Consider the following 56,076-nt stretch of genomic DNA (forward strand, 5'->3'; position numbering starts at 1 on the left):
GCATGGGTTTTTGACGCCGTCCGCTCGCGCAATATCCCGGTGGTGCTGGTCACGCACGATGAGGACGATATTCCGCCCGGCGGCAAGCTGATTGAGATTTCTCGCTGGCAATAATGTGCTAACGCAATGTTTTCCGTTTCGGGAGAGACGACAATGCCCCCCTCTTTTATTGACGTCAGGTTATTCGATGAAACGTGTTTCTCAACTGACCGCGCTGGCTCTGCTCTGCGGCCTCGCGTCCTTTTCCTCTCTGGCGGCTAATATGCCCAACGCGATGACGCTGTCTCAGCTTCAGGCGCAGCACGGCACGCCTGTCGATACCCGGCCCAGCGCCTTCTATAACGGCTGGCCACAGACTTTTCGCGCGCCTTCCGGGCATGAACCCGCCGCAATCAACCTGGCTGCCGCCTGGCTTGACAGCATGAGCGACGAGCAGCTTGCGCTTTGGGCAAAACAGCATCAGTTGACCCCTGCGACGGCCATCGCTCTGTACGGTGACGATAGGGATAACCAGGCGGTGAAAGCCCGTCTGGAGAAAGCAGGATATCGCCACGTTTCGCTGCTCAGCGATGCGCTGCAGACCCCCGGCCGTCTTCAGCGTCTGCCGCACTTTGAACAGCTGGTTTACCCGGAGTGGATCCATCGCCTGCAACAAGGGGAACGTATCACCGCCGCACCATCAGCCGACTGGAAGATTATAGAAGCCGGCTGGGGGGCGCCTAAATTTTATCTGCTCGGCCATATTCCCGGGGCGGGCTACATCGATACTAACGAGGTTGAAAGCGAACCGCTGTGGAATAAAGTCTCTGACGACAAGCTGAAAGCGATGCTGGAGAAACACGGGATCCGCCATGATACTACCGTTATTCTGTATGGTCGCGACGTTTACGCCGCCGCCCGTGTGGGCCAGATAATGCTCTACGCCGGCGTGAAAGATGTACGTCTTCTGGACGGCGGCTGGAAGGCATGGTCTGATTCGGGACTGCTGGTACAGGGCGGAGTGCCCGGCCCCGTCAAACCCGCCCCCGATTTTGGCGCGCCGATCCCCGGCCAGCCGCAGCTGATGGTGGATATGGAACAGGCGCGCGGCATGCTGCACCGTCAGGATGCCTCCCTGGTCAGCATTCGCTCGTGGCCGGAGTTCATCGGCGAAACCAGCGGCTACAGCTACATCAAGCCAAAAGGTGAAATTGCCGGTGCCCGCTGGGGCCACGCGGGCAGCGATGCGACCCACATGGAGGATTTCCATAACCCGGATGGCACCATGCGCAGCGCGGACGATATCGCCGCCCAGTGGAAGCGCTGGAATATTCTGCCGGAACAGCACGTCGCGTTTTACTGCGGCACCGGCTGGCGGGCGTCCGAAACCTTTATGTACGCCCGGGCGATGGGCTGGAAGAATGTCGCCGTCTATGACGGCGGCTGGTACGAATGGAGCAGTCACCCGCAGAACCCGGTCACCAGCGGAGAGCGTGGGCCAGAGAGCGCTCTCTAAGGGTTGAGTGACTTCAGCGTCACATAGCCGCTCCAGACGCGCGTTGTGGTGGTCAGCCAGCACAGCGCGCCGAATACCCACGCGAACAGCGTAAAGTGTGCCGGGAAGAGGCAGCACAGCACGAACAGCGCGATGGTCTCCGTCCCTTCCGTTAACCCACCGATGTAATAAAACGACTTGTGCGCATAGCCGGGGTTGTCGATGTCGTGCTTTGCGGCCAGCGCCGCAAACGCCAGAAAACTGCTGCCGGTCCCGATAAACGCAAACAGCAGCCATGCGGCCGCCAGCGCATTCTCTGCCGGAGCAGCGAGCGCAAAGCCAAACGGCACCAGGGCGTAGAAAAGAAAATCGAGCGCGATATCGAGAAATCCCCCCGCATCGCTCAGCCCTCTGCGGCGCGCCAGCGCCCCGTCCAGACCATCCAGCAGGCGGTTAAGCACGATGGCGACCAGCGCCGCCGGATACCAGCCGAGGGCCAGAAACGGCAGCGCCAGCACGCCGATGGCAAACCCTGTCAGGGTCAATCCGTCGGGCGTGATGCCCGGTCGGTCCAGCACGGAGACCATAAAATTCAGAGCGGGTTTTATCCGAGGGTGAAGATGGCGATCAAGCATGAGGCGTCTCGTTAAATGTGGCGCACAGCCCCTGCGCCGGGATGTCCAGCGCGGCGTTAAAGCGGGCGGAGAGATTCTGAAAGGCAATGAGCGCCGTCATCTCGGTGATGGCGTCATCCGTAAAGTGGCGCTTCAGCGCCGCTCTGATGGCCTCATCCGCCCGGGGCGGCGTGGCGGTCACCGCCTCGGCGTAGGCCAGCGCCGCGCGCTCCTGCTCCGTGAACAAGGCGGAACCCTGCCAGTCGCTCACGGCCTGCACCTTATCCAGCGCCCCGCTGCGCTCGGCCAGCCGCAGGCTGTTGGCATCAATACAGAAAGCACAGTGGCAGAGCTGGGATACCCGCGTCATGAGCAGCGAACGAAGAACGGGCGTCAGGCGCGCGCGACGACGCTCAAGAAAACCGACGAACAGCGCCACCAGCCAGAACAGACGCGGCATGCGCCCCCACCAGCGCGTGGGATTTAGCACGGCGCCAAAATGCTTTTTTTGCATCACGGCAATGGGTTTAAGGCTGGCGGGAAGGGATTCGATAGGGGCAACCCAGGCGGTAGTCTCTTTCACCTGATTCTCCTGATAGCTGGACTCTGAGAAAGGGCACGATAATATGTCTTTTTTCGCCATCAATTATTGACGACCATGCTGAAAACACTCGATGTCGTTGCCGCCATCATCGAAAAAGACGACAAAATTTTACTGGCACAGCGCCCTGCCCACGCCGACCAGCCGGGCATGTGGGAATTTGCAGGCGGCAAAGTCGAGGCGGGTGAAACCCAGCCCGAGGCGCTTATCCGCGAGCTGCGTGAAGAGTTGGGTATTGAAGCGCTGCCCGCGCAATACGTGGCAAGCCACCAGCGCGAGGTCTCGCAGCGGTTAATCAACCTGCACGCCTGGCATGTTCCTGCGTTTAGCGGTGCGCTCACGGCGCACTACCACAGCGCGCTGGCGTGGTGTACGCCGGAAGAGGCGTTTGGCTACGCCCTGGCTCCCGCAGATATTCCCCTGCTGGAAGCGTTTATTGTTTTACGCGACGCCAGACCAGCGGGTTCGTGCTGATAGCGCGCTCGTCGCGCTGGCACTGCAGCAGAATGCCGTCCGCTTTCACCACGGCGCCTTCCGAGTAGTTCTGATTCTGATAGATGCAGCACTGATTACAGGGCTGCACCGTTTGATTCTGGCCGCTGGAGCTAAACACTTCCGGCGGCACATTCACTTCCACGTCCGGACGAATGCGGTCAGCCTGCGCGCCAGCGGTGAAGATCAGACATAACGCGGTTAATAGATAACGTTTCATAGACACATCTTCCTGTTGTTCCCTTGATAATGACTATAACGGTAAACCCGCGCGGAACCTTTAATTTATCTCGTCATCGCTTTTGGTTATGACGCCCGCGCTCTCATTAATTTCCCTTTCGTCCTAAATTTCTGCTTGCCAGACAAAGCAGTACGGGTGTTATAGTCAAAAAAACAACACAAATCGCATAAGTCATATACAAACATTATTATAAGAGGTTCTTATATCTATGGATCAGACACGCTCTCTGGAAAGTTTCCTTGCCCACGTTCAGCAGCGCGACCCGCACCAAAGCGAGTTCGCGCAGGCCGTGCGTGAAGTGATGACCACCCTGTGGCCCTTCCTTGAACAAAACCCGCGCTATCGCCAGATGTCTTTGCTCGAACGCCTGGTCGAGCCAGAGCGCGTGATCCAGTTCCGCGTGACGTGGGTTGACGATCGCAATCAGGTGCAGGTTAACCGCGCGTGGCGCGTACAGTTCAACTCGGCCATCGGCCCGTTTAAGGGCGGCATGCGTTTCCATCCGTCCGTGAACCTGTCGATTCTGAAATTCCTCGGCTTCGAGCAGACCTTTAAAAACGCCCTCACCACGCTGCCCATGGGCGGCGGGAAAGGCGGCAGCGATTTCGACCCGAAAGGCAAAAGCGAAGGTGAAATCATGCGTTTCTGCCAGGCGCTGATGACCGAACTCTATCGCCATCTTGGTCCTGACACCGACGTGCCTGCCGGTGATATCGGCGTGGGCGGGCGTGAAGTAGGCTTTATGGCCGGGATGATGAAAAAGCTCTCCAACAACAGCGCCTGCGTCTTTACCGGTAAGGGGCTGTCGTTTGGCGGGAGCCTGATCCGCCCGGAAGCGACCGGGTACGGCCTGGTTTACTTCACCGAGGCCATGCTCAAGCGCCACGGTTTAGGCTTTGAAGGCATGCGCGTCGCGGTGTCCGGCTCCGGTAACGTGGCGCAGTACGCGATTGAGAAAGCGATGCAGTTTGGCGCTCGCGTAGTGACCGCCTCTGATTCCAGCGGAACGGTGGTGGATGAAGCGGGCTTCACGGCAGAGAAGCTGGCACGCCTGTGTGAAATCAAAGCCAGCCGCGATGGACGCGTGGCGGATTACGCCCGGGAGTTTGGCTTGACGTATCTTAAAGGCAAACAGCCGTGGGGCGTGCCGGTGGATATCGCCCTGCCGTGCGCCACGCAGAACGAGCTGGATGCAGACGCCGCGCGCACGCTGATTAGCAATGGCGTGAAGGCGGTAGCCGAAGGGGCGAACATGCCGACCACTATCGAAGCGACGGATCTGTTCCTGGAAGCGGGCGTACTGTTTGCACCGGGCAAGGCCGCCAACGCGGGTGGCGTGGCGACGTCCGGCCTGGAGATGGCGCAAAACGCCGCGCGTCTCGGCTGGAAGGCGGAAAAAGTGGATGCCCGCCTGCATCACATCATGCTGGATATTCACCATGCCTGCGTGGAGTACGGCGGCGAGGCATCGCAAACCAACTACGTGCGCGGGGCGAATATCGCCGGATTCGTGAAGGTGGCGGATGCGATGATTGGGCAGGGTGTGATTTAAGGTTTATAGCGTGCGGCCGGGCGTATCAGGCCGCGCTCTTTTTCTTTTTAAACGGTTTCTTCGCGCCACCACCGGGTGCAACCATCCCTCTGAACGTTTTCACCGGCGTGCTGCGCGCCTGATCGATCAGCTGGTAAAGCGTCCCGACCAGCGGCTGCATAAAGTCCTGATAGCGACACTGCTTCTCGCTGATCTGCGTCAGCACCGATTCCCAGTGCGCGGTCATGTCCGGCCTGGCGGCCAGCTCCGGCAGGGAATGAATCAGCGCGCGTCCCGGCTCGGTCGAATGGATATAGCGCCCCTTCTTCTCAAGAAAACCGCGCTTAAAGAGCAGCTCGATGATCCCCGCTCGCGTTGCTTCCGTACCCAGACCGTCGGTGGCGCGCAGGATCTTCTTCAGATCTTTATCCTGCACGAACCGGGCGATCCCGGTCATCGCCGACAGCAGCGTCGCATCGGTGAAATGGCGCGGCGGCTGGGTCTGGCGTTCCACCACTTCCCCTTTTTCACACAGCAGCTCGTCGTCTTTAGCGACGACGGGCAGCGGCGTGCCGTCGTTCTCCTCGTCACGCTCTTTGTTCCCCAGCAGGGTACGCCAGCCTGCTTCCGCGAGGAAACGGGCTTTGGCGATAAACTTTCCTTTCGCGATTTCCAGCTCGATCACGCATTTGCGGAACACCGCGTCCGGGCAGAACTGCATCAGGTACTGACGGGCGATCAGGTTGTAGACCTTCGCTTCGTTATCCGTCAGGTTGACGCTGCTGGCGCGCGCCGTCGGGATAATCGCGTGGTGGGCATCGACTTTTTTATCGTCCCAGCAGCGGTTATGGGTATCCGGATTCACCGCCGACTGCGGGAGCAGGTCCGGCGCGTGCACGCTGATGGCGTTCATCACCGAATGACGACCGGCAAAGTGCTCTTCCGGCAGATAGCGGCTGTCCGAACGCGGATAGGTGATCAGCTTGTGGGTTTCATAGAGCTTCTGGCAGATATCCAGCACGTTCTGCGCGCTGAGGCCAAAGCGCTTCGCGGCCTCAATCTGCAGGGCCGACAGCGAGAACGGCAGAGGCGCGGGTTCTGATTCCCGTTTATCGTTATAGCTGGTGACGATAGCGGGCTGTCCGGTAATGCGGTTAACCACATGATCCGCCAGCGGACGATGGAGCAGACGCCCCTCTTCATCCTGATACGACTCGCAGGCATCGCTCGGCTGCCAGACGGCGGTAAAGCGCTCGTCCTTAGGCGTGACGATATGCGCTTTCACCTCAAAGAAATCTTTGGCGACGAAGTTTTCAATCTCTTCATCACGACGCACGACCAGCCCCAGCACCGGCGTCTGCACGCGCCCCACGGAGAGCACGCCCTGATAGCCCGCGTTGCGCCCGAGGATGGTATAGGCGCGGGTCATGTTGATACCGTACAGCCAGTCGGCGCGCGCGCGGGCCAGCGCGGAGACGCACAGCGGGATAAATTCGCTGTTGGCGCGCAGGCGCGAAATGGCTCGCTCCACCGCCTGCGGGTTGAGGTCGTTGATCAGACAGCGCTGCACCTGCTGGCGCTTTTCCGGCGCCAGCTCAAGATAGTCCAGCACCTCATCCACCAGCAGCTGTCCTTCCCTGTCCGGGTCACCCGCGTGCACGATTTCATCGGCTTCATGCAGGAAGCGCTTGATCACGTTGAGCTGTTTGGTCACCGAAGGTCGGGGCTGCAGGCGCCATTTTTCAGGCACGATGGGCAGATCGTTCAAATTCCAGCGGGCGTAGCGGCTGTCATAGACATCCGGCTGCGCCTGCTCAAGCAGGTGACCAATACACCATGTGACCACCTGCCCGTTACCGCATTCGATAAAGCCGTCGCCTTTGCGATGCGGCTTAGGCAGCACGTCGGCGATGGCACGGGCCAGGCTCGGCTTTTCGGCAATAAACAACCGCATCGAATTAACGGATCTCAATCATCGGTCGGCCACCGCGCGCGGTCACCAGCTCGCCGATTGCCGTCAGGGTAATGCCGAACTCGGCGGCCGTAGCCTGAACCTCGGCTTCGGATTCCGGCGTCACCGCCAGCAGCAGGCCGCCGGAGGTTTGCGGATCGCACAGCAGGTTGCGCCACTCCTCAGGCATTTCGCCCATCAGGTGACCGTAGCTGGCGAAGTTACGCTGGGTACCGCCCGGAACCGCGCCCTGAGCAATATACTCTTCCACGCCCGGCAGCTTCGGCACGTCCTTATACCAGACCTGCGCCTGCACGCCCGCGCCCTGACACACCTCGGAGAGGTGTCCCAGCAGACCAAAACCGGTCACGTCGGTCATCGCCTTCACGCCGTCGATATTGGCAAACGCCGCACCGGCGAGGTTCATCTGGCACATGACTTCGGTTGCCAGCCCTTTGTGCTCCGGTTTCAGCAGGGATTTTTTCTCGGCGGTGGTCAGCACGCCAATGCCCAGCGGCTTGGTGAGAAACAGCTTGCAGCCCGCCTGCGCGGTGCTGTTGCGCTTCACGCGTTCGGTCGGCACCACGCCGGTAACGGCCAGGCCGAAGATAGGCTCCGGCGCATCGATAGAGTGACCGCCGGCCAGCGCAATTCCCGCCTGCTGGCAGGCGAAACGGCCGCCATCAATCACTTCACGGGCCACTTCCGGCGGGATGGTGTTGATCGGCCAGCCCAGAATGGCGATCGCCATAATCGGCTTACCGCCCATTGCGAAGATATCGCTGATGGCGTTGGTGGCCGCAATGCGTCCGAAGTCGAACGGGTTGTCGACAATCGGCATAAAGAAGTCGGTGGTACTGATAATGCTGGTGCCGTTACCTAAGTCATAAACTGCAGCATCGTCACGCGTTTCATTGCCGACAAGCAGGTTCGGGTCGACAAACTTCGCCTGTTCGCTGTGCAGGATGGTCTCCAGCACTTTCGGGGAAATTTTACAACCGCAACCGGCTCCGTGGCTGTACTGCGTTAAACGAATGGTTTGCTCGCTCATGGACGTCTCCTGTCATCTCAATCGCGCTATGGTAGCGCTCATTCCATAAAGAGGTAAGTATGACTGTCTGAATTCTGCGGCAGATGCTCAGAATCCAGACAGTTTAGCGCGTTATCAGAAACGGCTGACGAAAGGCGTGGTGTCCGGCACGCTGATGGTGCTGGAGGCTTTAAGCTGCGGAGTACCGAGATAGAGGAAGCCGACAATTTTGTCATGCTCGCCACAGGAGAATCCTTCCCGTACGGCTGCGCTCTCCGTCAGCGGCCCGGTGCGCCAGATGCCGTTGAAGCCCTGCGCGACGGCGGCCATTTGCATCGCCATTACCGCACAGCCCGCGGACATTTCCTGCTCCCAGACCGGCACCTTATGGTCGGCCTGGCATTTCGCCAAGACAGCAATAATCATCGGTGCACGGAACGGGGCATTGCGCGCCTTGTCGATGCCCTTCTCATCCTGCCCGGCGGCCACCGCCCCCTGCTCCAGCAGCTGGCTGAAACGATCGCGGCCTTCGCCTTCAATTACAAAGAAGTGCCACGGCTGCAGTGTGCCATGATCGGGGGCACGCATGCCGGCACGCAGAATGTTCTCCAGCTGCTCGCCTGCCGGGGCAGGTTCGGCCAGACGGGAAGCGCTACGGCGGTTAACAAGCAGTTCGAGTGCGTCCATTGGTTAACTCCTTTCTTGAAATTTACTCACAAAATTAACACGACGGCAGATTTTGTTACAGCCTGGCAGGCGATTCCTGCTGACAAGTGGCGGTTGGGTCATTACGATAACCCAACATTACCGTCCAGTGGCGACGGAAACAGTCATTTTCTGGTTAGGGAGAATACATGCGAACCCTTTGGCGAATCATTGCCGGTTTCTTTAAATGGACGTGGCGACTGCTCAACTTCGTCCGCAACCTGGTGATGAACATTTTCTTCATTTTTCTGGTTCTGGTTTGCGCGGGAATCTGGATGCACATCAGCAACGCGAATCAGGCGCAGCATTCGACTCGCGGGGCGCTGTTACTCGATATCACCGGCGTTATTGTTGATAAACCTTCCGCCAGCAGCCGTCTGGGCGTAATCAGCCGTCAGCTGTTTGGCGCGACATCAGACCGCCTGCAGGAAAATTCCCTGTTCGATATCGTCGATACCATCCGTCAGGCCAAAGATGACCGCAACATCACCGGCATCGTGCTGGATCTGAAAGATTTTGCCGGTGGCGATCAGCCTTCCATGCAGTACATCGGTAAAGCGCTGCGCGAGTTCCGCGACAGCGGCAAGCCGGTGATTGCCGTGGGCGACAGCTACAGCCAGGGGCAATATTATCTGGCGAGCTTCGCCAATAAGATCTGGCTCTCCCCGCAGGGCACGGTCGATCTGCACGGCTTTGCCACCAACGGCCTGTACTATAAATCGCTGCTCGACAAGCTGAAGGTCACCACCCACGTCTTCCGCGTCGGTACGTACAAATCTGCCGTGGAGCCGTTTATCCGCGACGATATGTCCCCTGCCGCCCGCGAAGCAGATAGCCGCTGGATTGGCGAGCTGTGGCAGAACTATCTCGGCACCGTTGCCGCTAACCGTCAGATTACGCCTGAGCAGGTGTTCCCTGGCGCGCAGGGCTTGCTCGAAGGCCTGCGTAAGGTTGACGGTGATACCGCAAAATATGCGCTCGATAACAAACTGGTTGATGCCCTGGGCACCAGCGCCGAGATTGAAAAATCCCTGAGCAAACAGTTTGGCTGGAGCAAAGAGGACAAAAATTACAGCGCCATCAGCATGTATGATTACTCGACGAAAAAACCGGATGAGAACGGTGACAGCGTCGCGGTGGTCTTTGCCAACGGTGCGATCATGGACGGTCAGGAGACCCCGGGGAACGTGGGCGGCGATACTACCGCGTCGCAAATCCGCGATGCTCGCCTCGATCCGAAAGTGAAGGCAATTGTCCTGCGGGTCAACAGCCCTGGCGGCAGCGTCAGCGCCTCAGAGGTGATCCGTGCTGAACTGGCCGCGGCCCGCGCCGCAGGCAAGCCGGTCGTCGTCTCAATGGGCGGAATGGCCGCCTCCGGAGGTTACTGGATCTCCACGCCAGCCAACTACATCGTGGCTAACCCAAGCACGCTGACCGGCTCGATTGGCATCTTCGGGGTGATCAACACCGTGGAAAACAGCCTGGATTCTCTGGGCGTGCATACCGATGGTGTAGCAACCTCTCCGCTGGCGGATGTGTCGGTGACCAAATCCCTGCCGCCGGAAGTTTCTGAGATGATGCAGCTCAGCATTGAGAACGGCTATAAACGCTTTATCACCCTGGTCGCGGACTCGCGTAAAAAGACGCCTGAGCAGATCGACCAGATTGCACAGGGCCACGTCTGGACCGGCCAGGATGCGAAGAGCAACGGTCTGGTCGACAGTCTGGGTGACTTCGATGACGCGGTGAAGAAAGCCGCCGAACTAGCGAAGCTGAAACAGTGGCATATCGAGTATTACCAGGACGAACCGTCGTTCTTCGATATGGTCATGGACAGCATGTCCGGCTCGGTACGTGCCATGCTGCCGGAGGCGCTGCAGGCTTACCTGCCTGCGCCGGTCGCCACGGCGGCAAAAGCGATGAAGGCAGAAAGCGATAAGCTTGCGGCCTTTAACGATCCACAGAGTCGTTACGCGTTTTGCCTGACCTGCGCGAACGTCCGTTAAAACCGTCCCCTCTTCCCGCGAAGAGGGGATTTTTTTCTTTTGAAGAACAAGAACTCACTACCATGCAGAAGAAATCGATTTATGTAGCCTACACTGGCGGTACCATCGGTATGCAGCGCTCCGAAAACGGCTATATCCCCGTCTCCGGCCACCTGCAGCGTCAGCTTGCGCTGATGCCCGAATTCCACCGTCCGGAAATGCCTGACTTTACCATCCACGAATACGAGCCGCTGATGGACTCCTCCGACATGACGCCGGAAGACTGGCAGCATATCGCGGATGATATTAAAGCCCATTACGACCAGTACGACGGCTTCGTGATCCTGCACGGCACCGACACCATGGCGTTTACCGCCTCGGCGCTCTCCTTCATGCTGGAGAACCTGAGCAAGCCGGTTATCGTTACCGGGTCGCAAATTCCGCTGGCGGAGCTGCGCTCGGACGGGCAGATCAACCTGCTGAACTCCCTGTACGTGGCGGCGAATTACCCGATTAACGAAGTGTCGCTGTTCTTTAACAACCGTCTGTATCGCGGGAACCGCACCACCAAAGCCCACGCCGACGGCTTTGACGCCTTTGCCTCACCCAACCTGCAGCCGCTGCTGGAGGCCGGGATTCATATCCGTCGTCTGGGAACCCCTCCTGCGCCGAACACCGCGGGCGAGCTGATTGTGCATCCGATTACCCCGCAACCGATTGGCGTGGTCACCATTTATCCGGGTATCTCTGCGGACGTGGTGCGTAACTTCCTGCGCCAGCCGGTGAAGGCGCTTATCCTGCGCTCCTACGGCGTGGGCAATGCGCCGCAAAACGGCGAGTTTCTGAAAGAGCTTCAGGAAGCCAGCGAGCGCGGAATTGTGGTCGTTAACCTGACCCAGTGTATGTCCGGTAAAGTGAATATGGGGGGCTATGCCACCGGCAACGCGCTGGCGCATGCGGGCGTGATCAGCGGCTTCGATATGACCGTTGAGGCAACGCTGACTAAACTTCACTATTTACTGAGTCAGGATCTGGACATTCAGTCCATTCGCAGCGCGATGATGCAAAACCTGCGCGGCGAACTGACCCCGGACGAATAAGGAGGTCTCATGAAGCAACGCGCCCTGCTACTGGTCGATTTGCAAAATGATTTCTGCGCGGGCGGTGCGCTGGCCGTCGCCGAAGGTGACAGCACCGTTGACGTGGCCAACACGCTGATTGACTGGTGCAAAGCTCGCGGTGAAGCAGTTGTCGCAAGCCAGGACTGGCACCCGGCAAATCACGGCAGCTTTGCCAGCCAGCACAACGTAGAGCCCTTCACCCGGGGTGAACTCGACGGGCTGGCGCAAACTTTCTGGCCGGATCACTGCGTACAGCAAACGGAAGGCGCGGCGCTGCATCCGCTTCTGAATCAAAAGGCCATCGATGCGGTGTTCCATAAAGGTGAAAACCCGGCTATCGACAGCTATAGCGCGTTTTTTGATAACGGGCATCGCCAGAAAACGGCGCTGGACGCCTGGTTGCGTCACCACGAAATCACGGAGCTGATCGTACTGGGCCTGGCGACGGACTACTGCGTGAAGTTCACCGTGCTGGATGCGCTTCAGCTTGGCTACACCGTCAGCGTCATCACCGACGGCTGCCGCGGGGTGAACATTCAACCACAGGACAGCGCTCAGGCGTTTATGGATATGGCTGCGGAAGGCGCAACCCTGTATACACTCGAAGACTGGCTGGAAACGCAGGCATAGTCTTTTACGCCCTCTCCCTGTAGGAGAGGGCATCAACCCGCACCGTTATTGCATTTTAATCGTCGCAATCGGCTTCGGCGTGATACCGAAGTCCTCTTTCAGCTCGCGCTTGCTCTTCATCACCATCTGGCCTTTGGTGTCGATCGTCATGTGCTGTGCGTCGGTGTTATTGCGCGCCTGCCACAGCATCACCAGCTGCAAACTGTTCTCTTTTTGATCCGGCGTCAGCGCAACGCCGTCGGGCCATTTTCCCAGCTCCACGGCGGTCACCAGACGCTGATAAATCTCCGGCGTCATGCCGCTAATCATGTCATCAATATTCACACTCGCGCCCTTTCAAAGGAATAATTTGCTGAATCGTTTTTTCAACCCTTAATCTGGTCACCGTTTTCATCATCGGTGAAGCTCATTGAGGCTGAATTTACGCAGAAACGCTCGCCGGTAGGCTGAGGTCCATCCGGGAAAACGTGCCCAAGGTGCGCGTCGCAGTTGCCGCAGCGAATTTCCGTACGCACCATGCCGTGCGACGAGTCGGTCAGATAGCGGATTGCCTCATCGCTCACCGGCTCATAGAAACTCGGCCAGCCGCAGCCAGAATCAAATTTCGTTTGTGAATTAAACAGCGGGGCATCACAGACCAGGCAGTGGTAGACGCCGTCCCGCTTGTTGTGCAGTAAACGCCCGGTGAACGGCGGTTCCGTTCCGTGATTCTGCGTCACGTAAAACTGCATTTCTGTGAGGTTTTTTTTCAAATCGTCAGGGTTACGTTGGTTCGACATATGCTTACATCTCGCTGTAGAAACAGACATCTTTCAACCCGGATTCTAACAAAACATTAACACCCTTGCGTGCACTTTTGATCTAAACTTATGTGTCGCGAATAAGCGGTCAGGCAATTGTGATCACGTTCACATTTTTATCCTGCAAGGACTTTAAAATCCCGGCGCAGCCCCCATATGGGTGCAAGCTCAAAGGGAAAGTGAGGCGAGTCAGTCGCACAAACGTTAGTCACAGGATTGATTTGTCGCAATGATTGACACGATTCCGCTTGACGCTGCGTAAGGTTTTTGTAATTTTACAGGCAACCTTTTATTCACTAACAAATAGCTGGTGGAATATATGACTATCAAAGTAGGTATCAACGGTTTTGGCCGTATCGGCCGTATTGTTTTCCGTGCTGCTCAGAAACGTTCTGACATCGAAATCGTTGGTATCAACGATCTCCTGGACGCTGAATACATGGCGTACATGCTGAAGTACGACTCAACTCACGGTCGTTTCGACGGCACCGTTGAAGTGAAAGACGGCCACCTGGTTGTTAATGGCAAAACCATCCGCGTTACTGCTGAAAAAGACCCAGCTAACCTGAAATGGAACGAAATCGGTGTTGACGTTGTTGCTGAAGCAACCGGTATCTTCCTGACCGACGAAACTGCGCGTAAACACATCACCGCTGGTGCGAAAAAAGTTGTTCTGACTGGTCCTTCCAAAGACAACACCCCAATGTTCGTTCGTGGTGCAAACTTCGAAACTTACGCTGGCCAGGATATCGTCTCTAACGCATCCTGCACCACCAACTGCCTGGCACCGCTGGCTAAAGTTATCAACGACAACTTCGGCATCATCGAAGGTCTGATGACTACCGTTCACGCGACCACCGCTACTCAGAAAACCGTTGATGGCCCGTCTCACAAAGACTGGCGCGGCGGCCGTGGCGCGGCTCAGAACATCATCCCATCCTCTACCGGTGCTGCTAAAGCTGTAGGTAAAGTACTGCCAGAACTGAATGGCAAACTGACTGGTATGGCGTTCCGCGTTCCAACTCCTAACGTATCCGTTGTTGACCTGACCGTTCGTCTGGAAAAAGCTGCTTCTTATGAAGAAATTAAGAAAGCAATCAAAGCTGCTTCCGAAGGCGCAATGAAAGGCGTTCTGGGCTACACCGAAGACGACGTTGTTTCTACCGACTTCAACGGCGAAGTGTGCACTTCCGTGTTCGATGCTAAAGCAGGTATCGCACTGAACGACAACTTCGTTAAACTGGTTTCCTGGTACGACAACGAAACTGGCTACTCTAACAAAGTACTGGACCTGATCGCTCACATCTCCAAATAAGTTGAGATGAGTGCTTGATCCAAAAAGGCGACTTCGGTCGCCTTTTTTTATTTATAAGACAGAGGATTGCTTAATGATTAATAAAATTTTTGCACTTCCGGTAGTCGAACAGCTTACCCCTGTGCTCTCCCGCCGTCAGATTGACGGTGCTGATATCATCGTCGTTGACCATCCGCGTGTTAAAGCGTCCGTGGCGCTGAATGGCGCTCACCTGCTCTCCTGGAAACCGGAAGGCGAAGCCGAAGGTTTGTGGCTGAGCGATGCGACCTCCTTCAAAAAAGGGGCAGCGATCCGCGGTGGCGTGCCTATCTGCTGGCCGTGGTTCGGCCCGTCAGCCCAGCAGGGTTTGCCTTCTCACGGTTTTGCCCGTAACCAGCAGTGGACCCTGAAAGCGCACAACGAAGACGATAACGGCGCCGTGCTGACCTTTGAGCTGCAGGCTAATGATGAAACCCGCGCCCTGTGGCCGCACGATTTCACCCTGTATGCCCGCTTCAAGCTGGGTAAAACCTGCGAAATCGAACTGGAAGCTCACGGCGAGTTCGAGACCACCTCTGCCCTGCACACCTATTTCAACGTGGGTGATATCAGCGCAGTGAAGGTGAGCGGCCTGGGCGATACCTATATCGATAAAGTCGATAACGCGAAAGAAGGCAAACTGAGCGACGGCGTTCAGGCATTCCCTGACCGTACCGACCGCGTCTACCTGCACCCGGAAGCGTGTAGCGTGATCCACGACGGCGCCCTGAACCGCGGCATTGAAGTGGTCCATCATCATCACAGCGATGTGGTGGGCTGGAACCCGGGTCCTGCGCTGTCCGTCAGCATGGCCGACATGACGGATGAGGGTTATAAAACGTTTGTCTGCGTGGAAACGGCTCGCGTGACCAACCCGCAGAAAGCGAGTGAAGAAAAACCGTCTCGTTTAGGGCAGACGATTCGCATTGTGAAGCGATAATTCCTCTGCACCACGCTAAAGCAAACGGGGCGCAAGCGCCCCGTTTTGATGCATAGATTGCACTAAATTAATGCACAATCAGAACTTGTAGCTCACACCCACAGAGAAGATGCCTGCCCAGGACTTATCGACCATCGGGCTATCCTTCACTTCGTCGCTCAGACGCTCGTAGCGGCCGGTACCGTACACGCTCCAGTCGCCAAGGAAGTTGTAGCTCGCTGTCAGCTCCAGGTAAGGATCCCAGCCGTCATCTGCACTATAACTTTTCAGACCACTGCGGCGGGACTCGTTTTTAGAGACGCCGTAGTAATAGTCGTTGTAGTTCTCGCTGTTGTACTGCACACCAATACCCGGCGTCAGGGTCAGCCCACCGTTGGTATAGCGGTACAGCCACGCCAGGTCCCAGATAAAGCCGTTGCTATTATCCAGCGTGTCGCCCGCCAGGGCCGTACGCAGGAAGCCATACTCGGTGTTATGCACGTATGAGAGCCCGGCCATCATCGAGCTTTTACGCTTGTCGAGCTGGCGAAGCGCGTGGCTGTCGCTGTCACCCGGCTTGAAGTGCGTTGGGTCGTAGTAGGCCATGATGGATAGCTTATCGGCCTTGTCATTCCAGAGATAGTAGCCGCCGCCGAGCCCGCGGAACCAGAAGTTATCGCCTTCATAAGTGATAACGGGAACAGGATAAACATCTCGGTCATACTGTTTGTACGGGCTGTTAATGACGCCAACACCCGCGCCTGCCGTCCACTGACTTTCCGCCTGTGCGGTACTTACTGCGGTCGCGGCAAGGATGCCTAATGCCAGAAGTTTGAGTTTGGTCACAATCCATTCTTTCCTGTAGTCAAATAATCAGCGGGTGAAGTGTAACCGCCATTCCCGTACATCCCAAAATTTTTTGCCTGCTAATCAGTCTGATTAACCCGTTATTCTTAACTTTTCAGATGACAACACGCTTTCATTTATATGACCGCTGAATGAAAAGCGTGCATTTGTCTTATAACGACAGTGGAAATTTTTGGATGAGTTATTGATATGTCATTGAAAGTAGATTTTGTGGGCATGCAAGTTTTGCAAATGCCATCTACGCTTTAATTTAAGAAGAGTTTTCCTGAACACCCTGCGGTTCTTAGCGTCTGACCTGGCATACAGGTTGCTGCTCTGGCAGTGAGGTGCGAGAGATTCTCTTCCGGGAGCCTCCACTACTCATACGAACGGCTCTTATCCTGTGCTAAAAAACGAAAGGACGGCATGCCATGAATATATTCGATCACTATCGCCAGCGCTATGAAGCTGCCAAGGACGAAGAGTTCACACTGCAGGAGTTTCTTACCATCTGTCGGCAAGATCGCAGTGCCTATGCCAATGCGGCAGAACGGCTATTGATGGCTATTGGTGAGCCAAACATGGTTGACACTGCCCTGGAACCCCGGCTTTCCCGTCTCTTTTCGAATCGGGTGGTCGCCCGATATCCGGCGTTTGAAGAGTTCTATGGTATGGAAGATGCCATCGAACAGATTGTCTCCTATCTGAAGCATGCCGCTCAGGGTCTGGAAGAGAAGAAACAGATCCTCTATTTACTCGGCCCCGTGGGCGGCGGTAAATCCTCGCTGGCGGAACGCCTGAAGTCGCTGATGCAGCGCGTGCCTATCTATGTGCTGAGCGCCAACGGCGAGCGCAGCCCGGTGAATGACCATCCGCTGTGCCTGTTCAATCCGCAGGAAGATGCGCAGATTCTGGATAAAGAATACGGTATTCCGCGTCGCTACCTCGGCACCATCATGTCGCCGTGGGCGGCAAAACGCCTGCACGAGTTTGGTGGCGATATCACCAAATTCCGCGTGGTGAAGGTCTGGCCATCTATCCTTGAACAGATCGCCATCGCCAAAACTGAACCCGGCGATGAGAACAACCAGGACATCTCGGCGCTGGTGGGTAAAGTTGACATCCGCAAGCTGGAAAACTTCGCGCAAAACGATCCGGATGCCTACGGTTACTCAGGCGCGCTGTGCCGGGCTAACCAGGGGATCATGGAGTTCGTTGAGATGTTTAAAGCACCGATTAAAGTGCTGCATCCGCTGCTGACGGCTACCCAGGAAGGCAACTACAACGGGACGGAAGGTATCTCCGCCCTGCCGTTTAACGGGATTATTCTCGCCCACTCGAACGAATCTGAATGGGTGACCTTCCGTAATAACAAAAACAATGAGGCCTTCCTTGACCGCGTGTACATCGTCAAGGTGCCTTACTGCCTGCGGATCTCTGAAGAGATCAAAATTTACGAGAAACTGCTTAACCACAGTGAGCTTGTGCACGCTCCCTGCGCGCCGGGCACGCTGGAAACGCTGTCACGCTTCTCCATTCTTTCGCGCCTGAAAGAGCCGGAAAACTCCAGCATTTACTCAAAAATGCGCGTCTATGACGGTGAGAGCCTGAAAGATACCGACCCGAAAGCGAAGTCGTATCAGGAATATCGCGACTATGCCGGGGTTGATGAGGGGATGAACGGTCTGTCCACGCGTTTCGCGTTTAAGATCCTCTCCCGCGTCTTTAACTTCGACCATGCGGAAGTGGCGGCCAACCCGGTTCACCTGTTCTACGTGCTGGAACAGCAAATCGAACGCGAACAGTTCCCGCAGGAGCAGGCTGAACGCTATCTTGAGTTCCTGAAAGGTTACCTGATCCCGAAATACGCCGAGTTCATTGGCAAAGAGATCCAGACGGCCTACCTGGAATCCTATTCAGAGTACGGGCAGAACATTTTCGACCGTTATGTCACTTACGCTGACTTCTGGATCCAGGATCAGGAGTACCGCGACCCGGATACCGGCCAGCTGTTTGACCGTGAATCCCTGAACGCGGAGCTGGAAAAAATCGAGAAGCCTGCCGGGATCAGCAACCCGAAAGACTTCCGTAATGAGATTGTGAACTTCGTCCTGCGCGCCAGAGCGCATAACAACGGGCGCAATCCGAACTGGACTAGCTACGAGAAACTGCGCACGGTCATTGAGAAGAAAATGTTCTCCAATACCGAAGAGCTGCTGCCGGTGATCTCGTTTAACGCCAAAACCTCAACCGATGAACAGAAAAAACACGACGATTTTGTCGACCGTATGATGGAAAAAGGCTACACCCGCAAACAGGTCCGCCTGCTCTGCGAATGGTACCTGCGCGTGCGTAAATCGTCTTAAAACAAGTGCCCGGCGGCGCTTAGAGCCTGCCGGGCCTACAAAATGCAAGTTGGCAAATGCAGTACGGGGGGTATATGACCTGGTTTATTGACCGGCGTCTTAACGGCAAAAACAAGAGCACGGTGAACCGCCAGCGCTTCTTGCGTCGTTATAAAGCGCAAATTAAACAGTCTATCTCCGAGGCCATCAACAAACGCTCGGTGACCGACGTCGACAGCGGCGAGTCTGTCTCCATCCCCACCGATGACATCAGCGAACCGATGTTTCATCAGGGGCGAGGCGGCCTGCGCCATCGCGTACACCCAGGTAATGACCACTTCGTTCAGAACGACAGAATTGAGCGCCCTCAGGGCGGCGGAGGTGGTTCAGGAAGCGGTCAGGGACAGGCCAGCCAGGACGGTGAAGGTCAGGACGAATTTGTCTTCCAGATTTCAAAAGATGAATATCTCGACCTGCTGTTCGAAGACCTGGCGCTGCCGAATCTGAAAAAGAATCAGCATCGTCAGCTTAATGAATATAAAACCCACCGCGCGGGCTACACCGCCAACGGCGTACCCGCCAACATCAGCGTCGTACGTTCGCTGCAGAATTCGCTGGCGCGACGCACGGCCATGACGGCAGGAAAACGGCGCGAGCTGCGCGAGCTGGAGAGCAGCCTGAAGGTGGTGGAAAACACGGAACCGGCGCAACTGCTGGAAGAGGAGCGCCTGCGTAAAGAGATTGCAGAGCTGAGGGCGAAGATCGAACGGGTCCCGTTTATCGACACCTTTGACCTGCGCTACAAGAACTACGAAAAACGCCCTGAGCCCTCCAGCCAGGCGGTGATGTTCTGTCTGATGGACGTGTCCGGCTCGATGGACCAGGCAACCAAGGATATGGCGAAGCGTTTTTATATTTTGCTCTACCTTTTCCTGAGCAGAACCTATAAGAACGTGGAGGTGGTCTATATCCGCCACCACACCCAGGCGAAGGAGGTGGATGAACATGAGTTCTTCTACTCTCAGGAAACCGGGGGGACCATCGTCTCGAGCGCGCTGAAGCTGATGGATGAAGTGGTCAAAGAGCGCTACGACCCGGCGCAGTGGAATATTTATGCTGCGCAGGCGTCGGACGGCGATAACTGGGCCGACGACTCACCGCTGTGTCACGAGATTCTGGCGAAGAAAATTCTGCCTGTGGTGCGTTACTACAGCTATATCGAAATCACCCGCCGCGCGCACCAGACCCTGTGGCGAGAATATGAGCATCTGCAGGCGATGTTCGACAATTTTGCCATGCAGCATATCCGTGACCAGGATGATATTTATCCGGTGTTCAGGGAGCTGTTCCACAAGCAGTCTGCTACCAGCAACGCATAATCCAACAGCCAGCGAGCCCGCTGGCTGTTTTCTTTCGACCCCGCTCATCCCGTGCTAATGTAGAACGCTGCATACTGGATTATCACCGGGAAATCGTTATGACTGATGACGTTATTGGGGCAGGAACCCACCAGCAACTGATTACCTTACTCACCGAGCAGGGCGCGCGGTTTCGCGTCATGGAGCACGAGGCTGTCGGGAAATGTGAAGCGGTAAGTGACATTCGCGGGACCGACCTGCGGCAAGGCGCAAAAGCCCTGGTCTGCAAGGTGAAGGGAAACGGCGTAAAAAAACACGTTCTGGCGATCCTCGCCGCCGATCTGCAGGCTGACCTGAGCCAGCTTGCAAGCCATTTTGGCGGGCTAAAAGCCTCCCTCGCCAGCCCGGCGGAAGTCGATGCCCTGACCGCCTGCGTTTTCGGCGCTATCCCGCCCTTTAGCTTCCATCCTGATTTGGCACTGGTTGCCGACCCGCTGCTGTTCGAGCGTTTTGACGAAATCGCGTTTAACGCCGGCCTGCTGGAGAAATCCGTGATTATGGATACCCAGGATTACCTGCGCATCGCCCGTCCTGAGCTTGTCACCTTCCATAAAGCGTAACTGCGATGGCTGACGCCCTGTCAGCCTTTTCGTTCCAGAAACAGCACGGAGGCAACGAGAATAGCGGCAATAGCGAAAAACGATGAGGAGATAATCAGCGTTTCAACAAACATGTGATCGTTCATGATGGCGACCCCTTTTGCGATATCTGCTTTCGTTTTAATCCGCGTAAATGACAAGGTAATGACAACGATAAAATCTTTTTAAAACTGTTCTCTGCCGCGTTTGCGCGTACAGTAAACAGAACAATTTTTCTGGCAAGGATTCCTTATGTTTGACCCTACTCTGCTCATTCTTCTGGCACTGGCCGCGCTCGGCTTTGTCAGCCATAACACCACCGTCGCCATCTCGATTCTGGTGCTGATTATTGTGCGCGTGACCCCGTTAAATACCTTTTTCCCGTGGATAGAAAAACAAGGCCTCACCATCGGGATCATTATCTTGACCATTGGGGTAATGGCGCCGATCGCCAGCGGCACCCTTCCCGCATCAACCCTGCTGCACTCGTTTGTAAACTGGAAATCGCTGGTGGCGATCGCGGTGGGGATTTTTGTTTCGTGGCTGGGGGGACGCGGCGTTACGCTGATGAGCAGCCAGCCCTCGCTGGTGGCGGGTCTGCTGGTGGGCACCGTGCTGGGCGTGGCGCTCTTTCGTGGCGTACCGGTCGGCCCGCTGATTGCGGCAGGCCTTGTCTCTCTGTTTATCGGGAAGTCGTAGTCAGGCTGGCCATATAACGCGCTGGCGTCTGGCCCAGTCCCTTTCTGAACATGGTGATAAACGCGGTGGTAGAGTCATAGCCCAGTGACTGGGCCACCTGCTGTACCGATTTCCCGCCGATCAGGTGCTGTAATGCCACAATCAGCTGCAGCTGGTGACGCCAGCGGCGAAAGCTTAAGCCGGTCTCTTTCACCACCAGCCGCGCCAGGCTGCGTTCGCTCATGGCGAAGTGGCTCGCCCACTGCGCCAGCGTCTGCCAGGCGGCGGGCTCTTCCGCCATTTTCTCGCTCATCAGCCGAATTTTGGGATGGGGCGAGACGGGCAGCTGCAGATGCTCCTGACGCTGGAGCGGCAGCTCGTCAAACAGGACGTCCACCAGACGCGAGGTGGCCGCGAGCTGCAGCTGATCACGAGATTTTTCCGCGAGCGATAAAATCAGCTCCCGCACCAGGGGGGAGATTTTCAGGGTACAGCAGCGCTCGGGCAGGCTGACGGCCCCCGGCTCAATAAACAAAAAGCAGAGCTGCGCGCCCGGCGTGGCCCTGTTGCTGTGCGGCATCTGGCCGGGGATCCAGACGGCATACTGAGGTGGAACCATCAGCATGGCATTTTCCACTTCACAGGTGATTGCGCCGCCGAGGGCAAGAATCAGCTGCCCCTTACGGTGATGATGCCGGGGAATATACTGTTCCTCCGCCACCACGCGGATGCGAAATGCGACGGCCGCATCGCACTGGCTATCAGGATCGTAGCCTTCCAGTCCCAGACCAATCATCAGTTTGTCCGATATGAGCGATAAACTGTCATTTTAGCCTGATTTCAACCGCTGATAAAATGGGTATTGTGTGCGCTCGCTTGAACGTATGAGAACATAATGACTACTGCTATTCGCACCTCAGGAAAACACGGCGCGCTGTTGATTGCAGGCATCCTGATGATTGCCACTACGCTTCGCGTTACCTTTACCGGCGCAGCGCCACTGCTCGACACTATTCGTCTTGATTATGGCTTAAGCACGGCGCAAACCGGTCTGCTGACCACCCTGCCCCTGCTGGCTTTCGCTATTGTCTCGCCGCTCGCCGCGGGCGTTGCCCGGCGTATCGGCATGGAGCGCAGCCTGTTTATCGCCCTGCTGCTGATTTGCGTCGGGATTGCCGTTCGCTCCCTGCCTTCCGCCGCTTTGCTTTTCACCGGAACGGCGATCGTCGGCTGCGGTATTGCACTCGGGAACGTGCTGTTACCCGGATTAATTAAGCGTGATTTTCCCGGCCAGGTGGCGAAGCTCACCGGCGCCTATTCCCTGACGATGGGCGTCTCGGCGGCGTTCGGTTCGGCAATGATCGTTCCCCTGGCACAGGGTAGCGCTGGCTGGCATGGCGCGCTGCTGATGCTGATGGCGTTTCCGCTGGTCGCGCTGCTGCTCTGGCTGCCCCAGTGGCGTCAGAAACACGTCGCAACGGTAACGGCCGCAGGCGCGCTGCATAACCGCGCGATCTGGCGCTCGGCCCTCGCCTGGCAGGTCACGCTCTTTTTGGGGATAAACTCGCTGATTTACTACGTCATCATCGGCTGGCTGCCGGCGATACTGCTGAGCCACGGCTACAGCGAAGCGCAGGCTGGCTCGGTGCACGGTCTGTTGCAGCTGGCTACGGCCGTGCCGGGACTCGCCGTTCCGCTGATCCTCCACCGTCTGAAAGACCAGCGGGCGATCGCAGGCGCGGTGGCGCTGATGTGCGCGATAAGCGCGGCGGGATTATGGTTTCTGCCGGGCATGGCGGTGATGTGGACGCTGGTGTTTGGCTTTGGCACAGGGGCAACGATGATCCTCGGCCTGACGTTCATCGGTCTGCGCGCCAGTTCTGCACACCAGGCGGCGGCGTTGTCCGGCATGGCGCAGTCGATTGGCTATCTGCTCGCCGCCTGCGGTCCCCCGCTGATGGGGAAAATTCACGATAGCGCGGGAGACTGGCAAATACCGCTTCTGGGCTGCGCCCTGGCCGCCGTGATAATGGCCCTCTGCGGCATCTTAGCCGGGCGAGACCGGGAGATCGCGCCCCGTTAAACAGTGTGGCAGACCCTCGGGTCTGCCTTTTTTACCCGCGAGCGGCGCGCAGCATCGCCTGCACCAGCACGACCGGACGCCCTTCGAGCGCGGCACGCTCGTGCTGGAATAAGGTGATCACGAAGAACGGGTGCGTAACCAGCTCCGCGGCGCGAATTTCCCCCCGATCGTCCCAGCCCGTAACATGCATATCACCGCTTTCCAGCGCCTGTGCAAACGCCGGCGACACGCCATAGTTACAGTGATACCCCTCTTCAATTTCCGGCTTGCCGTATGCTTTGGCGATCAGCGTATTTTTGCGCAGTTCAATCGCATCGGTTTTTTCCACCAGCGAGCAGGTCAGCGGCGCAATCACCATGGTGCCTTCGGTATCCGTCTCAGCGTGTGCCGCATCGGCCCAGCCCAGCACGTTTCGGGCATACTCAATCAGCGCGTGCTGGAACCCGCCGCAGGTGCCCAGGAACGGGATGCTGTTTTCACGGGCGTAGCGCGCGGCGATAAAAGCGGCCTCGGTGTTTTTGTAGGGGCTGGCAGGAACCAGCCAGATGGCATCGTAGCCCACCAGATCTTCAGGGCTAGTCAGCTCCGTGGTGGCCAGCCAGTCGTAATCGGCGGTGAGGTCAAGGACTGCGGCGGCGTCGTCAATGGCCAGCGGGATCGCCTGATGCGCAATAACATTGGGATTGTAATCGCCAACCAGCGCAATGCGCAGCGTCGTTTTAACCGGGAGGTGTTCCATGAAAGGTTCCTTATGCCAGAGTATTATCAGATAACATAAGGAACCTCAGACTACCGATCTTTTGCAATTATCACAATACCTTAAATTGGGAGGGTGAAATCATGATTCAGTGCAAACGCGTTTACGAACAGGCAGCTCCGGACGACGGCTATCGGGTGCTGGTGGACAAGCTCTGGCCGCGCGGGGTTAAAAAAACGGACCTCGTTTATGACGAATGGTGTAAAGCGCTCACGCCCTCGAATGAACTACGCAAGGCTTTTCATAGCGAAACCATTGATTTCGCCGCCTTCAGTAAGGCCTATTGGGAAGAGCTTGCGCAGCATGCTGACGAAGGAATACGTCTGGCGACGCTGGCGCGCAGGCAGACCGTCACCCTGCTCTTTGCTGCCAAAAACACGGAGCAAAATCACGCCCTGATCTTAGCCGACTGGCTGCGTCATCTGTGATCAGCCGATCGTCAGTTCATCCAGAGTTTGCGGCGCTTCATCCGGGGTGAGCGGCATCAGATGTTCGGCGCGTACAAACGCAAAGCCGTGCTGGTTGTCAAAGGCGTAGACATCACCCGTCACCAGCCAAAGCGCGCGATCTGCGGTGGCCGGTAATTGCGTCATCACGCCGTTGACCGGGTTAACAAAACGCAGACCAGGCTGGCAGAGGCCAAATAGCTCAACAGATTTACCAATATTGCGACGGCCTGACGCCGTGCGGGCACCCACGATCATCGCCATGCTGCCCGGTTTTAGCTGAAACATACTTCTCTCGCGGAAACGAATGCCAGAAACTGGCTAAGATTAATCCTAAAGAGAAGTGTATCGCAGGCGGTATCCGTCTGTCACCTGGTGGGTTGCGGACGATCGCGACGATAGAGCGTCCATTCATCGATTACTTCCCCGCCCGGTAATTTGCACTCGGTGCGAACGCCCTGCGGGCTTTGAATCGGGATCTGTTCCCCGCCTTTCTCCAGGCAGTAGACGGAGGCCGGGTTCGCCATACCAATAGCGTGCGGCGGTTTTGGCGCATCGGGTGGCGTGGGTTTTGCGGTACAGGCGGTCAGGGGAAGCGCCAGCGCCAGAAGCAGAAATCTCATCTCATTGATCCTTTTGACGTCATTACACCCTAAGGGTAACGGGTCATCGCCGCGTTCTCCATGATTTCTCCATTTTAACTGCACTTTTCAGCACTATAGTGTGGCATGTTCTCGATTTGACCAGAGAACATCATTCCGTAATCAAGATGTCTTTGCCCCGGTCTCAACAACGGGGCTTTTTTTCTCGCCTGCTCCCCGCTTCCTGCATATATTAAATTTTCTGTATTCATGTTTTACTATGCCTGAAGCCTAAAAACTCAGCATAACATGCAGATGCAGACGTCTTCTGCCTGGGAGTCATTCTACGTCATGTCGGATCTTATCCTCGCTCGCGTTTCAGAAACCCTTGCCACCGAGCAGTCCCTTGAAAGCCTCGTTCGCCAGCTGCTGGAGATGCTGGAGATTGTCACCGACATGGAGTCGACCTACCTGACGAAGGTCGATATCGAGGCGCGGCTGCAGCACATCCTCTACGCCCGCAACAGCAAGCAGATGACGATCCCGGAGGGGCTGAGCGTCCCATGGGACGAGACGCTGTGCAAGCGTGCGCTGGACAGTGACACGTTATTCAGCAATGACGTGCCCGAACGTTGGCCCGAGTGTGAAGCCGCAAAAGCGCTTGGCATTACGACCTACATGAGTATACCTGTCCATCTTGCGGATGGTTCACTCTACGGTACGCTCTGCGCCACCAGCACGGCCAGAAAGCCGCTTAGCGAGCGCGGGGAACAGGTTCTGAAGCTCTTCGCCGGGCTGATCGCCCAGTCCATTCAGAAAGAGTCGCTGGTAACCCAGCTTCGCGAAGCCAATGCGGCCCTCATCGCGCACTCCTACACGGATGCCCTTACCGGTTTACCCAACCGTCGCGCCATTTTTGAAGATCTGACCACGCTGTTTTCTCTGGCCCGGCACCTTAAGCGTAACGCCATCATCGCGTTCATCGATCTGAATGATTTCAAACTGATTAACGATCGTTACGGCCATGAGGCTGGCGACCAGTTCCTGATAGAAGTGGGCAAGCGTTTGACGGAAGAGAAACAGGAGGACGATATTATCGGCCGACTGGGCGGTGATGAATTTCTGGTCGCATCGCTGAGCCAGCTCCACGAGGACGGAGATAACGCGCAGGTTACGCTGCTCAAAACGCGCCTCAGCGCCTGTATCGCAGGCGAATACTGGCTGGGCAGCGTTCATATTATTTATCCGGGCGCCAGCCTTGGCGTTATCGAAGTGGACCCTGCCGCAACCGATCCTGACAGCGCATTACGCGACGCGGATGTCGCGATGTATCAGGATAAGAAAGGAAAAAGCAAAACACGCTTTCTCACTATGGATTAACCCCGTACACTCTACGGCGTTACAAAAACCGAAACAGGTGATGATATGAGAATAGGGATCCTCTTCCCGGTCGTTATTTTTATAACGGCGGTGATTTTTTTAGCGTGGTTTTTTGTCGGTGGTTACGCGGCGCCTGGGGCATAAATGAGAAAAACGACCCTCATTATGCTGATCGTTGCCATCGCGGCGTTTGCCGGCACCCAGCTTGGCTGGTGGTAAACGCCAATACGTAAAAAGGCCGCCATCTGGCAGCCTTTTTTCAACGCTTTTAAGCCTTAGCTTTTGATTTTTCTGTAGATAAACAGAACAACCAGCGCACCAATCACCGCGACGGCGAAACTGCCGAAGTTAAAGCCATCGACTTTGCCAAAACCGAACAGCGTACTGATCCAGCCGCCGACTACTGCGCCGACAATACCCAGTATTACGGTGACGATAAACCCACCGCCATCTTTGCCCGGCATGATCCACTTCGCCAGAATACCCGCAATAAGCCCAAAGATAATCCAGGATAAAATTCCCATAACTTTCCTCTCTGTATGGTTTTTGTCATTAAATCAACGACACAAAAAAGAATAGCACAGGATTTCAGAAAGGAAATTTGTGATAGGCGTCACAATGAGAGAGTGAGTGATTATTCATCAACAAAAAGAGCGTGCCACATAAACTGTGGGGTTGCATCTTTTGTTGAGAAAGATTATCTTTCTCAACACTGAATAGTTGAGCGAAATACTCAGGTATTCAGTACGACATTGCTCACATTGCTTCCAGTATTTCTTGCCCACTCCTGAGTGGGCTTTTTTTTCTGCTCATACCCCAACAAACGCGTAACGGTTACGTCCTGCGCGCTTTGCCTGATAGAGGGCCTGGTCAGCGGCAATAATGATATTTTGCTGGCTGCCAGCGATGTCGACGGCACGTGCGGTAGAAATCCCGACGCTGACCGTTACCCGTCCGAAGGGGCTAAAAGCATGCGCAATTTGCAGGGAAAACACATTGCGAATAATCGTCTGCGCCAGTCGGAGCGCATCCTGGATATCCGTATCCGGCAATATCAGCGCAAACTCTTCTCCGCCGTATCGCGCCACAATCTGATTATCACGCGTAAGGCTCTCCCTGAGGCTGTTTCCGAGCATTGCCAGACACCGGTCCCCTTCCGGATGACCATAGTTATCGTTGTATTTTTTGAAGTAATCCACGTCTACGATCAGTATCGAAATCGGTGCGTCATGCTCAGCACACATAGTGATTTCCGAGAGGATTTTTTCATCAAAGAAGCGGCGGTTGTACAGCCCGGTCAACGCATCTTCTGAGGCAATAATCTTCAGCGCTTTGTTATCCCTTGTTTTTCGGGACAGGTCGGAATACAGGAAGTATGACGCCACAATGAGGATCGCCGTGAACACGAAAATGAGCACCGCCAGCTGAATGGCCTGTTTGCGCCAGGGTGCAAGGGCTTCATCAATGCTAACGGCCACGGTGGTGACCAGTCCGTAGCGTCTGTTTTTCTCGTAGGCATAAATGCGCTCGATTTTATCAAACCGTGAGATGGAGCTGGCTATCCCCGAATTTTGTACCTTGAGATATTTCCTGAATAGCGGTGAATCAGAAACAATCGTGCCGATATAAGTATTTTTAAAGGGATAACGGACCAGCAGCACGCCTGATTGCGTCGTTAAGCCGATGACGCCCGAGTGACCGATATTAATCTGCCCGTAGAGTGCCAGAAAATTTTCGATACCCAGCGTCACCACCACCACTCCGTTAAATGCCCCGCTCTCGGTTTCAAGGCGTCGACTGATGGTGATAACCCATTTGCCATTGGTTCTGCTTACCACCGGCTCCCCAATAAAAATCTGCTGAGTTTTATTTTCTTTGTGATAGATAAAAAACTCTCTGTCCGAGCCTTTGCGTGACCCGGTAAAACTTTCATGCAGTGCGGTGAAGATATCGCCCTGAGCGTTGTAAACAACCACATTATTAATCTGGGTAAGAAGGTTATCCTGATTATTGATCATGTGCTGAATATTGGTCGCCTGCTGCGGGGTCATACCATAAATTTCGATTATGTCGGAAACGGTAGTAATTAACATTTCACTCTGGCGCATGATCCCCTCGGTGTAGACATCAAGGGTATGGCTCAGGTTAGCAACGCTGGTATTAATTTGCTGGATTGACTGCTGTCTGGACGTGGCTATTTGGACGGCGAGCGACAGCGAGAGGATCAATGAAACAATGATGACGGTAATGGTTGTTGTGTAAAAAGTATTTTTCACATGCACGAGCTTTTCCACCTTATCACGCCTGACATCCCTGGCTGACAACTCTTGTCACTGTAACAAAGCTCGGGATAAGAGGAAAATGAATTGCACTTAAGCAGACAACGGAAGCTTGCCTTTATTTTGATTTACAGACTTACGATCTCCCTGGGTTTAGATAAAATGACTTTAATAAAATCGATATAGGAGACGGGCTTACCAAAATAATATCCCTGTAACAGGGTTATCTCATTACGGTTGAGATACTCCAGCTGCTCTTTTGTTTCTACTCCTTCAGCTACAATGCGCAATGAGAGTTTTTTCGCCAGATCAATGACGCAGTCCAGCAGGATCGTTGAGTCCTTTTCCTCTGAAACCCGGTTCACAAAGCTTTTATCAATTTTAATATAATCAATGGCAAGCGCATTAAGGCATGACAGCCCGGAATAACCCGTACCAAAATCATCAAGGGCAATAACAAAACCGGCGTTATGCAGCATGTTGAGGTTTTCCACCAGGTGAGGATTATCGATCAGCGGTTCACGCTCGGTCACCTCGAGAACCAGTTTGACTTCTTTACCCTGAAACCCCTTCCCGAAGACGCGACAGTCCCCGATAAAGGAAGGTGCATTGATGTGTCTGGCGCTGATGTTCACCCCGATATGAAACCCGTCCGGTAGCTTAGGCAACAGTGGTTTAAGCTGTGCGACCACTTTCGCCATCAACCCTTTGGTTAACGGGATAATTAAACCGCTACGTTCGGCAATCGGAATAAAGACATCCGGCGGGATAAAGCCTGACTTTGGATGTTTCCATCTCGCCAGGACCTCAACGCCGTACAACCCGCCGGTATCCCCGTTCACGATGGGCTGATAATAAGGCTCGATCTCCCCCTGCAAAATGGCTTTGCGCAAATCGTCTTCGAATGAGGTGCTTTTCCCCTTGTAACGACGGATCAAAATGCCCACCGCCACGGATAACGCAAGAATAAGCAGTATCAGGCTCCATCCCTGCTGCAGTAGCCGCGTCAGGCTAAAAAAGGCAGGAGGCTGCCAGGCCAGGCTAAAGGGGAACTGCGAAGATGTCGTCAGTGACCCCGCCCACGAGGCCGCTTTCCAGCCGGTCACATCACCGCTGCGGGTAAACATTCTTTCGCCGACAACCAGTCCCAGGCCAACGCTATTTGATGCGCTCGTAATGGCGTCCTGCAAATGCGCGTCGCTGATGCTGACCATGACGCGCCCTCCCGCAACGGGCATCTGAAAGACAAGCACCGGCATGCCGTTCACCAGCCGATTGCCGGGTAGCAGCATCAACTTTTCGGCAGGTAAGGTTTCAGGGTGAATAATCAATACGCCATTCCCGGGAAGGGAAGTACAGATGATTTTGCCCTGCTGCTGGATCATGATGGCGCGCAGATGCGGTTTTAGCGCGGCTTCCGTCCCTAGCGCCAGCTGTCCGCTACTGGTACACCCCTGCTCCGCAACGCGCTTCGCCGTGCTGGCCGCACTGACTGCTTCAGCCAGAATATTTTCTATTTTTTGAGTGCTTGCCGTGGCGGCATGACTATTACTCAGCTTCGCCATCTGCCATAGCTGCCAGTTAATAATTAGAATGCCGCTCAGAAAAAGAAACAGGGCACTCATAATAGGGATCATCACGTTGCGCACGATGTTTTCCTTAATAGAAAAAACAAGCATGGATGTACTAGAAGAAAAGCCTGTGCTAATCCGGCGTTGCTTATGACAATGAAAATAGCTTAGCTGAGAATTGTCTTAAAAAACTGATGCTTTCGTATGAGTTCACCTGCCCGAATTTGCTCACATGACGTGACTATCAGGCTTGTTCCTTGCCCAGGCTGTGTTAAGCTTTGTGAAATCAGGGAGCGGACTGGATATCTGGAAAATGAAAAAGCGCATTGCCGTTGCTATCGTTTCAACGCTTCTGGTCTTCCTGTCTCTTTATGCCGTCAATGCTGTCATCACAGGACAGCAGAAGAGCAAACAGCTCGAAATATCCCGAACCCTTTTACATTATTCAGAAGACCTGTCCCAAAACGTTGCGCTGGGCCTAAAAAGCATAACGACGCAGGGATGTGATAAAGCCAGCCTTGATAGCTACAGAAAAATCAAGCTTAATAATCTTTATTTTGGCGATATAGGTTTTATCGAAAAGGGAAAAATAGTCTGTACCGCTTTTTGGGGGAAACTCGCAACGCCCGTTGCACTTCCTGCAGAACTGCATAAAACGCCGAGAGGCTTTCTCCTGGCCCAGTTTTCGCGAAAAGACTTTTTCACGGGCAACGCGGCAATTTATAACAATATTATTATCTTCACCTCCCGCTATGCTTACGATAAATTCAGCCCGGTTACCGCAAGTTATTCGCTAAGTGCTACCACGAAAGACTTTGGCAGAGTCTTTTTTTCGGCCGCTCCGGAGCTAAATCAGCAGAGCTGGCTGCATTCGACGTTGTTTACCCTGACCCTGACGCAGTGCAGCGCCTTCTGGGACCTGTGCGTCATCGTGAAGCATCATGACGCTGGGCTGGCCTCGTTACCTCCGTTTATCTTTGCGCTTCTTGCGGTCATTCTCTGTTTGATCTGGATCGCGATTACGTTGTTTATCTTCCGAATCTATGAAGATCGTTTTTCTCTGGAACGCACGCTGATCAAAGCCGTCATCACGAATACCATCTGCGTTAACTATCAGCCCATTATCCGTATTCGCGATCAAAAAATCGTGGGCGTCGAAGTTCTGTCGAGATGGCGCGATCAAAAGCACGGGGACGTCTCTCCGGAGCTGTTTATTCCATTAATTAAGAAGATTGGTCTGTATAAAAAATATTATAGTAATATTATCGAAAAATCCCTTTCCGAAATTGCCCCACTGGCGATAAAACACCAGCTGATAGTCTCAATCAACGTTGGGCGGAAGGAAATTGAAGATGGACAGTTCATTACCATTTTGCGTCGTGCGTGTTTTGCCAATCACCTTCCCCTTTCCCTGATGAAGGTCGAACTCTCTGAGAAAGCCGTTTCAACGGCAGATATCCTCGAGGGGTTCTGTCGGGAGCTCAAATCGCTCGGCGTTAAAATATCAATAGATGATTTTGGCGTGCAAAACTCGAACCTCGCCCGCCTGTCGCTGCTTGAATATGATGAAATCAAAATTGATAAGTCGCTGGTGGACGGCATCAGCGAGCATTATAAGCAAAACATCTTCGCTATCTTCAGCGATGCTCTTGCAAGATTGAATAAAACGCTTGTATTCGAGGGCGTGGAAAATGAAATTCAATATCGCTTTATTGCGGACAGATATCCCGATGCCCTGATCCAGGGATGGTATTTTTCAAAAGCACTCACCCGCAGCGAACTGGCGAAGCAACTCACCGGCGTCACACCGTAATTCAAAACTGGCGTGCCCGTTTTTTTCAGTCGGGCATTTCAATTTTTTACGCAAAAACATATAGTCGTCACAATCAGACGGTAGATTACCCTGAAGCACACTCATATTTTGGTTAAAAACGTGAAATTATCCTTACTATTCCCAGTGGTACTCTTTTGCCTGACCGTTATTTTCGCGCTGCTTATCGACGCCCCCGCTTCGCATATTCTGCGGAAAAAGTGCATGTGGTCCGATAGCGTGATGCTTAGCTGTATCGCAAAGCATCAGCATAACGGTTTTTGAAGCAGGCTATTCATTTCCCCACTGATTGAGGAAGTTCGCAATATCATCAATGCGCCCCGCACGGATCCCGGCCTCAGCGGCCATCTCCTGCTGGGCTTCCTCGCTAATCTCCTCGTTATTCGATAAACGGGTAAGCAGCAGCTGGAAATAATGTGCCAGCGCGTCGAGCTCTGACTCAGCGACGGACTCTGCGGCTTCCGTCGCGTACTCATCGGCAATGTCATAATATTTCAGTGGGATATCGTTGTTCATAACTGTCTCGTCGCTAACCTGTAAGGGTGAAGCCATCAGTATATCGGACGCCTTATCTCAACCAAAGCATTGCTTCAGATGAGCAACGCAAGCAGCGCCGCGAGAGCGGGTACGGCCTGTACATACAAAATTTTCCGGCTGGCGGTGGCTGCGCCAAAGAGCCCGGCGATCAGCACGCAGGCCAGGAAGAAGATGGCCACCTGAATACCCTTTTCGCCGAGCCAGAGGCTCCAGAGCAGACCTGCCGCCAGAAAACCGTTATACAGCCCCTGATTCGCGGCCAGTACGCGGGTATCGCGCGCAAAATCAGGACGCAGATTAAAGGCCTTGTGCCCTGTTTTGGTATTCCACAGGAACATTTCCAGCACAAGAATGTAGAGATGGATGAGTGCAACGACAGCGATAAGAATAGTAGCTAGCATCGTGTTGTCTCCCGCAGGCAGAGGCAAAAAAAACGGGAACCCTCAGGCCCCCGCTCTTGTTTAACCCAGAATCTGGATTACATGTTCGCGATAATCGCGTCGCCAAACTCTGAGCATTTCAGCAGCTTAGCGCCTTCCATCAGACGTTCGAAATCGTAAGTTACGGTTTTCGCGTTGATCGCGCCTTCCATACCTTTAACGATCAGGTCTGCGGCTTCGAACCATTCCATATGACGCAGCATCATTTCTGCAGACAGGATGATAGAGCCTGGGTTCACTTTGTCCTGACCCGCGTATTTTGGTGCAGTACCGTGTGTCGCTTCGAACAGGGCGCATTCATCACCGATGTTCGCGCCAGGGGCGATACCGATACCGCCAACCTGCGCTGCCAGGGCGTCAGAAATGTAGTCACCGTTCAGGTTCATACAGGCAATCACGTCGTATTCTGCAGGACGCAGCAGGATCTGCTGCAGGAACGCATCGGCGATCACATCTTTAATGACGATCTCTTTGCCGGTGTTCGGGTTTTTGATCTTCTGCCATGGGCCGCCGTCGATCAGCTCACCGCCGAACTCTTCGGTCGCCAGCTGGTAGCCCCAGTCTTTGAACGCGCCTTCGGTGAACTTCATGATGTTGCCTTTGTGAACCAGGGTCACAGAGTCGCGGTCGTTGGTGATAGCGTATTCAATCGCCGCACGCACCAGACGCTTGGTCCCTTCTTCGGAACATGGCTTGATGCCGATACCACAATGCTCAGGGAAGCGAATTTTCTTCACGCCCATCTCTTCGCGCAGGAATTTAATCACTTTTTCTGCGTCAGCAGAGTCCGCTTTCCATTCGATACCCGCGTAGATGTCTTCTGAGTTTTCGCGGAAGATAACCATATCGGTCAGTTCAGGGTGCTTAACCGGGCTTGGGGTGCCCTGATAGTAACGAACCGGACGCAGACACACGTACAGGTCCAGCTCCTGACGCAGTGCCACGTTCAGGGAACGGATACCGCCGCCAACTGGCGTCGTCAGTGGGCCTTTAATAGCAACGCGGTAGTCGCGGATCAGGTCCAGCGTTTCTGCTGGCAGCCAGACGTCCTGGCCATAAACTTGAGTAGATTTCTCACCGGTGTAAATTTCCATCCAGGAAATTTTACGCTCGCCTTTGTAGGCTTTCTCAACAGCGGCATCAACCACTTTCAGCATCGCCGGGGTAACGTCTACACCGATTCCGTCACCTTCGATGAACGGGATAATCGGATTGTGAGGAACGTTAATCTTGCCGTTTTGCAGGGTGATCTTTTTACCTTCCGCCGGAACAACTACTTTGCTTTCCATTAACCTCTCCTTCGAGCGCTTCTGGTTGTTACTGATCTTATGTTAATAAATTGTAATGAGCCCTTCGATAGTACCTGATTGTCCTGCGCCATGAAAGGTCTTCGTTATTAGGCTATAATGCGGCAATTGATAACGCCTGAAAATACCATGAAGAAAACTTCTTTTACAAAACACCGGGTTGAGCGATTCAGCTCACGACAAGCCGCCAGAAGACCGCAAGAAACCCAGCCAAAGCGGGTGATTCTGTTTAATAAACCCTACGATGTTTTGCCGCAGTTTACCGATGAAGCCGGGCGCAGCACGCTGAAGGATTTTATTCCCGTTCAGGGCGTCTACGCAGCCGGGCGTCTGGATCGCGACAGCGAAGGCCTGCTGGTCTTAACCAACGACGGCGCGCTGCAGGCGAGACTCACGCAGCCGGGCAAACGCACCGGCAAAATTTACTTCGTCCAGGTCGAAGGCGAGCCGGACGAACAAACGCTGGAAAAATTGCGCAAAGGCGTCACGCTGAACGACGGCCCAACCCTGCCCGCAGGTATTGAACGCGTGAATGAACCGGAGTGGCTGTGGCCGCGCAATCCGCCGATTCGTGAACGCAAATCCATCCCGACAAGCTGGCTCAAAATCACCCTTTACGAAGGCCGCAACCGTCAGGTTCGCCGCATGACCGCACATGTCGGCTTCCCTACCCTGCGTCTGATTCGCTACGCCATGGGCAGCTACACGCTGGAAACGCTGGCAAACGGCGAATGGCGCGACGCTGCCCCTTAAGGAGAAATGATGTTTAAACCTCATGTTACGGTTGCCTGCGTGGTCCACGCCCGGGGTAAATTCCTGGTTGTCGAAGAGAGCATTAACGGCAAAGCGCTGTGGAACCAGCCTGCCGGACACCTTGAAGCCAATGAAACCCTGCTGCAGGCAGCAAAACGCGAGCTGTGGGAAGAGACAGGCATTCACGCTGAACCCCAGCACTTCATCCGTATGCACCAGTGGATTGCGCCCGACAGCACCCCGTTCCTGCGCTTTTTATTCGCCGTTGAGCTTAGCGAAACGTGCGCCACAGAGCCGCAGGATGACGATATCGACCGCTGTCTGTGGGTCACCGCCGACGAGATCCTGAACGCGCCAAACCTGCGCTCGCCGCTGGTTGCGGAAAGCATTCGCTGCTGGCAGTCAGGCGCACGCCTGCCGCTGGATGTCATCGGCCCATTTAACTGGCCGTTTACAGAGGGTGCCAATGGTGGGGGGGCGTGATAGAATACGCCGCCTTGAAGTTCAATGTCGTGAGTATTCCATGTCAGATAACAGCCAGAAAAAAGTGATCGTCGGCATGTCCGGCGGTGTCGATTCCTCCGTTTCCGCCTACCTGTTACAGCAACAGGGCTATAAGGTGGAGGGCCTGTTCATGAAGAACTGGGAGGAAGATGATGGCGAGGAATACTGCACTGCCGCAGCGGATCTTGCCGACGCGCAGGCCGTATGCGATAAGCTCGGCATTGAACTGCACACCGTTAACTTTGCTGCAGAATACTGGGACAACGTTTTTGAACTGTTCCTGGAAGAGTACAAAGCGGGCCGCACGCCGAACCCGGATATTCTGTGCAACAAAGAGATCAAATTTAAGGCCTTCCTGGAATTCGCCGCGGAAGATTTGGGCGCTGACTACATCGCGACCGGCCACTACGTGCGTCGTGCAGACGTGAATGGTAAAAGCCAGCTGCTGCGAGGTCTGGACGGCAACAAAGATCAAAGCTATTTCCTCTATACGCTGAGCCACGAGCAGATCGCCCAGAGCCTGTTCCCGGTCGGCGAGCTGGAAAAGCCGCAGGTGCGTAAAATCGCCGAAGAGCTGGACCTGATCACCGCGAAGAAAAAAGACTCTACCGGCATCTGCTTCATCGGCGAGCGTAAATTCCGCGATTTCCTGGGGCGCTACCTGCCCGCACAGCCCGGTAAAATTGTCACCGTCGACGGGGAAGAGATTGGCCAGCACCAGGGGCTGATGTACCACACCTTAGGCCAGCGTAAAGGCCTGGGTATCGGCGGGACGAAAGAAGGTAGCGAAGATCCGTGGTACGTGGTCGACAAAGATGTCGAAAACAATATTCTGGTTGTTGCTCAGGGGCACGACCATCCGCGTCTGATGTCCGTTGGCCTTATCGCGCAGCAGCTGCACTGGGTCGATCGTGAGCCGCTGAAAGGCACGCTGCGCTGCACGGTGAAAACACGCTACCGTCAGACCGATATTCCTTGCACCGTTACCGCGCTCGATGACGATCGCATTGACGTGCGCTTCGACGAGCCGGTTGCCGCCGTCACCCCAGGTCAGTCTGCTGTCTTCTACAGCGGTGAGATCTGTCTGGGCGGCGGGATCATTGAACAGCGCCTGCCGCTGCCTGCTGTTTAATACGATTGCACACATAAAGGAGACCGTGTGGCGAAGAACTATTATGACATCACCCTGGCGCTGGCGGGAATTTGCCAGTCAGCCCGTCTGGTGCAACAGCTCGCGCATCAGGGTCATTGCGACGCTGATGCCCTGCACGTTTCACTGAACAGCGTTATCGATCTTAACCCCGGCTCGACCCTGGGCGTGTTCGGCGGCAGTGAAACCAATCTTCGTCTCGGTCTTGAAACCCTGCTTGGCGTGCTTAACGCCAGCAGCCGTCAGGGATTAAACGCAGAGCTGACCCGCTACACGTTGAGCCTGATGGTGCTGGAGCGTAAGCTGAGCGCAGCAAAAGGCGCGCTTAATACCCTGGGCGATCGCATTGCCGGGTTACAGCGTCAGCTCGACCATTTTGATCTGCAGTCCGAAACGCTGCTCAGCGCGATGGCCGGCATTTATGTTGACGTCATCAGCCCGCTGGGACCGCGTATACAGGTCACCGGCTCCCCTGCCGTGCTGCAAAGCCCGCAGGTACAGGCAAAAGTGCGCGCGTCCCTGCTGGCAGGTATCCGCGCCGCCGTGCTGTGGCACCAGGTCGGTGGTGGCCGCCTGCAGTTAATGTTTTCTCGTAATCGCCTGACCACTCAGGCAAAACAAATTCTTGCTCATTGTTAACCTCCCGGAGTTGCGAATTATGGAATTATCCTCACTGACCGCCGTATCCCCTGTCGATGGACGCTACGGCGATAAAGTCAGCGCGCTGCGCGGGATCTTCAGCGAATATGGTTTGCTGAAGTTCCGTGTTCAGGTTGAAGTACGCTGGCTGCAAAAGCTGGCCGCCCAGGCAGCAATCAAGGAAGTTCCTGCTTTTGACGAAAAGGCAAACGATTACCTTGATAAAATCGTTGCCGAGTTTAGCGAACAAGACGCCGCGCGCATTAAAACCATTGAACGCACCACCAACCACGATGTTAAGGCGGTTGAGTACTTCCTGAAAGAGAAAGTAGAAAGCGTTCCTGCGCTGCACGCCGTGTCTGAGTTCATCCACTTCGCCTGTACCTCTGAAGACATCAACAACCTGTCCCATGCGCTTATGCTCTCCACCGCGCGCAAAGAGGTGGTACTGCCTTACTGGCGTAAAATCATCGACGCGGTGAAAGCGCTGTCCGTGGAATACCGCGACATTCCGCTGCTCTCCCGTACCCACGGCCAGCCAGCCACCCCGTCCACGATGGGTAAAGAGATGGCCAACGTAGCGTATCGTATGGAACGCCAGTACCGTCAGCTGGAGCAGGTTGAGATCCTCGGCAAAATCAACGGCGCGGTCGGTAACTATAACGCCCACATCGCCGCTTATCCGGAAGTGGACTGGCACCAGTTCAGCGAAGAGTTCGTGACCTCCCTGGGCATTCAGTGGAACCCGTACACCACCCAGATTGAGCCGCACGACTATATCGCCGAACTGTTTGACTGCATCGCGCGCTTCAACACCATCCTGATCGACTTCGATCGTGACGTGTGGGGCTACATCGCCCTGAACCACTTCAAACAGAAAACCATCGCGGGTGAAATCGGCTCTTCCACCATGCCGCACAAAGTAAACCCAATCGACTTCGAAAACTCCGAAGGCAACCTGGGCCTGGCGAATGCCGTGCTGCAGCATATGGCGAGCAAACTGCCGGTATCCCGCTGGCAGCGCGACCTGACCGACTCCACCGTACTGCGTAACCTGGGCGTGGGCATCGGCTACGCGCTGATCGCGTATCAGTCCACCCTGAAAGGCGTAAGCAAACTGGAAGTAAACCGTGACCGTCTGCTGGACGAGCTGGATCACAACTGGGAAGTGCTGGCGGAGCCGATTCAGACCGTGATGCGTCGTTACGGTATCGAAAAACCGTACGAAAAACTGAAAGAGCTGACCCGCGGCAAACGCGTTGACGCCGAAGGCATGAAGCAGTTTATCGACGGTCTGGCGCTGCCGGAAGAAGAGAAAACGCGCCTGAAGGCGATGACTCCGGCGAACTACATTGGCCGCGCCATCACCATGGTCGACGAGCTGAAGTAACGCCCCTCTCCCCCTTTTCGCCCGAAAAGGGGGATGCTTTTCCCCGGTTTACTCAATGTTTATCCCCAAAACAACATAATCAGCGTTAAACTATTCATACCAATTATTTAGGGAGAAGAGATGATGCGCGTACTGGTTGTTGAGGATAACGCATTGCTACGTCATCACCTGAAGGTTCAGCTTCAGGAGATGGGACATCAGGTGGACGATGCTGAAGACGCAAAAGAAGCCGATTATTATCTCAATGAACACCTGCCGGATATCGCCATTGTCGATTTAGGGCTGCCTGACGAAGACGGTCTGTCGTTGATTCGCCGCTGGCGCAGCCACGATGTCTCCCTACCGGTTCTGGTTCTGACCGCCCGTGAAGGCTGGCAGGATAAGGTCGAAGTGCTCAGCGCGGGTGCGGATGATTACGTCACCAAGCCGTTTCATATTGAAGAGGTGGCGGCGCGCATGCAGGCGCTGTTACGCCGCAATAGCGGGCTGGCCTCACAGGTTATTTCCATCCCGCCTTTCCAGGTCGATCTTTCCCGTCGGGAGTTAGCGATCAATGATGAAGTGATCAAGCTTACCGCCTTCGAATACACCATTATGGAAACGCTGATCCGTAACAACGGCAAAGTGGTAAGCAAAGATTCCTTAATGCTCCAGCTTTACCCTGATGCGGAACTGCGCGAGAGCCATACCATTGACGTGCTGATGGGGCGTTTGCGCAAGAAAATTCAGGCGCAGTATCCGCAGGATGTCATTACCACCGTCCGTGGCCAGGGCTACCTGTTCGAATTACGCTAAATGAGACGGATTTTACGCCATATTCTGCCCCTCTCCCTGAGGGTTCGTTTCTTACTGGCAACGGCCGCCGTCGTACTGGTGCTGTCGCTCTCCTACGGCATGGTCGCCCTGGTGGGCTATAGCGTCAGCTTTGATAAAACCACCTTTCGGCTGCTGCGTGGCGAAAGCAATCTTTTTTATACCCTGGCGAAGTGGGAAAACAATCAAATCACCGTCGAAATGCCGGAAAACCTCAACCAGCAGAGTCCAACGCTGGCCCTGATTTATGACGAAAAGGGGAAGCTACTTTGGGCGCAGCGGGACATCCCATGGCTGGTCAAAAGCATTCGTCCGGAGTGGCTCAAAACCAACGGGTTTCATGAAATTGAAGCCGATCTCAACACCACCAGCTCGCTGATCCGTGAAGATCGCTCCCTGCAGCAAAAGCTGAACGAGATCCGCGCCGACAATGCCGAAACGGAGATGACGCATTCCGTCGCGATTAACCTCTATCCGGCGACGCTAAACATGCCGCAGCTGACCATTGTGGTGATCGACACCATTCCGGTCGAGCTGAAGCGTTCTTATATGGTCTGGAGCTGGTTCATCTATGTTCTGGCTGCGAATCTCCTGCTGGTGATCCCGCTGCTGTGGGTGGCGGCATGGTGGAGCTTGCGCCCCATTGAATCACTGGCGAAAGAGGTTCACGAGCTGGAGGAACATCATCGCGAGAAGCTGAACCCGGAAACCACGCGCGAGCTCACCAGCCTTGTGCGAAACCTCAACCGCCTGCTGAAAAGTGAACGCGAACGCTATGATAAATACCGTACGACGCTTACCGACCTGACCCACAGCCTGAAAACCCCGCTCGCGGTCATGCAAAGTACCCTCCGTTCAATGCGCAGTTCGAAGCTGAGCGTCGACGATGCTGAGCCGGTGATGCTGGAACAGATCAGCCGTATTTCACAGCAAATTGGCTATTACCTGCATCGCGCCAGCATGCGTTCCGGCAGCGCGCTGCTGAGCCGCGAGCTGCACCCGGTTGCCCCGCTTCTGGATAACCTCACGTCCGCCCTCAACAAGGTGTATCAGCGTAAAGGGGTGAATATCAGCCTCGATATCTCGCCAGAGATAAGCTTTGTGGGTGAAAAAAATGACTTCATGGAAGTGATGGGTAACCTGCTGGATAACGCCTGCAAATACTGCCTGGAGTTCGTGGAAGTCTCTGCGCGACAGACGGAAACCGAGCTGCATATTATCGTTGAGGATGATGGCCCGGGGATCCCGCGCAATAAGCGTGACGTGGTGTTCGATCGCGGGCAGCGCGCCGATACGCTACGTCCTGGCCAGGGCGTAGGATTAGCCGTCGCGCGCGAGATTGTCGACCAGTACGACGGGAAAATCGAAACCAGCGAAAGCTTACTGGGCGGCGCCAGAATGGAGGTCATTTTTGGTCGCCAGCAGCCCACATTGAGCGATAGTTAACCCGTTATGTGAAAAATGCGAGGATCTCGCAGCCGGGGGGCTGAGCTTCCGTTATAATCCGAGTCAGTAAGAGCCTGCGGAATAAAAAAATTATGGATTATCACTTAACGCTTAACTGGCCCGAGTTTATTGAACGTTACTGGCAAAAACGCCCGGTGGTTCTGAAACGCGGGTTCAGCAATTTTGTCGACCCCATCTCGCCTGACGAGCTGGCCGGTCTGGCCATGGAAAACGAAGTCGACAGCCGTCTGGTCAGCCACCAGGACGGGAAATGGCAGGTTAGCCACGGTCCTTTCGAAAGCTACGATCACCTCGGTGAAAACAACTGGTCGCTGCTGGTGCAGGCGGTCAACCACTGGCACGAGCCAACGGCCGCCTTAATGCGTCCGTTCCGCGCCCTGCCCGACTGGCGCATGGACGATCTGATGATCTCCTTCTCCGTTCCTGGCGGTGGCGTCGGTCCGCATCTGGACCAGTACGACGTGTTTATTATTCAGGGTACGGGCCGCCGCCGCTGGCGCGTGGGCGAAAAAGTCCCCATGAAGCAGCACTGCCCGCATCCGGACCTGCTGCAGGTTGATCCGTTTGAAGGGATTATCGACGAAGAGCTGGAGCCGGGCGATATCCTCTACATTCCGCCTGGATTCCCTCACGAGGGTTACTCCCTGGAAAACTCCCTCAACTACTCCGTGGGGTTCCGCGCGCCAAGCGGCCGCGAGATGATCAGCGGATTTGCCGACTACGTTCTGCAACGCGAGCTGGGCAGCTATCGTTACAGCGACCCCGATGTGCCTGCACGCGAGCATCCGGCCGATATCCTGCCCGCAGAGCTGGATAAGCTGCGCGGCATGATGCTGGATCTGATCAACGAACCGGAACATTTCCGTCAGTGGTTTGGCGAGTTTATCAGCCAGTCCCGCCACGAGCTGGACGTTGCGCCACCGGAGCCGCCTTATCAGGCTGACGAGATTTATGATGCGCTCCAGCAGGGCGACAAGCTGGTACGTCTGGGCGGGTTGCGCGTGCTGCGCATTGGCGAGGAGGTATTCGTCAACGGCGAGAAGCTGGACTCTCCGCACCGTCCGGCGCTGGAAGCCATTGCCAGCCATCTGGTGCTGACTGCCGACACCTTTGGCGATGCGCTGGAAGACCCGTCTTTCCTCGCAATGCTGGCCGCATTGGTTAACAGCGGGTACTGGTTCTTTGAGGACTGAGTCGCCTTAATGCCCGGTGGCGCTTCGCCACCGGGCTTTTCTTACCGCTTCGCGGTCAACTCCGCTATCCGCACTATCACTTTCACCGCTTTTTCCATTCCTTCCAGCGTCACAAACTCATGCTTGCCATGGTAGTTGTAGCCACCGGTAAACAGGTTCGGGCACGGTAGCCCCATGAATGACAGCTGAGAACCATCGGTGCCGCCGCGAATCGGTTTTAATGTCGGTTCAATATCGCAGTCGCGCATCGCCTGCTGGGCGATATCGAGAATATGCGGATGCGCCATCACCTTCTCGCGCATATTGTAATAGCTGTCTTCGATGATGAGCTCAATGTAGCAGTCGGGATGCAGGCCCTTACCCACCTTTTTGGCGATCTCCATCATCTTACGCTTGCGTGCCTCAAAGGCTTTACGGTCGAAATCGCGGATGATGTAGTGCATCTGCGCGCTGTCCGCGGTGCCTTTGATGCTGGTCAGGTGATAGAAACCTTCATACCCCTCGGTCTGTTCGGGGCTCTCTTCCGCCGGGACTTCCGCATGAATTCGCGACGCCAGCGACAACGCGTTCACCATGACGCCTTTCGCCGAACCGGGGTGAACGTTGTTGCCGACAATTTTGATCGTGACGGACGCGGCATTGAAGTTTTCATATTCCAGCTCACCGACGCCACCACCGTCGACGGTGTAGGCCCACTGGGCGTTAAAGGCGTCCACGTCGAAGTGCTTCGCGCCCTTGCCGACCTCTTCATCCGGCGTAAAGGCCACGCGGATGTCGCCGTGCGAAATATCTTTGCCCTTCAGCACCGCCAGCGCCGTCATGATTTCCGCGATCCCCGCTTTGTCATCCGCCCCCAGCAGGGTTTTCCCGTCGGTGGTGATCAGCGTCTGGCCCAGCAGCTGATGCAGCACCGGGAACATCACGGGCGAGAGCACTTCGTCGCCAATGCCCAGCGCAATGTCGCCGCCGCGGTAATTTTCCACAATCTGCGGGTTCACATTTTTACCGCTAAAATCAGGAGAGGTGTCGACATGGGAGATAAAGCCAATCGCCGGAATGTCACCCGGGACATTCGCCGGCAGCGTTCCCATCACAGTGCCTTTCTCGCTTAACGTGACGTTGACCAGCCCCATGGCGTCAAGCTGCTCTTTCAGCAGGTTTAATAGCTTCCACTGGCCTTCGGTGCTCGGCACCTGGCGAACACCCGGCTTAGATTGGGTATCCAGCGAAACGTACTGTAAAAAACGCTCAAGTAATTTATCCATGCAGTCACCCTCACTTTTTGTGACAACATTATCAATAAGCATCAAAACGCAAATATTGCGTCAGGTCACTTTTATCCCGCAAACGAGAATATTTTCCGTTTTTATCGTTATGCGTTAGTAAATGTAGCTTATGAATCAGTGACAAGGATTGGCGATTACCGGGGATTGCCGTAGAATGTCCGCCCTCATTACGAGTCACCAAGGTGGTTACACACAAACCCCGCTTCAGTCTGCTGCCTGAGGCGTCTATATGGGACAGCGCAAAAATTGAATACACAAACCCGTTCACCGCTGGTGAAACTGGAACGAATTCGTAAAAGTTTTGATGGCAAAGACGTTATTTCCGACCTCACTCTCACCATCAATGACGGTGAATTTCTGACGCTGCTTGGCCCCTCCGGCTGCGGCAAAACAACCGTACTGCGCCTTATCGCCGGGCTGGAAAGCGTCGATAACGGCCATATCCATCTAGAGAACCAGGACATTACCCGGGTTCCTGCCGAAGATCGCCACGTTAATACCGTCTTTCAGAGTTATGCCCTGTTCCCGCACATGACCGTTTTTGAAAACGTGGCGTTTGGCCTGCGGATGCAAAAAACCCCGGCGCATGAGATCGAACCGCGCGTCACCGACGCCCTGCGCATGGTACAGCTTGAGACGTTTGCCCAGCGTAAACCCCATCAGCTTTCCGGCGGCCAGCAGCAGCGCGTGGCCATCGCCCGCGCCGTGGTTAACAAGCCGCGTCTGCTCCTGCTGGATGAATCCCTCTCCGCGCTGGATTACAAGCTGCGCAAGCAGATGCAGAACGAGCTCAAAGCCCTGCAGCGCAAGCTCGGCATTACCTTTGTCTTCGTCACCCACGATCAGGAAGAAGCCCTGACCATGTCAGACCGCATCGTGGTGATGCGCGACGGCAAAATCGAGCAGGACGGCACGCCGCGCGAAATCTACGAAGAGCCGAAGAACCTGTTTGTCGCCAGCTTCATTGGCGAGATCAATATCTTTGACGCCACGGTGATTGAACGTCTGGACGACCAGCGCGTGCTCGCCAGCGTCGAAGGACGCGAATGCAATATCACGGTGAATTTCCCCGTCGAGAAGGGACAAAAGCTCAACGTTCTGCTGCGCCCGGAAGATCTGCGCGTCGATGAAATCCACGGCAATACCGAGGCCGAAGGGTTAATCGGCTATATCCGCGAGCGCAACTACAAAGGCATGACCCTGGAGTCTGTTGTCGAGCTGGAGAACGGCAAAATGGTGATGGTCAGCGAGTTCTTTAACGAGGATGACCCTGACTTCGACCACTCGCTCGACCAGAAAATGGTTGTCAACTGGGTAGAAAGCTGGGAGGTTGTGCTGGCTGATGAAGAATACAAGTAAGTTCCAGAATGTGGTGATTGCCACGATCGTCGGTTGGCTTGTGTTGTTTGTCTTTTTACCCAACCTGATGATCATCGCCACCAGCTTCCTGACCCGCGACGACGCTAACTTCGTTTCGCTGGTCTTTACGCTGGATAACTACGCGCGCCTGCTCGATCCGCTCTATTTTGACGTGCTGCTGCACTCGCTCAATATGGCGCTAATTGCCACCGTTGCCTGCCTGGTGCTCGGGTATCCCTTCGCATGGTTCCTGGCGGGCCTGCCGCAAAAGGTGCGGCCCCTGCTGCTGTTTTTACTGATTGTTCCATTCTGGACCAACTCGTTAATCCGCATCTACGGGCTGAAAATCTTCCTCAGCACCAAAGGCTACCTCAATGAGTTTCTACTGTGGCTGGGGGTGATTGATACGCCGATCCGCATCATGTTTACCCCGAGCGCGGTCATTATCGGCCTGGTCTATATCCTGCTGCCGTTTATGGTAATGCCGCTCTACTCCAGCATAGAGAAGCTGGATAAACCGCTGCTGGAAGCGGCAAGAGATCTGGGTGCCAACAAGCTCCAGACCTTTATCCGCATTATCATCCCGCTGACCATGCCCGGTATTATCGCGGGCTGTTTGCTGGTCATGCTTCCGGCCATGGGTCTGTTCTACGTTTCTGACCTGATGGGTGGCGCGAAAAACCTGCTGATTGGGAATGTGATCAAGAGTCAGTTCCTGAACATTCGCGACTGGCCGTTCGGGTCCGCCACCAGCATCACGCTGACGGTGGTGATGGGTCTGATGCTGCTGGTCTACTGGCGCGCTTCACGGCTGCTGAACAAGAAGGTGGAACTCGAATGATCGGTCGACTGCTTCGCGGCGGTTTTATGACCGCCATTTACGCTTACCTGTATATCCCGATCGTTATTTTGATCGTGAACTCGTTTAACAGCTCACGCTTCGGGATTAACTGGCAGGGCTTTACCACCAGCTGGTACAGCCTGCTGATGAACAACGACAGCCTGCTGCAGGCCGCTCAGCACTCGCTGACGATGGCGATCTTCTCCGCCACCTTTGCCACGCTAATTGGTTCTCTGACCGCCGTGGCGCTCTACCGCTACCGCTTTCGCGGTAAACCGTTCGTCAGCGGCATGCTGTTTGTGGTGATGATGTCGCCGGATATCGTGATGGCGATTTCGCTGCTGGTGCTGTTTATGCTGCTGGGCGTACAGCTTGGCTTCTGGTCGCTGCTGTTTTCCCATATCACCTTCTGCCTGCCGTTTGTGGTGGTGACCGTCTTTGCGCGCCTGAAAGGGTTCGACGTGCGCATGCTGGAGGCGGCGAAAGATCTGGGCGCCAGCGAGATGACAATCCTGCGCAAAATCATCCTGCCGCTGGCGATGCCCGCCGTGGCGGCCGGATGGCTGCTGAGCTTTACCCTGTCGATGGATGACGTGGTGGTCTCCTCCTTCGTGACCGGGCCGAGCTATGAAATTCTGCCGTTGAAAATCTATTCGATGGTGAAAGTCGGCGTTTCACCCGAGGTGAACGCGCTGGCGACCATTCTGCTGGTATTTTCGCTGGTTCTGGTGATCGCCAGCCAGGTTATTGCTCGTGATAAAACAAAATCTCAGGGGACAATGAAATGAAAAAAATGCTCGCCGCTGCGGCGCTGGTGCTCGGCATGGGTGCCGCGCACGCTGATGACAGCAAAACGCTCTACTTCTACAACTGGACCGAGTACGTGCCGCCGGGCCTGCTGGAACAGTTCACAAAGGAGACGGGCATCAAGGTGATCTACTCGACCTACGAGTCGAATGAAACCATGTACGCCAAGCTGAAAACTTACAAAGATGGCGCGTACGATCTGGTGGTTCCTTCCACCTACTTTGTCGACAAAATGCGCAAAGAGGGCATGATCCAGAAGATCGACAAAACGAAGCTTACCCATTTTTCAAACCTCGATCCTGAGATGCTCAACAAGCCGTTCGACCCGAATAACGACTACTCCATTCCGTATATCTGGGGGGCAACCGCGATTGGCGTTAACAGCGAGGCCGTCGAACCGAAATCGGTGACAAGCTGGGCCGATCTGTGGAAACCGGAATACAAGGGCAGCCTGCTGTTGACCGACGACGCACGCGAAGTGTTCCAGGTGGCACTGCGCAAGCTGGGCTACTCGGGCAATACGACGGATCCTAAAGAGATTGAAGCGGCGTATGCCGAGCTGAAAAAGCTGATGCCTAACGTGGCGGCATTCAACTCTGATAACCCGGCAAACCCGTATATGGAAGGCGAAGTAAATCTGGGGATGGTCTGGAACGGCTCCGCGTATGTTGCCCGTCAGGCCGGTACGCCGCTTGAGGTGGTCTGGCCGAAAGAAGGTGGGATTTTCTGGATGGACAGCCTGTCTATTCCGGCCAATGCGAAAAACGTTGAAGGGGCGCATAAGCTGATTAACTTCCTGCTGCGCCCGGACGTGGCGAAACAGGTTGCCGAGACGATTGGCTACCCGACGCCAAACCTCGCCGCACGCAAGCTGCTGAAGCCTGACGTGGCTAACGATAAATCGCTCTATCCGGATGCCGAAACCATCAGCAAAGGCGAATGGCAGAACGATGTCGGCGACGCCAGCCGCCTCTACGAAGAGTATTACCAGAAGTTAAAAGCGGGCCGGTAACGGTATCGCGTTCTTCCTCACGCCGCCTGTACGGCGTGAGGAAGGATTAACTGACCGCATTCTCTCCTGCCCAGATCGTCGCCTTTCGCATCGCCTCAACCACTTCTTCATCCGACAGCCCCAGCCTCTGACGTACTCTGGTCGCTTCGTCCCACTGCTGCTGTTCATAGTAACGGCAAAGGTTAATCATATCGGCTAACCGTCCTTCCTGATGACAAAGCGCGTTGCTCACGCTCTGCGGGACCGCAATTTGCTTCATCAACTCTGCCATCGGCAGCTCAAGGAGGGTATCCAGAAGAGAAAACAGGCCGCACATGAACGCATTTTCAGCCAGAATCGGTTCGTTCATCGTCTCTGCGATCAGCTCGCAGAACTTGCCGCGCATCATGCTCAGCGGATAAAGCTCGCTGACGGTATCATTGCCCGCACTGGCGAGGACCACGACGGCAACAAACCGTCGGAGCTGATTTTCGCCAAGATACCTGAGCACCTCGCTCAGGGTTAACTTGCTGAAATTACAGGCGCCGACATGCTTAAACGCCGTATGCTTCATATAGCGCATGATTTTATAAGAGAGCGTGAGATCGGTTTTTATCAACGACTCGATAATTCGAAAATCAGGCTTATTGCGTCCGACCTCCATTTGCAGTCGAAAAATCGCCAGCTGATTTTGCGACAGCCGTTTATATTTAATGACCTCCGGGCGGCAGAAAAAATAGCCTTGAAAAAGGGAAAACCCCTCGTCCCTGTATTGGTTGAATTCCTCTTTAGTCTCAATTTTTTCAGCGAGATATTTAATATGACCGGTCAGATGTTTACGCGTTTTCAGATACTGTTTAATTTGCGCTAAGGTGTAATTTCTGACGTCAAATTTCAGTATTGAAATATAGGGTAAAAAAGCATCCCATTCTGGTGCAAGGGTGAAATCATCAAGCGCAAACTGATAACCATGCGCATTCATCTCCCTGACGGCCTGCAGCAGTTCCGCTCCCGGCACAGCATCTTCAAGGATCTCAATGACCACGCTCTCTTTATCCAGCGCTTCTCCACTGCGGTCTATGACCATTCGCGAAGGGAAATTAATAAACGACGTATGTGCCCCGGCGATGCGCTGGGACGGCACGCATAAAAACTGATCGGATATCATTCTGGAGGTGGCATATTCCGCCGACACATCCGGAAAACGGTTTGTCATCCCGTCTCTAAAGAGCAGCTCATAGGCCACCGTCTTCATCTCAGGGTTAAAAATGGGTTGTCGCGCAATAAATCCGTACATATCCCATCCTCCTTTACCACTTAATATTTATTAGCATCCTCTTTCTACACGATGATAACGAGCATTATCGAGCGCTATTTTGATTGAATGCACAAAATAAAAGCATCCACACTAATTAACGGGATTAAATATTCTGGAATTTAAATTAAATATATCCGGCGCTCTACAGAAAGAGGATGAAATATCCGATAAGTACTGTGTGCCTGCCCGACATGCACAACATTACGGGAGATGAGAATGAAAGACGCCATGGTCCGAAAACAAAAAATAAGAGTCAAGACGTTGATGCTATTGTCCATTTTCCTCACCGTGACGGTGGGCTTTACGGCAACGATCGGGTTTATGATGTGGCAGTGGATGGCGCAGCAGGAGGTGCTGGCCAAAAAACATATCCGCCAGATAGCCGAGGTACAGGCTTTACAGGTCAGCAAACAGCTGGATTCCGCCCTGACTGCCGCCCGGGATATGGGCAACAGCGCCCTGGCACTGCGCGAGGCGGGCGTATCCGACCGCCAGAGCCTGAACCAGCTGCTTATCCACTACCTCTCGGCTCACCCACAGTTTCTCTCCATGTCGATGGCCTTTGAGCCCAACGCGTTCGACGATAAAGATGCCGCCTTTGCCGGTCAGAGCGGTGAAGATCCTGCCGGACGCTACGCCCGCTACGTCGACCGCGATGCCACCGGCAAACCGGCATTACACCTGCTGACTGACATCGAAACACCCGGCAGCGGTGATTATTACCTGCTGCCGAAACAGCGGCATAAAGATGTGATCATCGAGCCCTATATTTACCCCTACAACGGCGTGGACGTGATGCTCACCTCGATTGCCGCACCCATCATGCGTGACGGACAGTTTCTGGGTTCGGTCACCTCTGACTTCTCCCTCGCCACGCTGCAGTCCACGATCGGCGCGATTAAACCGTGGAACGGCACAGGCTACGCCCTGCTCCTCTCAGCGGGTAATAACGTGGTGTCCAGCCCGGACAAACAGGCGGCAGGCAAGCCATACGCGGGTCAGATTGCCGGTCATGACGTCACCCGGGTAAACGATCCGCTGCTGAAGGAGGACGTGTTCATCACCTGGCAGGACATCGCCGTCGGTAACAGCCAGACGCCGTGGAAGCTGGCCATTATTACTCCGGTTAGCGAAGTGATGGCCGAAGCGCGGGCATTTTTACTGAAAGCCATCATCATGATGATGTTAAGCATCGTTGCGGTCAGCCTGGTGATGGCCCAGATCTTTACCCGCAAGGTTGACCGTCCGGTTGGAGGGGAACCTTCGGAGGCCGCCGGGATCGCCCTGGCCGTTGCCCGGGGAGAGCTGAACAACACCATCCCGGTTCGTTCCGGGGATACCCACAGCATTTTTTATGCCCTGCACACCATGCAGACGCAGCTCAAGCGCATCGTCGACAACATCAGCGAAGCCAGCCACTCCGTGCACGGCGGCACCAGCGAAATTTCGGCGGGCAACCTTGACCTCGCCTCACGTACCGAAGAACAGGCGGCGGCGATTGTTGAAACAGCAGCCAGCATGGAAGAGATTTCGGTCACGGTTAAAAATAATGCCGACAACGCCCACAAGGCGACCACGCTGACCGATCGCGCCGCGAGCCTCGCCGGGCATGGCGAAACGCTGGTAAACGACGTGGTGATGGTGATCGGAGAGATTGACGAGAGCGCGCGTAAGATCGGTGAGATTAACAGCATCGTCGACGGCATCGCCTTCCAGACCAATATCCTGGCGCTGAATGCTGCCGTTGAAGCGGCGCGCGCGGGCGAACAGGGGCGCGGTTTCGCAGTGGTCGCAGGTGAAGTGCGCAACCTGGCCCAGCGAAGCGCTAACGCGGCTAAAGAAATTTCCCAGCTGATTGCCGAGTCCTCAGGCCGCGTCAGCAAAGGCGTTGAGCTGGTCAATGAAACCGGCGTAATGATGAAACAGGTGATTGATGCGGTGTCGCACGTGCATCTGGTCATCAACGACATTGTCCAGGCGCTGGACGAGCAGAACCGCGGGATAAGCCAGGTCAGTACCGCCGTTAACCAGATGGACAGCACCACCCAGCAGAACGCCTCTCTGGTTCAGCAGATCTCCGCTGCGGCGCTCTCGCTGGACGAGCAGGCTAAATCGCTGGAGAAGACGCTGGCGTTCTTTCATTCTTAAATAAAAAGGCACCCGCTGGGCGGGTGCCTTTTCAGGCGATTGCCGTTACAGCCCTTTCAGCAGCTTGTCGACAAACTCCGGGACGACCGTGCTTGCCAGGCCATAGTGTTTCTCTTCAAACTCGCTGCCTACCTGGCTTGGCTCAAGGTTGAGCTCTACCGTATGCGCACCGTGCAGTCGCGCTTCGTGGACAAACCCTGCCGCAGGGTAAACGTGGCCGGATGTTCCGATGGCGATAAACACGTCGGCCATCGCCAGCGCGCTGTAGATCTCATCCATTCCCAGCGGCATTTCGCCAAACCAGACCACGTGAGGACGCAGGCGCGACGGGAACTGGCAGCAGTGGCACTTATCCTCTGGCAGAACGTCCTCTTTCCAGTCCAGCACCTGACCGCTCCATGCGCAGCGAACCTTGAGCAGCTCGCCGTGCATGTGGATGATGTTCTTGTTACCGGCCCGTTCGTGGAGGTTGTCGATATTCTGCGTCACCAGCAGAAAACGATCGCCCAGCGCCTCTTCCAGCTTCGCCAGCGCCAGATGCGCCGCATTCGGCGCGACGTCAGGCTGCTGAAGCTGACGACGGCGTGCGTTGTAAAATGCCTGCACGAGATCCGGGTCACGGGCAAAGCCTTCCGGCGTGGCGACATCCTCCACGCGGTGCTCTTCCCACAGCCCGTCCGCCGCGCGGAAGGTTCGAATTCCTGACTCGGCCGAGATCCCCGCTCCGGTCAGCACCACCACTCTGGGTTTATCCATCGCTTCTGGCATCATTCTGTCTCTGAAAAAGATCCGCTGGCGCAAGCGCTCACGCAAGCGGCGTTTGTTTTTGCGAAAACGGCTGAGTCGACCCTGGCGACGCGACAGCATAGAAACCTCGTAAACTAATCGGTGAGATGAAGGAATGCGGCTCCGCGCATGCCTCCTGCGTCCCCGTGTCGCGCGCGTTCAATACGCGGCACGCGGGCAACCGGCAATAAATGTCGGGGCAAACGCCCGGACAACCGTTCCGTAATCGCGGTAAAGTTTGAAAGCCCTCCCCCGATCACCAGCAGATCCGGGTCGACGATGGTGAGAATATTTCCCAGACACACCGCCAGCAGATCCAGGTAGCGCTCGACGTGCTCACGCGCCTGCGCATCCCCTTGCTCCCACAGGGTAATGATTTGAGGGGCCTCAAGTTTCTGATGATAGAAGTGTTCGTAAAGCCATGCAAACCCGCGGCCTGACAGGTAGTTCTCAATACAGCCGTGCTGCCCGCAGCCGCAGCGTGTCAGCGGGAAATCACGCCCCACCACTTCCAGCGCGTCCACCGGCAGGCGGATATGGCCAAACTCGCCGGTAATGTAGCTGCGGCCGGTGATGGGCTTACCGTTGATGACGATTCCTCCGCCGACGCCGGTACCGAGGATCAGCCCCATCACCAGAGAATATTGACGGAATTCATCATCCCAGGCTTCAGAGAGCGCGAAGCAGTTGGCATCGTTGTCTAAACGCACGTCGCGTTCAAGGAGAGCTGAGAGATCGGCACGCAGCGGTTTACCGCTGGCGGCAGGCACGTTGGCCGCGTACAGCGTACCGTCGTCGGTTTCGGGCATGCCCGGAATGCCAATGCCGACGCTGCCTTTGACCCCAAAGCGTTCATCCGCCTGAGCCACCAGCGCGGCAATGGCGGTTAAAAATTCGTCATAACTTTCGCGCGGCGTAGGAACGCGGGTTTCCCACTGCAGTTTGAGGTTTTTATCAAACACGCCGAGCGCAATCTTGGTGCCGCCAATATCAAATCCATAATACATAACGCATTCCTCTTTCGATCTGGCGACCCGAAAGCCGCTAGATCATGACGTAATTACTGGCCACTTAATACCCTCGCCGGATCAATTCGGCTTGCGCGACGCGCCGGATACCAGCTTGCCAGCAGACTCAGTAAAAGTGCTGTAAGCAGCACATAAAAAACATCCAGCCAGTGCAGTTCAGACGGCAGGAAGTCAATAAAATAGATATCACCCGACAGGAACTGGTGACCAATAAGCTTTTCAATACCGTTGATAATCGGCGTCAGCTGCAGGGAAACCACCACGCCAATCACCACGCCGCACAGGCTACCGAACAGACCCGCCAGCAAACCGTACCAGACGAAGATGGCGCGAATAAGACCGTCTTTCGCCCCCAGCGTACGCAGCACGGCGATGTCGCCGCTCTTGTCCTTGACCGCCATCACCAGCGTCGAAACGATATTAAAGCACGCCACGCCAATCACCAGCACCATCGCCAGATACATGATGGCGCGGATCATCTGGATATCACGGTACATATACCCGTAAGTGCCGATCCAGCTTTTGATGTAGACATAGTTATTGGTCACGCTGCCCGCGTCACGCACCAGTTTGTTGGCGTTAAAGACGTCGTTCACCTTAATGGCAATGCCCGTCACGCTGTTGCCCATGTCGAGATACTGCCGCGCATCCTCCATCGGCACCATCGCAAAGCTGTGGTCAAGCTGACCGCTCAGCTGAAGAATACCAGTAACGTGCAGGCGCACGCGTTTTGGCTGCTGCAGTTTGTGGTCGGTGCTGGCGTTCGGGATCATGATTGACACCCAGTCGCCCTGCTTCACCTTCAGAGCATCGGCAACGCCTTTACCCATGATGATCTGCTGCTCGCCAGCCTTAAAGTTGGCCCACGCGCCGTTCTGCACATAGTTTGGCAGCGCGCTGAGACGCGCTTCCTGCGCCGGGTTGACCCCTTTAACCTGAATGGCGCGCAGGTTTACCCCGCTTTCCACCAGCCCGGTAAAGTTAATGTAGGGCGCGGCCGCGGCGATGCCCGGCACTTTTTCAACTTTGGTGAGCGCATCGCTCCAGTTCGTCCACGGCTGGTTAACCGGCTCGATCTCCCCGTGCGGCACCACCGCCAGAATGCGGTTATTCAGCTCGCGCTCGAAGCCGTTCATGGCGCTTAAGCCCACAATCAGCACCGCCACGCCCAGCGCAATACCGATGGTCGAGATGACGGAGATCAGCGACACCATGCCGCCGCGACGGCGGCCGCGGCTAAAACGTAAACCGATGAGTAACGATAACGGTGACGCCATTACTCTGCTCCCATCAGGGTCAGTTCCGCGTTCAGATGACCGTCGCGCATCTCAAGCTGACGCCCCATGCGTTTTGCCAGCTGCAGATCGTGGGTTACGACCAGAAACGCGGTGCCCTGCGAGGCGTTCAGCTCGCCCAGAAGCTGGAAAATACTGTCCGCATTACGGGCGTCCAGGTTCCCGGTGGGCTCATCCGCCAGCACCAGACGCGGGTTGTTGACCAGCGCACGGGCAATCGCCACGCGCTGGCGCTCGCCGCCGGACAGCTCCGACGGACGGTGGTTTCCGCGATGGCCCAGCCCTACCGCTTTCAGCATGTCGCTGGCGCGGGCGTTAATCTCTGCCGGTTTCTTTTTGCCAATCAGCAGCGGCATCGCGACGTTTTCCAGCGCCGTGAAGTCCGGCAGCAGATGGTGAAACTGGTAGATAAAGCCCAGCTCGCGGTTGCGCAGCTCGGCCTTCGCCGCCGAGGACATTTTGCTCATCGGCTGGCCGGAGAAAATCACGTCGCCGTTGGTTGGGGTATCCAGCCCGCCCAGCAGATGCAGCAGCGTACTTTTGCCCGAGCCGGAGCTGCCGACAATCGCCATCATCTCGCCTTCGCCCACGCTGAAGCTCACATTGTGCAGCACGTCGGTTTGCACAGTGCCTTCCTGATAGCGTTTGGACAGGTTGTCGCATTGCAACAGGATCTTATTCATAACGTAAAGCCTCAGCGGGTTGAGTGGCGGCGGCGCGCCAGGAAGGATAAAGCGTAGAAAGCAGCGCAATGGCCATCGCGGCCAGCGCAATACCGACCACCTGCAGCGGCTCGATAGCCACCGGCAGCGCCGCGCCGTCGAGCAGGGCGCCGATGATCGGCATTAAGTTATTGAGCTGGCTGGCAAGCAGCGCACCCAGCACCGCCCCGAGCAGCGCACCGATGATACCGGCGCTGGCGCCCTGCACCATAAACACGGCCATGATCTGGCGCGGCGTCAGACCCTGGGTTTGCAGGATAGCGACCTCGCCCTGCTTCTCCATCACCATCAGGCCCAGCGAGGTGATGATGTTAAATGCCGCCACGGCGACGATCAGGCTCAGCAGCAGCCCCATCATGTTTTTCTCCATCCGCACGGCCTGGAACAGCTCGCCTTTACGCTCGCGCCAGTCCTGCCATTTGGTGCCGTCCGGCAGTTTTTGCTGGCTGAGGGTATCCACCTTCAGCGGCGCGTCAAGCCACAGGCGCCAGCCGGTGATATTTCCGGCCGGGTAGCGCATCAGGCGTGACGCGTCCTGGATGTTAACCAGCATCTGGTAGCCATCGACTTCGCTGTTGGCGGCAAAAGTACCAATCACGTTAAACAGACGCTGGCTTGGCAAACGCCCCATCGGCGTAAACTGGCTGGCAGAAGGGACCATTACGCGCAGCTGATCGCCACGGTTGACGCCAAGCTGTCCGGCAAGCTGCTCGCCCAGAATCACGTTGTATTTCCCGGCTTCCAGGTCGGTCTGCTTCACGTTAACGAGATACGGCGTCAGCGGATCGTTTTGCGTCGGGTCGATACCCAGCATCACGCCGACCGCCACGCTGCGGGCGCTTTGCAGCACCACGTCGCCGGTGGTCAACGGCGCTACGCGCGTAACGCCCTGTAACTTCGCCGCGCTTTCCGGCAGCTGCTGCGGGTTAACCGAGCCGTTAGTGGATGAGAGTACGGCCTGCGGCATCAGCCCCAGGATGTTGTTTTGCAGCTCGCGCTCGAAGCCATTCATGACGGAAAGCACCGTCACCAGAGCCATCACGCCAAGCGTAATGCCAATAGTCGATAGCCAGGAGACAAAG

58 protein-coding genes (2 of these 58 running past the window's edge) are annotated in these 56,076 nt (G+C 55.5%); 31 read left to right on the top strand and 27 right to left on the bottom strand.

What is annotated here, in order from left to right:
• Positions 1-114, top strand: partial view of an ATP-binding cassette domain-containing protein gene (locus UR504_RS02935; protein WP_127730452.1) — the 3' end only. Its footprint begins 507 nt before the window's first position; 114 of the gene's 621 nt are visible here — the last part of the coding sequence; the start codon falls outside the window, past its left edge; it ends in the stop codon at positions 112-114.
• Positions 115-187: 73 nt separating this feature from the next.
• Positions 188-1,495, top strand: coding sequence for a rhodanese-like domain-containing protein (locus UR504_RS02940; RefSeq protein WP_302234759.1), 1,308 nt, complete (start codon positions 188-190; stop codon positions 1,493-1,495).
• Here UR504_RS02940 and UR504_RS02945 read toward each other — a convergent pair.
• The gene (locus UR504_RS02945; RefSeq protein ID WP_149366701.1) at positions 1,492-2,109 is read right to left on the bottom strand and encodes a CDP-alcohol phosphatidyltransferase family protein; all 618 of its coding nucleotides are present in this window, start codon (positions 2,107-2,109) and stop codon (positions 1,492-1,494) included. The genes UR504_RS02940 and UR504_RS02945 overlap by 4 nt on opposite strands.
• Complete coding sequence (locus UR504_RS02950) at positions 2,102-2,671, bottom strand: carboxymuconolactone decarboxylase family protein (RefSeq protein ID WP_302234758.1); 570 nt, start codon at positions 2,669-2,671, stop codon at positions 2,102-2,104. Before UR504_RS02950 ends, UR504_RS02945 begins: the two co-directional genes overlap by 8 nt.
• Before the next feature lie 75 nt (positions 2,672-2,746).
• Here UR504_RS02950 and UR504_RS02955 point away from each other — a divergent pair, with 75 nt between their 5' ends.
• A complete protein-coding gene (locus UR504_RS02955; protein ID WP_115874801.1) occupies positions 2,747-3,163 on the top strand; it encodes a pyrimidine (deoxy)nucleoside triphosphate diphosphatase in 417 nt (138 codons plus the stop codon).
• On the opposite strand, the gene UR504_RS02960 is transcribed toward UR504_RS02955, so the two are convergent.
• The gene (locus UR504_RS02960; protein WP_115874800.1) at positions 3,123-3,401 is read right to left on the bottom strand and encodes a DUF1496 domain-containing protein; all 279 of its coding nucleotides are present in this window, start codon (positions 3,399-3,401) and stop codon (positions 3,123-3,125) included. The genes UR504_RS02955 and UR504_RS02960 overlap by 41 nt on opposite strands.
• Before the next feature lie 229 nt (positions 3,402-3,630).
• Between UR504_RS02960 and gdhA the strand changes: the two genes are divergently transcribed.
• Complete coding sequence (gdhA, locus tag UR504_RS02965; RefSeq protein ID WP_302234757.1) at positions 3,631-4,974, top strand: NADP-specific glutamate dehydrogenase; 1,344 nt, start codon at positions 3,631-3,633, stop codon at positions 4,972-4,974.
• Between the two features lie 25 nt (positions 4,975-4,999).
• Here the strand turns inward: gdhA and UR504_RS02970 are convergent, their stop codons facing one another.
• The 3 genes from UR504_RS02970 to UR504_RS02980 form a co-directional block, all read right to left on the bottom strand.
• Entirely contained in the window at positions 5,000-6,907 is a 1,908-nt protein-coding gene (locus UR504_RS02970; protein WP_302234756.1) for a DNA topoisomerase III, read from the bottom strand.
• 4 nt (positions 6,908-6,911) lie between these two features.
• The gene (gene selD, locus UR504_RS02975; RefSeq protein ID WP_115874797.1) at positions 6,912-7,955 is read right to left on the bottom strand and encodes a selenide, water dikinase SelD; all 1,044 of its coding nucleotides are present in this window, start codon (positions 7,953-7,955) and stop codon (positions 6,912-6,914) included.
• A 114-nt stretch (positions 7,956-8,069) separates the two neighbouring features.
• The gene (locus UR504_RS02980; RefSeq protein WP_115874796.1) at positions 8,070-8,621 is read right to left on the bottom strand and encodes an NAD(P)H nitroreductase; all 552 of its coding nucleotides are present in this window, start codon (positions 8,619-8,621) and stop codon (positions 8,070-8,072) included.
• A 167-nt stretch (positions 8,622-8,788) separates the two neighbouring features.
• Between UR504_RS02980 and sppA the strand changes: the two genes are divergently transcribed.
• The 3 genes from sppA (at position 8,789) to pncA (ending at position 12,375) form a co-directional block, all read left to right on the top strand.
• Positions 8,789-10,645: a signal peptide peptidase SppA gene (gene sppA / locus UR504_RS02985; RefSeq protein WP_136194699.1), complete on the top strand. Its 1,857-nt coding sequence runs from the start codon at positions 8,789-8,791 to the stop codon at positions 10,643-10,645.
• 62 nt (positions 10,646-10,707) lie between these two features.
• On the top strand, positions 10,708-11,724 hold the full coding sequence (gene ansA, locus UR504_RS02990) for an asparaginase (RefSeq protein WP_008500705.1): 1,017 nt from the start codon (positions 10,708-10,710) through the stop codon (positions 11,722-11,724).
• Positions 11,725-11,733: 9 nt separating this feature from the next.
• The gene (gene pncA, locus UR504_RS02995) at positions 11,734-12,375 is read left to right on the top strand and encodes a bifunctional nicotinamidase/pyrazinamidase (protein ID WP_302234755.1); all 642 of its coding nucleotides are present in this window, start codon (positions 11,734-11,736) and stop codon (positions 12,373-12,375) included.
• A gap of 45 nt (positions 12,376-12,420) precedes the next feature.
• On the opposite strand, the gene UR504_RS03000 is transcribed toward pncA, so the two are convergent.
• Both UR504_RS03000 and msrB read right to left on the bottom strand, forming a co-directional pair.
• Complete coding sequence (locus UR504_RS03000; protein ID WP_249429466.1) at positions 12,421-12,684, bottom strand: YeaC family protein; 264 nt, start codon at positions 12,682-12,684, stop codon at positions 12,421-12,423.
• 56 nt (positions 12,685-12,740) lie between these two features.
• Positions 12,741-13,154 (bottom strand): peptide-methionine (R)-S-oxide reductase MsrB, encoded by a 414-nt coding sequence (msrB, locus tag UR504_RS03005; RefSeq protein WP_008500710.1) that lies wholly within the window; start codon positions 13,152-13,154, stop codon positions 12,741-12,743.
• Positions 13,155-13,494: 340 nt separating this feature from the next.
• On the opposite strand from msrB, the gene gapA reads away from it, so the two are divergent.
• The gene (gene gapA, locus UR504_RS03010; RefSeq protein ID WP_014831506.1) at positions 13,495-14,490 is read left to right on the top strand and encodes a glyceraldehyde-3-phosphate dehydrogenase; all 996 of its coding nucleotides are present in this window, start codon (positions 13,495-13,497) and stop codon (positions 14,488-14,490) included.
• Positions 14,491-14,563: 73 nt separating this feature from the next.
• Positions 14,564-15,448 carry a D-hexose-6-phosphate mutarotase gene (locus tag UR504_RS03015; RefSeq protein WP_115874792.1) on the top strand — a complete coding sequence of 295 codons (885 nt, stop codon included), beginning with the start codon at positions 14,564-14,566 and terminating at the stop codon, positions 15,446-15,448.
• Between the two features lie 78 nt (positions 15,449-15,526).
• Here UR504_RS03015 and UR504_RS03020 read toward each other — a convergent pair whose 3' ends face one another.
• Positions 15,527-16,273, bottom strand: a complete 747-nt coding sequence (locus UR504_RS03020; protein WP_302234754.1) for a MipA/OmpV family protein — start codon at positions 16,271-16,273, stop codon at positions 15,527-15,529.
• Positions 16,274-16,704: 431 nt separating this feature from the next.
• On the opposite strand from UR504_RS03020, the gene yeaG reads away from it, so the two are divergent.
• From yeaG to UR504_RS03035, 3 genes are all read left to right on the top strand, one after another.
• The gene (gene yeaG, locus UR504_RS03025) at positions 16,705-18,639 is read left to right on the top strand and encodes a protein kinase YeaG (RefSeq protein WP_008500713.1); all 1,935 of its coding nucleotides are present in this window, start codon (positions 16,705-16,707) and stop codon (positions 18,637-18,639) included.
• Positions 18,640-18,713: 74 nt separating this feature from the next.
• Positions 18,714-19,997, top strand: a complete 1,284-nt coding sequence (locus UR504_RS03030) for a YeaH/YhbH family protein (RefSeq protein WP_032651499.1) — start codon at positions 18,714-18,716, stop codon at positions 19,995-19,997.
• 98 nt (positions 19,998-20,095) lie between these two features.
• The gene (locus UR504_RS03035) at positions 20,096-20,596 is read left to right on the top strand and encodes a YbaK/prolyl-tRNA synthetase associated domain-containing protein (protein ID WP_302234753.1); all 501 of its coding nucleotides are present in this window, start codon (positions 20,096-20,098) and stop codon (positions 20,594-20,596) included.
• 20 nt (positions 20,597-20,616) lie between these two features.
• On the opposite strand, the gene yoaI is transcribed toward UR504_RS03035, so the two are convergent.
• On the bottom strand, positions 20,617-20,721 hold the full coding sequence (yoaI, locus tag UR504_RS03040) for a small membrane protein YoaI (RefSeq protein WP_111965575.1): 105 nt from the start codon (positions 20,719-20,721) through the stop codon (positions 20,617-20,619).
• A 145-nt stretch (positions 20,722-20,866) separates the two neighbouring features.
• Here yoaI and UR504_RS03045 point away from each other — a divergent pair, with 145 nt between their 5' ends.
• On the top strand, positions 20,867-21,313 hold the full coding sequence (locus tag UR504_RS03045) for a DUF441 domain-containing protein (protein ID WP_024908579.1): 447 nt from the start codon (positions 20,867-20,869) through the stop codon (positions 21,311-21,313).
• Here the strand turns inward: UR504_RS03045 and UR504_RS03050 are convergent.
• Positions 21,297-22,088 (bottom strand): AraC family transcriptional regulator, encoded by a 792-nt coding sequence (locus tag UR504_RS03050; RefSeq protein WP_302234752.1) that lies wholly within the window; start codon positions 22,086-22,088, stop codon positions 21,297-21,299. The genes UR504_RS03045 and UR504_RS03050 overlap by 17 nt on opposite strands.
• A 99-nt stretch (positions 22,089-22,187) precedes the next feature.
• Between UR504_RS03050 and UR504_RS03055 the strand changes: the two genes are divergently transcribed.
• Entirely contained in the window at positions 22,188-23,375 is a 1,188-nt protein-coding gene (locus tag UR504_RS03055) for a CynX/NimT family MFS transporter (RefSeq protein WP_302234751.1), read from the top strand.
• Positions 23,376-23,406: 31 nt separating this feature from the next.
• Here UR504_RS03055 and UR504_RS03060 read toward each other — a convergent pair whose 3' ends face one another.
• A complete protein-coding gene (locus tag UR504_RS03060) occupies positions 23,407-24,114 on the bottom strand; it encodes a CTP synthase (RefSeq protein WP_127730432.1) in 708 nt (235 codons plus the stop codon).
• A 101-nt stretch (positions 24,115-24,215) separates the two neighbouring features.
• Here UR504_RS03060 and UR504_RS03065 point away from each other — a divergent pair, with 101 nt between their 5' ends.
• Entirely contained in the window at positions 24,216-24,560 is a 345-nt protein-coding gene (locus UR504_RS03065) for a DUF488 domain-containing protein (protein WP_302234750.1), read from the top strand.
• Here the strand turns inward: UR504_RS03065 and UR504_RS03070 are convergent, their stop codons facing one another.
• Positions 24,561-24,866 (bottom strand): hypothetical protein, encoded by a 306-nt coding sequence (locus tag UR504_RS03070; RefSeq protein ID WP_302234749.1) that lies wholly within the window; start codon positions 24,864-24,866, stop codon positions 24,561-24,563.
• Between the two features lie 80 nt (positions 24,867-24,946).
• Positions 24,947-25,201: a DUF333 domain-containing protein gene (locus tag UR504_RS03075; RefSeq protein WP_133294185.1), complete on the bottom strand. Its 255-nt coding sequence runs from the start codon at positions 25,199-25,201 to the stop codon at positions 24,947-24,949.
• Positions 25,202-25,510: 309 nt separating this feature from the next.
• Here UR504_RS03075 and UR504_RS03080 point away from each other — a divergent pair, with 309 nt between their 5' ends.
• Both UR504_RS03080 and UR504_RS03085 read left to right on the top strand, forming a co-directional pair.
• Positions 25,511-26,539: a sensor domain-containing diguanylate cyclase gene (locus tag UR504_RS03080; protein WP_127732765.1), complete on the top strand. Its 1,029-nt coding sequence runs from the start codon at positions 25,511-25,513 to the stop codon at positions 26,537-26,539.
• A 45-nt stretch (positions 26,540-26,584) separates the two neighbouring features.
• On the top strand, positions 26,585-26,683 hold the full coding sequence (locus UR504_RS03085) for a YoaK family small membrane protein (RefSeq protein WP_029739841.1): 99 nt from the start codon (positions 26,585-26,587) through the stop codon (positions 26,681-26,683).
• A gap of 131 nt (positions 26,684-26,814) precedes the next feature.
• Here UR504_RS03085 and UR504_RS03090 read toward each other — a convergent pair whose 3' ends face one another.
• The 3 genes from UR504_RS03090 to UR504_RS03100 all read right to left on the bottom strand — a co-directional run bounded on the left by UR504_RS03090 (position 26,815) and on the right by UR504_RS03100 (position 30,443).
• Positions 26,815-27,063 carry a GlsB/YeaQ/YmgE family stress response membrane protein gene (locus UR504_RS03090; RefSeq protein WP_008500746.1) on the bottom strand — a complete coding sequence of 83 codons (249 nt, stop codon included), beginning with the start codon at positions 27,061-27,063 and terminating at the stop codon, positions 26,815-26,817.
• Positions 27,064-27,348: 285 nt separating this feature from the next.
• The gene (locus UR504_RS03095) at positions 27,349-28,833 is read right to left on the bottom strand and encodes a diguanylate cyclase (protein WP_414146655.1); all 1,485 of its coding nucleotides are present in this window, start codon (positions 28,831-28,833) and stop codon (positions 27,349-27,351) included.
• Positions 28,834-28,946: 113 nt separating this feature from the next.
• On the bottom strand, positions 28,947-30,443 hold the full coding sequence (locus UR504_RS03100; RefSeq protein ID WP_302234748.1) for a cyclic diguanylate phosphodiesterase: 1,497 nt from the start codon (positions 30,441-30,443) through the stop codon (positions 28,947-28,949).
• 259 nt (positions 30,444-30,702) lie between these two features.
• On the opposite strand from UR504_RS03100, the gene UR504_RS03105 reads away from it, so the two are divergent.
• Entirely contained in the window at positions 30,703-32,202 is a 1,500-nt protein-coding gene (locus UR504_RS03105) for a cyclic diguanylate phosphodiesterase (RefSeq protein ID WP_302234747.1), read from the top strand.
• Between the two features lie 288 nt (positions 32,203-32,490).
• Here the strand turns inward: UR504_RS03105 and UR504_RS03110 are convergent, their stop codons facing one another.
• The 3 genes from UR504_RS03110 to icd all read right to left on the bottom strand — a co-directional run bounded on the left by UR504_RS03110 (position 32,491) and on the right by icd (position 34,486).
• Positions 32,491-32,736 carry a DUF2543 family protein gene (locus UR504_RS03110; RefSeq protein ID WP_111965567.1) on the bottom strand — a complete coding sequence of 82 codons (246 nt, stop codon included), beginning with the start codon at positions 32,734-32,736 and terminating at the stop codon, positions 32,491-32,493.
• A 74-nt stretch (positions 32,737-32,810) separates the two neighbouring features.
• Complete coding sequence (locus UR504_RS03115) at positions 32,811-33,158, bottom strand: DUF1304 domain-containing protein (protein WP_115874783.1); 348 nt, start codon at positions 33,156-33,158, stop codon at positions 32,811-32,813.
• Between the two features lie 77 nt (positions 33,159-33,235).
• Positions 33,236-34,486: an NADP-dependent isocitrate dehydrogenase gene (icd, locus tag UR504_RS03120; protein WP_045327001.1), complete on the bottom strand. Its 1,251-nt coding sequence runs from the start codon at positions 34,484-34,486 to the stop codon at positions 33,236-33,238.
• Between the two features lie 117 nt (positions 34,487-34,603).
• On the opposite strand from icd, the gene rluE reads away from it, so the two are divergent.
• The 8 genes from rluE to UR504_RS03160 all read left to right on the top strand — a co-directional run bounded on the left by rluE (position 34,604) and on the right by UR504_RS03160 (position 42,413).
• Complete coding sequence (gene rluE / locus UR504_RS03125; RefSeq protein WP_302234746.1) at positions 34,604-35,257, top strand: 23S rRNA pseudouridine(2457) synthase RluE; 654 nt, start codon at positions 34,604-34,606, stop codon at positions 35,255-35,257.
• Positions 35,258-35,266: 9 nt separating this feature from the next.
• Positions 35,267-35,740: an NUDIX hydrolase gene (locus tag UR504_RS03130; protein ID WP_320739320.1), complete on the top strand. Its 474-nt coding sequence runs from the start codon at positions 35,267-35,269 to the stop codon at positions 35,738-35,740.
• A gap of 40 nt (positions 35,741-35,780) precedes the next feature.
• The gene (mnmA, locus tag UR504_RS03135) at positions 35,781-36,893 is read left to right on the top strand and encodes a tRNA 2-thiouridine(34) synthase MnmA (RefSeq protein WP_021241033.1); all 1,113 of its coding nucleotides are present in this window, start codon (positions 35,781-35,783) and stop codon (positions 36,891-36,893) included.
• Positions 36,894-36,920: 27 nt separating this feature from the next.
• A complete protein-coding gene (gene hflD, locus UR504_RS03140) occupies positions 36,921-37,550 on the top strand; it encodes a high frequency lysogenization protein HflD (protein WP_013097081.1) in 630 nt (209 codons plus the stop codon).
• A gap of 19 nt (positions 37,551-37,569) precedes the next feature.
• Positions 37,570-38,940, top strand: coding sequence for an adenylosuccinate lyase (gene purB / locus UR504_RS03145; RefSeq protein WP_008500757.1), 1,371 nt, complete (start codon positions 37,570-37,572; stop codon positions 38,938-38,940).
• 123 nt (positions 38,941-39,063) lie between these two features.
• The gene (phoP, locus tag UR504_RS03150) at positions 39,064-39,735 is read left to right on the top strand and encodes a two-component system response regulator PhoP (RefSeq protein ID WP_028019015.1); all 672 of its coding nucleotides are present in this window, start codon (positions 39,064-39,066) and stop codon (positions 39,733-39,735) included.
• A complete protein-coding gene (gene phoQ, locus UR504_RS03155; RefSeq protein ID WP_302234745.1) occupies positions 39,736-41,199 on the top strand; it encodes a two-component system sensor histidine kinase PhoQ in 1,464 nt (487 codons plus the stop codon).
• A 92-nt stretch (positions 41,200-41,291) separates the two neighbouring features.
• Positions 41,292-42,413 carry a cupin domain-containing protein gene (locus UR504_RS03160; RefSeq protein ID WP_302234744.1) on the top strand — a complete coding sequence of 374 codons (1,122 nt, stop codon included), beginning with the start codon at positions 41,292-41,294 and terminating at the stop codon, positions 42,411-42,413.
• Between the two features lie 41 nt (positions 42,414-42,454).
• On the opposite strand, the gene pepT is transcribed toward UR504_RS03160, so the two are convergent.
• Positions 42,455-43,678, bottom strand: coding sequence for a peptidase T (gene pepT, locus UR504_RS03165; protein WP_302234743.1), 1,224 nt, complete (start codon positions 43,676-43,678; stop codon positions 42,455-42,457).
• A gap of 237 nt (positions 43,679-43,915) precedes the next feature.
• Between pepT and potA the strand changes: the two genes are divergently transcribed.
• From potA to potD, 4 genes are read left to right on the top strand one after another with little or no spacing between them, the layout of a single operon-like run.
• Entirely contained in the window at positions 43,916-45,058 is a 1,143-nt protein-coding gene (potA, locus tag UR504_RS03170; RefSeq protein WP_302235035.1) for a spermidine/putrescine ABC transporter ATP-binding protein PotA, read from the top strand.
• On the top strand, positions 45,042-45,899 hold the full coding sequence (gene potB, locus UR504_RS03175; protein WP_045401925.1) for a spermidine/putrescine ABC transporter permease PotB: 858 nt from the start codon (positions 45,042-45,044) through the stop codon (positions 45,897-45,899). The genes potA and potB overlap by 17 nt, the downstream gene beginning before the upstream one ends.
• Positions 45,896-46,687, top strand: coding sequence for a spermidine/putrescine ABC transporter permease PotC (gene potC / locus UR504_RS03180; protein ID WP_033145228.1), 792 nt, complete (start codon positions 45,896-45,898; stop codon positions 46,685-46,687). The genes potB and potC overlap by 4 nt, the downstream gene beginning before the upstream one ends.
• Positions 46,684-47,718 (top strand): spermidine/putrescine ABC transporter substrate-binding protein PotD, encoded by a 1,035-nt coding sequence (potD, locus tag UR504_RS03185; RefSeq protein ID WP_248173509.1) that lies wholly within the window; start codon positions 46,684-46,686, stop codon positions 47,716-47,718. The genes potC and potD overlap by 4 nt, the downstream gene beginning before the upstream one ends.
• Before the next feature lie 46 nt (positions 47,719-47,764).
• On the opposite strand, the gene UR504_RS03190 is transcribed toward potD, so the two are convergent.
• The gene (locus UR504_RS03190; protein WP_115874747.1) at positions 47,765-48,994 is read right to left on the bottom strand and encodes an EAL and HDOD domain-containing protein; all 1,230 of its coding nucleotides are present in this window, start codon (positions 48,992-48,994) and stop codon (positions 47,765-47,767) included.
• Between the two features lie 237 nt (positions 48,995-49,231).
• On the opposite strand from UR504_RS03190, the gene UR504_RS03195 reads away from it, so the two are divergent.
• Positions 49,232-51,163 (top strand): methyl-accepting chemotaxis protein, encoded by a 1,932-nt coding sequence (locus tag UR504_RS03195; RefSeq protein WP_302234742.1) that lies wholly within the window; start codon positions 49,232-49,234, stop codon positions 51,161-51,163.
• A gap of 45 nt (positions 51,164-51,208) precedes the next feature.
• Here UR504_RS03195 and cobB read toward each other — a convergent pair whose 3' ends face one another.
• The 5 genes in view from cobB to lolC are tightly spaced (at most 53 nt apart) and all read right to left on the bottom strand, a layout consistent with a single transcriptional unit that may run on beyond the window.
• Entirely contained in the window at positions 51,209-52,030 is an 822-nt protein-coding gene (cobB, locus tag UR504_RS03200) for a Sir2 family NAD+-dependent deacetylase (RefSeq protein WP_021240739.1), read from the bottom strand.
• 14 nt (positions 52,031-52,044) lie between these two features.
• On the bottom strand, positions 52,045-52,956 hold the full coding sequence (gene nagK, locus UR504_RS03205) for an N-acetylglucosamine kinase (protein WP_271367666.1): 912 nt from the start codon (positions 52,954-52,956) through the stop codon (positions 52,045-52,047).
• 53 nt (positions 52,957-53,009) lie between these two features.
• A complete protein-coding gene (gene lolE, locus UR504_RS03210; protein WP_302234741.1) occupies positions 53,010-54,254 on the bottom strand; it encodes a lipoprotein-releasing ABC transporter permease subunit LolE in 1,245 nt (414 codons plus the stop codon).
• Positions 54,254-54,955: a lipoprotein-releasing ABC transporter ATP-binding protein LolD gene (gene lolD, locus UR504_RS03215; RefSeq protein WP_008500772.1), complete on the bottom strand. Its 702-nt coding sequence runs from the start codon at positions 54,953-54,955 to the stop codon at positions 54,254-54,256. The genes lolE and lolD overlap by 1 nt, the downstream gene beginning before the upstream one ends.
• Positions 54,948-56,076: the 3' portion of a lipoprotein-releasing ABC transporter permease subunit LolC gene (gene lolC, locus UR504_RS03220; RefSeq protein ID WP_127730410.1), read on the bottom strand. Its footprint extends 71 nt past the window's final position; only the last 1,129 of its 1,200 coding nucleotides appear in the window; its start codon lies off the right edge, out of view — the gene reads right to left on this strand; the stop codon is at positions 54,948-54,950. The genes lolD and lolC overlap by 8 nt, the downstream gene beginning before the upstream one ends.

It is taken from the genome of Enterobacter sp. 241F3, assembly GCF_034106785.1.
GTDB classification, from domain to species: domain Bacteria; phylum Pseudomonadota; class Gammaproteobacteria; order Enterobacterales; family Enterobacteriaceae; genus Enterobacter; species Enterobacter vonholyi.

Bases quoted from the DNA above. Each gene is read 5' to 3' on its own strand.
- UR504_RS02940 (WP_302234759.1), top strand. From the start codon at position 188: ATGAAACGTGTTTCTCAACTGACCGCGCTGGCTCTGCTCTGCGGCCTC.
- UR504_RS02945 (WP_149366701.1), bottom strand. From the start codon at position 2,109: ATGCTTGATCGCCATCTTCACCCTCGGATAAAACCCGCTCTGAATTTT.
- UR504_RS02955 (WP_115874801.1), top strand. From the start codon at position 2,747: ATGCTGAAAACACTCGATGTCGTTGCCGCCATCATCGAAAAAGACGAC.
- UR504_RS02960 (WP_115874800.1), bottom strand. From the start codon at position 3,401: ATGAAACGTTATCTATTAACCGCGTTATGTCTGATCTTCACCGCTGGC.
- gdhA (WP_302234757.1), top strand. From the start codon at position 3,631: ATGGATCAGACACGCTCTCTGGAAAGTTTCCTTGCCCACGTTCAGCAG.
- UR504_RS02970 (WP_302234756.1), bottom strand. From the start codon at position 6,907: ATGCGGTTGTTTATTGCCGAAAAGCCGAGCCTGGCCCGTGCCATCGCC.
- selD (WP_115874797.1), bottom strand. From the start codon at position 7,955: ATGAGCGAGCAAACCATTCGTTTAACGCAGTACAGCCACGGAGCCGGT.
- UR504_RS02980 (WP_115874796.1), bottom strand. From the start codon at position 8,621: ATGGACGCACTCGAACTGCTTGTTAACCGCCGTAGCGCTTCCCGTCTG.
- sppA (WP_136194699.1), top strand. From the start codon at position 8,789: ATGCGAACCCTTTGGCGAATCATTGCCGGTTTCTTTAAATGGACGTGG.
- ansA (WP_008500705.1), top strand. From the start codon at position 10,708: ATGCAGAAGAAATCGATTTATGTAGCCTACACTGGCGGTACCATCGGT.
- pncA (WP_302234755.1), top strand. From the start codon at position 11,734: ATGAAGCAACGCGCCCTGCTACTGGTCGATTTGCAAAATGATTTCTGC.
- UR504_RS03000 (WP_249429466.1), bottom strand. From the start codon at position 12,684: ATGATTAGCGGCATGACGCCGGAGATTTATCAGCGTCTGGTGACCGCC.
- msrB (WP_008500710.1), bottom strand. From the start codon at position 13,154: ATGTCGAACCAACGTAACCCTGACGATTTGAAAAAAAACCTCACAGAA.
- gapA (WP_014831506.1), top strand. From the start codon at position 13,495: ATGACTATCAAAGTAGGTATCAACGGTTTTGGCCGTATCGGCCGTATT.
- UR504_RS03015 (WP_115874792.1), top strand. From the start codon at position 14,564: ATGATTAATAAAATTTTTGCACTTCCGGTAGTCGAACAGCTTACCCCT.
- yeaG (WP_008500713.1), top strand. From the start codon at position 16,705: ATGAATATATTCGATCACTATCGCCAGCGCTATGAAGCTGCCAAGGAC.
- UR504_RS03030 (WP_032651499.1), top strand. From the start codon at position 18,714: ATGACCTGGTTTATTGACCGGCGTCTTAACGGCAAAAACAAGAGCACG.
- UR504_RS03035 (WP_302234753.1), top strand. From the start codon at position 20,096: ATGACTGATGACGTTATTGGGGCAGGAACCCACCAGCAACTGATTACC.
- yoaI (WP_111965575.1), bottom strand. From the start codon at position 20,721: ATGAACGATCACATGTTTGTTGAAACGCTGATTATCTCCTCATCGTTT.
- UR504_RS03045 (WP_024908579.1), top strand. From the start codon at position 20,867: ATGTTTGACCCTACTCTGCTCATTCTTCTGGCACTGGCCGCGCTCGGC.
- UR504_RS03050 (WP_302234752.1), bottom strand. From the start codon at position 22,088: ATGATTGGTCTGGGACTGGAAGGCTACGATCCTGATAGCCAGTGCGAT.
- UR504_RS03055 (WP_302234751.1), top strand. From the start codon at position 22,188: ATGACTACTGCTATTCGCACCTCAGGAAAACACGGCGCGCTGTTGATT.
- UR504_RS03060 (WP_127730432.1), bottom strand. From the start codon at position 24,114: ATGGAACACCTCCCGGTTAAAACGACGCTGCGCATTGCGCTGGTTGGC.
- UR504_RS03065 (WP_302234750.1), top strand. From the start codon at position 24,216: ATGATTCAGTGCAAACGCGTTTACGAACAGGCAGCTCCGGACGACGGC.
- UR504_RS03070 (WP_302234749.1), bottom strand. From the start codon at position 24,866: ATGTTTCAGCTAAAACCGGGCAGCATGGCGATGATCGTGGGTGCCCGC.
- UR504_RS03075 (WP_133294185.1), bottom strand. From the start codon at position 25,201: ATGAGATTTCTGCTTCTGGCGCTGGCGCTTCCCCTGACCGCCTGTACC.
- UR504_RS03080 (WP_127732765.1), top strand. From the start codon at position 25,511: ATGTCGGATCTTATCCTCGCTCGCGTTTCAGAAACCCTTGCCACCGAG.
- UR504_RS03085 (WP_029739841.1), top strand. From the start codon at position 26,585: ATGAGAATAGGGATCCTCTTCCCGGTCGTTATTTTTATAACGGCGGTG.
- UR504_RS03090 (WP_008500746.1), bottom strand. From the start codon at position 27,063: ATGGGAATTTTATCCTGGATTATCTTTGGGCTTATTGCGGGTATTCTG.
- UR504_RS03100 (WP_302234748.1), bottom strand. From the start codon at position 30,443: ATGAGTGCCCTGTTTCTTTTTCTGAGCGGCATTCTAATTATTAACTGG.
- UR504_RS03105 (WP_302234747.1), top strand. From the start codon at position 30,703: ATGAAAAAGCGCATTGCCGTTGCTATCGTTTCAACGCTTCTGGTCTTC.
- UR504_RS03110 (WP_111965567.1), bottom strand. From the start codon at position 32,736: ATGAACAACGATATCCCACTGAAATATTATGACATTGCCGATGAGTAC.
- UR504_RS03115 (WP_115874783.1), bottom strand. From the start codon at position 33,158: ATGCTAGCTACTATTCTTATCGCTGTCGTTGCACTCATCCATCTCTAC.
- icd (WP_045327001.1), bottom strand. From the start codon at position 34,486: ATGGAAAGCAAAGTAGTTGTTCCGGCGGAAGGTAAAAAGATCACCCTG.
- rluE (WP_302234746.1), top strand. From the start codon at position 34,604: ATGCGGCAATTGATAACGCCTGAAAATACCATGAAGAAAACTTCTTTT.
- UR504_RS03130 (WP_320739320.1), top strand. From the start codon at position 35,267: ATGTTTAAACCTCATGTTACGGTTGCCTGCGTGGTCCACGCCCGGGGT.
- mnmA (WP_021241033.1), top strand. From the start codon at position 35,781: ATGTCAGATAACAGCCAGAAAAAAGTGATCGTCGGCATGTCCGGCGGT.
- purB (WP_008500757.1), top strand. From the start codon at position 37,570: ATGGAATTATCCTCACTGACCGCCGTATCCCCTGTCGATGGACGCTAC.
- phoP (WP_028019015.1), top strand. From the start codon at position 39,064: ATGCGCGTACTGGTTGTTGAGGATAACGCATTGCTACGTCATCACCTG.
- phoQ (WP_302234745.1), top strand. From the start codon at position 39,736: ATGAGACGGATTTTACGCCATATTCTGCCCCTCTCCCTGAGGGTTCGT.
- UR504_RS03160 (WP_302234744.1), top strand. From the start codon at position 41,292: ATGGATTATCACTTAACGCTTAACTGGCCCGAGTTTATTGAACGTTAC.
- pepT (WP_302234743.1), bottom strand. From the start codon at position 43,678: ATGGATAAATTACTTGAGCGTTTTTTACAGTACGTTTCGCTGGATACC.
- potB (WP_045401925.1), top strand. From the start codon at position 45,042: ATGAAGAATACAAGTAAGTTCCAGAATGTGGTGATTGCCACGATCGTC.
- potC (WP_033145228.1), top strand. From the start codon at position 45,896: ATGATCGGTCGACTGCTTCGCGGCGGTTTTATGACCGCCATTTACGCT.
- potD (WP_248173509.1), top strand. From the start codon at position 46,684: ATGAAAAAAATGCTCGCCGCTGCGGCGCTGGTGCTCGGCATGGGTGCC.
- UR504_RS03190 (WP_115874747.1), bottom strand. From the start codon at position 48,994: ATGTACGGATTTATTGCGCGACAACCCATTTTTAACCCTGAGATGAAG.
- UR504_RS03195 (WP_302234742.1), top strand. From the start codon at position 49,232: ATGAAAGACGCCATGGTCCGAAAACAAAAAATAAGAGTCAAGACGTTG.
- cobB (WP_021240739.1), bottom strand. From the start codon at position 52,030: ATGCTGTCGCGTCGCCAGGGTCGACTCAGCCGTTTTCGCAAAAACAAA.
- nagK (WP_271367666.1), bottom strand. From the start codon at position 52,956: ATGTATTATGGATTTGATATTGGCGGCACCAAGATTGCGCTCGGCGTG.
- lolE (WP_302234741.1), bottom strand. From the start codon at position 54,254: ATGGCGTCACCGTTATCGTTACTCATCGGTTTACGTTTTAGCCGCGGC.
- lolD (WP_008500772.1), bottom strand. From the start codon at position 54,955: ATGAATAAGATCCTGTTGCAATGCGACAACCTGTCCAAACGCTATCAG.